This window comes from Roseovarius aestuarii, from assembly GCF_019966515.1.
In the GTDB taxonomy this organism is placed as follows: Bacteria; Pseudomonadota; Alphaproteobacteria; order Rhodobacterales; family Rhodobacteraceae; genus Roseovarius; species Roseovarius aestuarii.
The window spans coordinates 1-57,671 of record NZ_JAIMIB010000014.1; the positions used below are offsets into that span (position 1 = coordinate 1).

At 58.3% G+C, this 57,671-nt stretch carries 50 protein-coding genes and 1 tRNA gene (1 of these 51 running past the window's edge); 23 read left to right on the forward strand and 28 right to left on the reverse strand.

What is annotated here, in order from left to right; genetic code table 11:
• The 3 genes from LC334_RS15690 to LC334_RS15700 form a co-directional block, all read right to left on the reverse strand.
• Positions 1 to 1,503, reverse strand: a 1,503-nt coding sequence (locus LC334_RS15690) for an ABC transporter permease subunit (protein ID WP_223413028.1), incomplete at its 3' end; no start/stop codon positions are given.
• Position 1,504: 1 nt separating this feature from the next.
• On the reverse strand, positions 1,505 to 2,533 hold the full coding sequence (locus LC334_RS15695) for a quaternary amine ABC transporter ATP-binding protein (protein ID WP_085801383.1): 1,029 nt from the start codon (positions 2,531 to 2,533) through the stop codon (positions 1,505 to 1,507).
• A gap of 152 nt (positions 2,534 to 2,685) precedes the next feature.
• Positions 2,686 to 3,636, reverse strand: coding sequence for an ABC transporter substrate-binding protein (locus LC334_RS15700; protein WP_085801384.1), 951 nt, complete (start codon positions 3,634 to 3,636; stop codon positions 2,686 to 2,688).
• A 203-nt stretch (positions 3,637 to 3,839) separates the two neighbouring features.
• Between LC334_RS15700 and LC334_RS15705 the strand changes: the two genes are divergently transcribed.
• A complete protein-coding gene (locus LC334_RS15705) occupies positions 3,840 to 4,775 on the forward strand; it encodes a LysR substrate-binding domain-containing protein (RefSeq protein ID WP_085801385.1) in 936 nt (311 codons plus the stop codon).
• 403 nt (positions 4,776 to 5,178) lie between these two features.
• Here LC334_RS15705 and LC334_RS15710 read toward each other — a convergent pair whose 3' ends face one another.
• Genes LC334_RS15710 through ileS form a run of 3 tightly spaced genes read right to left on the reverse strand, consistent with a single transcriptional unit; the run spans position 5,179 to position 9,723 of the window.
• Complete coding sequence (locus tag LC334_RS15710) at positions 5,179 to 6,051, reverse strand: DMT family transporter (RefSeq protein ID WP_085801386.1); 873 nt, start codon at positions 6,049 to 6,051, stop codon at positions 5,179 to 5,181.
• Between the two features lie 43 nt (positions 6,052 to 6,094).
• Entirely contained in the window at positions 6,095 to 6,655 is a 561-nt protein-coding gene (locus LC334_RS15715) for a DUF2585 domain-containing protein (RefSeq protein WP_085801387.1), read from the reverse strand.
• Positions 6,656 to 6,711: 56 nt separating this feature from the next.
• Complete coding sequence (gene ileS, locus LC334_RS15720) at positions 6,712 to 9,723, reverse strand: isoleucine--tRNA ligase (protein WP_085801388.1); 3,012 nt, start codon at positions 9,721 to 9,723, stop codon at positions 6,712 to 6,714.
• A gap of 228 nt (positions 9,724 to 9,951) precedes the next feature.
• Here ileS and LC334_RS15725 point away from each other — a divergent pair, with 228 nt between their 5' ends.
• Both LC334_RS15725 and LC334_RS15730 read left to right on the forward strand, forming a co-directional pair.
• Positions 9,952 to 10,584, forward strand: a complete 633-nt coding sequence (locus tag LC334_RS15725; RefSeq protein WP_085801389.1) for an MSMEG_1061 family FMN-dependent PPOX-type flavoprotein — start codon at positions 9,952 to 9,954, stop codon at positions 10,582 to 10,584.
• Between the two features lie 43 nt (positions 10,585 to 10,627).
• Positions 10,628 to 11,038, forward strand: a complete 411-nt coding sequence (locus tag LC334_RS15730) for a group III truncated hemoglobin (protein ID WP_085801390.1) — start codon at positions 10,628 to 10,630, stop codon at positions 11,036 to 11,038.
• Positions 11,039 to 11,121: 83 nt separating this feature from the next.
• On the opposite strand, the gene LC334_RS15735 is transcribed toward LC334_RS15730, so the two are convergent.
• From LC334_RS15735 to LC334_RS15765, 7 genes are all read right to left on the reverse strand, one after another.
• A complete protein-coding gene (locus tag LC334_RS15735) occupies positions 11,122 to 13,518 on the reverse strand; it encodes a caspase family protein (RefSeq protein ID WP_085801391.1) in 2,397 nt (798 codons plus the stop codon).
• A gap of 15 nt (positions 13,519 to 13,533) precedes the next feature.
• Positions 13,534 to 14,493 carry a trypsin-like serine peptidase gene (locus LC334_RS15740; RefSeq protein WP_085801392.1) on the reverse strand — a complete coding sequence of 320 codons (960 nt, stop codon included), beginning with the start codon at positions 14,491 to 14,493 and terminating at the stop codon, positions 13,534 to 13,536.
• A gap of 4 nt (positions 14,494 to 14,497) precedes the next feature.
• The gene (locus LC334_RS15745; protein WP_176237725.1) at positions 14,498 to 15,814 is read right to left on the reverse strand and encodes a metallophosphoesterase family protein; all 1,317 of its coding nucleotides are present in this window, start codon (positions 15,812 to 15,814) and stop codon (positions 14,498 to 14,500) included.
• Between the two features lie 223 nt (positions 15,815 to 16,037).
• A complete protein-coding gene (locus LC334_RS15750) occupies positions 16,038 to 16,943 on the reverse strand; it encodes a DMT family transporter (protein WP_223413029.1) in 906 nt (301 codons plus the stop codon).
• A 1-nt stretch (position 16,944) separates the two neighbouring features.
• Positions 16,945 to 18,708: an SLC13 family permease gene (locus LC334_RS15755; protein WP_176237730.1), complete on the reverse strand. Its 1,764-nt coding sequence runs from the start codon at positions 18,706 to 18,708 to the stop codon at positions 16,945 to 16,947.
• A 31-nt stretch (positions 18,709 to 18,739) separates the two neighbouring features.
• Complete coding sequence (locus LC334_RS15760) at positions 18,740 to 19,663, reverse strand: DMT family transporter (protein WP_223413030.1); 924 nt, start codon at positions 19,661 to 19,663, stop codon at positions 18,740 to 18,742.
• Positions 19,660 to 20,472 (reverse strand): TIGR00282 family metallophosphoesterase, encoded by an 813-nt coding sequence (locus tag LC334_RS15765; RefSeq protein ID WP_085801394.1) that lies wholly within the window; start codon positions 20,470 to 20,472, stop codon positions 19,660 to 19,662. Before LC334_RS15765 ends, LC334_RS15760 begins: the two co-directional genes overlap by 4 nt.
• A gap of 24 nt (positions 20,473 to 20,496) precedes the next feature.
• Here LC334_RS15765 and LC334_RS15770 point away from each other — a divergent pair, with 24 nt between their 5' ends.
• Positions 20,497 to 21,723: a glycoside hydrolase family protein gene (locus tag LC334_RS15770; protein WP_139836456.1), complete on the forward strand. Its 1,227-nt coding sequence runs from the start codon at positions 20,497 to 20,499 to the stop codon at positions 21,721 to 21,723.
• Between the two features lie 111 nt (positions 21,724 to 21,834).
• Positions 21,835 to 22,755 carry an AraC family transcriptional regulator gene (locus tag LC334_RS15775; RefSeq protein ID WP_085801396.1) on the forward strand — a complete coding sequence of 307 codons (921 nt, stop codon included), beginning with the start codon at positions 21,835 to 21,837 and terminating at the stop codon, positions 22,753 to 22,755.
• Between the two features lie 55 nt (positions 22,756 to 22,810).
• Here the strand turns inward: LC334_RS15775 and LC334_RS15780 are convergent, their stop codons facing one another.
• Together LC334_RS15780 and LC334_RS15785 are read right to left on the reverse strand one after the other, a co-directional pair.
• Positions 22,811 to 23,779, reverse strand: a complete 969-nt coding sequence (locus LC334_RS15780; RefSeq protein ID WP_085801397.1) for an NAD(P)-dependent oxidoreductase — start codon at positions 23,777 to 23,779, stop codon at positions 22,811 to 22,813.
• A 51-nt stretch (positions 23,780 to 23,830) separates the two neighbouring features.
• Positions 23,831 to 24,277, reverse strand: a complete 447-nt coding sequence (locus LC334_RS15785; protein ID WP_085801398.1) for a cupin domain-containing protein — start codon at positions 24,275 to 24,277, stop codon at positions 23,831 to 23,833.
• Between the two features lie 115 nt (positions 24,278 to 24,392).
• Here LC334_RS15785 and LC334_RS15790 point away from each other — a divergent pair, with 115 nt between their 5' ends.
• A complete protein-coding gene (locus LC334_RS15790) occupies positions 24,393 to 25,301 on the forward strand; it encodes a LysR family transcriptional regulator (protein ID WP_085801399.1) in 909 nt (302 codons plus the stop codon).
• A gap of 58 nt (positions 25,302 to 25,359) precedes the next feature.
• Here the strand turns inward: LC334_RS15790 and LC334_RS15795 are convergent.
• The 7 genes from LC334_RS15795 to leuC all read right to left on the reverse strand — a co-directional run bounded on the left by LC334_RS15795 (position 25,360) and on the right by leuC (position 31,479).
• Positions 25,360 to 25,436: transfer RNA gene (locus LC334_RS15795), tRNA-Pro, on the reverse strand.
• Between the two features lie 83 nt (positions 25,437 to 25,519).
• Positions 25,520 to 25,993 carry a GNAT family N-acetyltransferase gene (locus tag LC334_RS15800; RefSeq protein WP_085801400.1) on the reverse strand — a complete coding sequence of 158 codons (474 nt, stop codon included), beginning with the start codon at positions 25,991 to 25,993 and terminating at the stop codon, positions 25,520 to 25,522.
• A complete protein-coding gene (gene leuB / locus LC334_RS15805) occupies positions 25,990 to 27,096 on the reverse strand; it encodes a 3-isopropylmalate dehydrogenase (RefSeq protein ID WP_085801401.1) in 1,107 nt (368 codons plus the stop codon). The genes LC334_RS15800 and leuB overlap by 4 nt, the downstream gene beginning before the upstream one ends.
• A gap of 82 nt (positions 27,097 to 27,178) precedes the next feature.
• Complete coding sequence (locus LC334_RS15810; RefSeq protein ID WP_223413035.1) at positions 27,179 to 28,219, reverse strand: endonuclease/exonuclease/phosphatase family protein; 1,041 nt, start codon at positions 28,217 to 28,219, stop codon at positions 27,179 to 27,181.
• Between the two features lie 35 nt (positions 28,220 to 28,254).
• Entirely contained in the window at positions 28,255 to 29,094 is an 840-nt protein-coding gene (locus LC334_RS15815) for a hypothetical protein (RefSeq protein WP_223413031.1), read from the reverse strand.
• Positions 29,095 to 29,457: 363 nt separating this feature from the next.
• Positions 29,458 to 30,063: a 3-isopropylmalate dehydratase small subunit gene (gene leuD, locus LC334_RS15820; RefSeq protein WP_085801403.1), complete on the reverse strand. Its 606-nt coding sequence runs from the start codon at positions 30,061 to 30,063 to the stop codon at positions 29,458 to 29,460.
• A gap of 12 nt (positions 30,064 to 30,075) precedes the next feature.
• Positions 30,076 to 31,479, reverse strand: a complete 1,404-nt coding sequence (leuC, locus tag LC334_RS15825) for a 3-isopropylmalate dehydratase large subunit (RefSeq protein ID WP_085801404.1) — start codon at positions 31,477 to 31,479, stop codon at positions 30,076 to 30,078.
• A 222-nt stretch (positions 31,480 to 31,701) separates the two neighbouring features.
• Between leuC and LC334_RS15830 the strand changes: the two genes are divergently transcribed.
• Positions 31,702 to 32,478: a GNAT family N-acetyltransferase gene (locus tag LC334_RS15830; protein ID WP_176237726.1), complete on the forward strand. Its 777-nt coding sequence runs from the start codon at positions 31,702 to 31,704 to the stop codon at positions 32,476 to 32,478.
• Here the strand turns inward: LC334_RS15830 and LC334_RS15835 are convergent.
• Genes LC334_RS15835 through LC334_RS15845 form a run of 3 tightly spaced genes read right to left on the reverse strand, consistent with a single transcriptional unit; the run spans position 32,468 to position 34,183 of the window.
• Positions 32,468 to 32,974, reverse strand: a complete 507-nt coding sequence (locus LC334_RS15835; protein ID WP_139836457.1) for a hypothetical protein — start codon at positions 32,972 to 32,974, stop codon at positions 32,468 to 32,470. The genes LC334_RS15830 and LC334_RS15835 overlap by 11 nt on opposite strands.
• Positions 32,975 to 32,984: 10 nt before the next feature.
• Positions 32,985 to 33,689, reverse strand: a complete 705-nt coding sequence (locus tag LC334_RS15840) for a response regulator (RefSeq protein ID WP_085801407.1) — start codon at positions 33,687 to 33,689, stop codon at positions 32,985 to 32,987.
• The gene (locus LC334_RS15845; protein ID WP_085801408.1) at positions 33,686 to 34,183 is read right to left on the reverse strand and encodes a MarR family winged helix-turn-helix transcriptional regulator; all 498 of its coding nucleotides are present in this window, start codon (positions 34,181 to 34,183) and stop codon (positions 33,686 to 33,688) included. Before LC334_RS15845 ends, LC334_RS15840 begins: the two co-directional genes overlap by 4 nt.
• A 164-nt stretch (positions 34,184 to 34,347) precedes the next feature.
• Between LC334_RS15845 and LC334_RS15850 the strand changes: the two genes are divergently transcribed.
• The 5 genes from LC334_RS15850 (at position 34,348) to LC334_RS15870 (ending at position 41,080) form a co-directional block, all read left to right on the forward strand.
• Complete coding sequence (locus LC334_RS15850) at positions 34,348 to 35,214, forward strand: branched-chain amino acid aminotransferase (RefSeq protein ID WP_085801409.1); 867 nt, start codon at positions 34,348 to 34,350, stop codon at positions 35,212 to 35,214.
• A 403-nt stretch (positions 35,215 to 35,617) separates the two neighbouring features.
• The gene (locus tag LC334_RS15855; protein WP_085801410.1) at positions 35,618 to 36,613 is read left to right on the forward strand and encodes an HlyD family secretion protein; all 996 of its coding nucleotides are present in this window, start codon (positions 35,618 to 35,620) and stop codon (positions 36,611 to 36,613) included.
• Positions 36,610 to 39,306: a ribosome-associated ATPase/putative transporter RbbA gene (rbbA, locus tag LC334_RS15860; RefSeq protein ID WP_085801411.1), complete on the forward strand. Its 2,697-nt coding sequence runs from the start codon at positions 36,610 to 36,612 to the stop codon at positions 39,304 to 39,306. Before LC334_RS15855 ends, rbbA begins: the two co-directional genes overlap by 4 nt.
• A complete protein-coding gene (locus LC334_RS15865) occupies positions 39,307 to 40,431 on the forward strand; it encodes an ABC transporter permease (protein ID WP_085801412.1) in 1,125 nt (374 codons plus the stop codon). It abuts the gene before it with no gap.
• 271 nt (positions 40,432 to 40,702) lie between these two features.
• Positions 40,703 to 41,080: a nuclear transport factor 2 family protein gene (locus tag LC334_RS15870; RefSeq protein WP_085801413.1), complete on the forward strand. Its 378-nt coding sequence runs from the start codon at positions 40,703 to 40,705 to the stop codon at positions 41,078 to 41,080.
• Positions 41,081 to 41,322: 242 nt separating this feature from the next.
• On the opposite strand, the gene argE is transcribed toward LC334_RS15870, so the two are convergent.
• Positions 41,323 to 42,477 carry an acetylornithine deacetylase gene (gene argE, locus LC334_RS15875; RefSeq protein ID WP_085801414.1) on the reverse strand — a complete coding sequence of 385 codons (1,155 nt, stop codon included), beginning with the start codon at positions 42,475 to 42,477 and terminating at the stop codon, positions 41,323 to 41,325.
• Positions 42,478 to 42,636: 159 nt separating this feature from the next.
• Positions 42,637 to 43,317: a VPLPA-CTERM sorting domain-containing protein gene (locus LC334_RS15880; RefSeq protein ID WP_085801415.1), complete on the reverse strand. Its 681-nt coding sequence runs from the start codon at positions 43,315 to 43,317 to the stop codon at positions 42,637 to 42,639.
• A 302-nt stretch (positions 43,318 to 43,619) separates the two neighbouring features.
• Between LC334_RS15880 and ribB the strand changes: the two genes are divergently transcribed.
• From ribB to nusB, 3 genes are read left to right on the forward strand one after another with little or no spacing between them, the layout of a single operon-like run.
• Entirely contained in the window at positions 43,620 to 44,771 is a 1,152-nt protein-coding gene (gene ribB, locus LC334_RS15885) for a 3,4-dihydroxy-2-butanone-4-phosphate synthase (RefSeq protein ID WP_085801416.1), read from the forward strand.
• Positions 44,772 to 44,775: 4 nt separating this feature from the next.
• A complete protein-coding gene (locus LC334_RS15890) occupies positions 44,776 to 45,321 on the forward strand; it encodes a 6,7-dimethyl-8-ribityllumazine synthase (protein ID WP_085801417.1) in 546 nt (181 codons plus the stop codon).
• Entirely contained in the window at positions 45,318 to 45,788 is a 471-nt protein-coding gene (gene nusB, locus LC334_RS15895) for a transcription antitermination factor NusB (protein ID WP_085801418.1), read from the forward strand. The genes LC334_RS15890 and nusB overlap by 4 nt, the downstream gene beginning before the upstream one ends.
• A gap of 67 nt (positions 45,789 to 45,855) precedes the next feature.
• On the opposite strand, the gene LC334_RS15900 is transcribed toward nusB, so the two are convergent.
• Positions 45,856 to 46,566, reverse strand: a complete 711-nt coding sequence (locus LC334_RS15900; protein ID WP_223413032.1) for a helix-turn-helix domain-containing protein — start codon at positions 46,564 to 46,566, stop codon at positions 45,856 to 45,858.
• Positions 46,567 to 46,810: 244 nt separating this feature from the next.
• Here LC334_RS15900 and LC334_RS15905 point away from each other — a divergent pair, with 244 nt between their 5' ends.
• The 8 genes from LC334_RS15905 to LC334_RS15940 all read left to right on the forward strand — a co-directional run.
• Positions 46,811 to 48,178: an MFS transporter gene (locus LC334_RS15905; RefSeq protein WP_085801420.1), complete on the forward strand. Its 1,368-nt coding sequence runs from the start codon at positions 46,811 to 46,813 to the stop codon at positions 48,176 to 48,178.
• Between the two features lie 60 nt (positions 48,179 to 48,238).
• Positions 48,239 to 49,846 carry an MFS transporter gene (locus tag LC334_RS15910; protein WP_085801421.1) on the forward strand — a complete coding sequence of 536 codons (1,608 nt, stop codon included), beginning with the start codon at positions 48,239 to 48,241 and terminating at the stop codon, positions 49,844 to 49,846.
• Between the two features lie 69 nt (positions 49,847 to 49,915).
• Positions 49,916 to 53,656, forward strand: coding sequence for a nitrate reductase subunit alpha (locus LC334_RS15915; protein WP_085801422.1), 3,741 nt, complete (start codon positions 49,916 to 49,918; stop codon positions 53,654 to 53,656).
• Complete coding sequence (gene narH, locus LC334_RS15920; protein WP_085801423.1) at positions 53,653 to 55,176, forward strand: nitrate reductase subunit beta; 1,524 nt, start codon at positions 53,653 to 53,655, stop codon at positions 55,174 to 55,176. Before LC334_RS15915 ends, narH begins: the two co-directional genes overlap by 4 nt.
• The gene (gene narJ / locus LC334_RS15925; RefSeq protein WP_085801424.1) at positions 55,176 to 55,886 is read left to right on the forward strand and encodes a nitrate reductase molybdenum cofactor assembly chaperone; all 711 of its coding nucleotides are present in this window, start codon (positions 55,176 to 55,178) and stop codon (positions 55,884 to 55,886) included. Before narH ends, narJ begins: the two co-directional genes overlap by 1 nt.
• Positions 55,887 to 55,897: 11 nt before the next feature.
• A complete protein-coding gene (gene narI / locus LC334_RS15930; RefSeq protein ID WP_085801425.1) occupies positions 55,898 to 56,659 on the forward strand; it encodes a respiratory nitrate reductase subunit gamma in 762 nt (253 codons plus the stop codon).
• A gap of 5 nt (positions 56,660 to 56,664) precedes the next feature.
• Positions 56,665 to 57,462 (forward strand): peptidylprolyl isomerase, encoded by a 798-nt coding sequence (locus tag LC334_RS15935; protein ID WP_085801426.1) that lies wholly within the window; start codon positions 56,665 to 56,667, stop codon positions 57,460 to 57,462.
• Positions 57,463 to 57,513: 51 nt separating this feature from the next.
• Positions 57,514 to 57,671: the 5' portion of a DUF2478 domain-containing protein gene (locus LC334_RS15940; protein WP_223413033.1), read on the forward strand. It continues 346 nt past the right edge of the window; 158 of the gene's 504 nt are visible here — the first part of the coding sequence; the start codon lies at positions 57,514 to 57,516; the stop codon falls past the right edge of the window.

Genomic DNA, 57,671 nt, shown 5'->3' on the forward strand with positions numbered 1-57,671 from the left:
AAGCAGGATGCGGGTCGACCACTTGTCGCTACGTGATGCGAAGATGCCCAGCGGAATACCAATGAACATTGACAGGAACACCGCCGAGATCACCGAATAGAGCGTGATCACCGACCGGTCCCACCAGCCACTGAACGCGACGATGCTGAAAAAGATCGCCGCAAAGATCGCCGGACGCTTGCCGCCCAGCCAGTAGGCAAAGGACACGATGATCAGAATGAAGGCCGGTGTCGGGATGTAGAGCAGGAAGTTGCGGAACGGGATCAACACCCAGACATTGAGCACATAGCGCATCTTTCCGGTAATCCACTGCACCGCATCGATGGCCAGGAACCCCTTGATGATTGCGTCCATCTCCTTGCCCATCGACAGCGATTGGCGGCGGCCAACTTCATTCAGGATACCAATGAACTGAGCGATAATAAGAAAGCCCAGAAAGCCGACGACAGCGGCCACCAGATACTTGTGCTGCACGAACCAGGATGTGCCACGCTCGTGATGCTCGGGCAGTTTCGCCACCCAGGCTTTGGAAAACCGGTCCAGCATCACCGCCACCAGCACGATGGTGATGCCAATTTCGAACGAGCGTCCCAGTTTGAAGCTGTTCATCATCGCCAGCAGTTTGCCGCCCAGACCAGGCATGCCGATAAAGGCGGTCAGAACCACCATCGCCAGACACAGCATGATCACCTGGTTGACGCCCACAAGGATCTCGGTCCGGGCCGAGGGGATGTAGACCTTGGTCAACATCTGCCACCGGGTCGAGCCACACATTTTGCCGGCCTCGATGATCTCGGGCGAGACCTTCTTGAGGCCAAGCGCCGTCATCAGCACCATCGGCGGAATGGCGTAGATCGTGGTCGCAATCGCCCCAGCCGTCGGGCCGACCTTGAAAAAGATCACGGCGGGCAGCAGATAGGTGAAGAACGGGATGGTCTGCAGAATGGCAAGAAACGGTTTGACCGCCCGGTCGAACCAGCCCCATTTCCACGCAGCGATGCCCATCAGCAGTCCGATAAAGAACGCCAATGGTGCCGCAACCGCGAGGACCGACAGCGTTTGCATGGCAATCTTCCACTGGCCCACCATCGCGGTCCAGACGAAGGTACCGCCGCCCAGCAGGGCGAATTTCCAACCTCCCAGATAATAGCCAATCACTGCCGCCACGGCAGCGACGCATGACCACGGCAGCGGGCCGATAAAGGGCCAGCGATGCTTGCCTTCGAGCAGATTTGCGGTCAGGCCCAGCATGAAATCCAGCGGCCCTTCGGCAAACCAGCGAGTCAGTACCGTCAGTTTCAGATCATCAATCAAAAAGCTAAAGAAGGCGTCCAGCCAGTCGGCCAGCGGCGGAATCCAGGATTCCGGCAAACGGACCAGAAAATCGGGCAACACCGGACGCGCCAAAATCATCAGCACCGCCACGCCAATCAGGATTTGCAGGAGGCGGGTCTTGCTCAGTCCGCCAGCCGCTTGGTTCGGGTTTGTTGCTAGTTCGGCCATCTCAGTCTTTCCCCAGCAATACGTCCAGCGCTTCTTGCCGGTTCATCACCCCGATCAGTTCGCCTTTCTTGTTGGCGACAGGCAGTTCTTCGCGCGGGTCGTTGACCAGTTGGCGGGCCAGTTGCAGGATCGTGTGACCGGCGCGCACGGGGTCACCTTCTGGCGCCGCTCCGTTGACCGGATTGGCCAATACTCGGGCATGCACCACGCGGGATTTTTCGATCTCCTCGGTGAATTTTCTGACATAGGGCGTCTGCGGGTTCAGCACGATCTGATCGGGCGTGTCGCATTGTTCTACCGCGCCGTCTTTCATGATGGCTATGCGGTCCGCCAGACGCAGCGCTTCGTCAAAGTCATGTGTGATAAAGACAATCGTCTTGCCCAGCATCTCTTGCAGGCGCAGGAATTCATCCTGCATCTCGCGACGAATAAGCGGGTCCAACGCCGAAAACGGCTCATCCAGAAACCAGATATCCGGCTCGATGGCCAGACTGCGCGCGATACCGACGCGCTGTTGCTGACCACCTGAGAGCTCACGCGGGAAATATTCTTCGCGGCCTTCAAGGCCCACTAGCTTGACCACTTCCAGCGCGCGCTCACGGCGGTCATGTTTGTCCTGCCCGCGCATTTCCAGCGGAAAGGCCACATTGTCAAGAACGGTGCGGTGCGGCAGCAGGCCGAAGGATTGGAACACCATGCCCATCTTGCTGCGGCGCATTTCGATCAGCGCGTTTTCATCCATGTCCATGATGTTTTCGCCATCGACCTCGATGGTGCCGCCGGTGATGTCATGCAGGCGCGAGAAACAGCGCACCAGGGTCGATTTCCCCGAGCCCGACAGGCCCATGATCACCAGCATTTCGCCGCGGCCGACTTCCACCGAGACATCTTTGACACCGGCGATATAACCATCGGCATGGATCTCTTGGAAACTGCGGCCAGCCGGCATGTTCGCAAGATATTGCTTTGGGTTCGGCCCAAATAATTTCCAGACGTTACGGCATGAAATGACGGGGGCTTCATCTGACATCGAATTTTCTTTCTAGTGGGGCGAATTTTTCAACGGAAATTGCAACTCGGTAAAGAAAGCACGCCCGGTCAATGAGGCTCGGACGGGCAATCTAAATTTTGACGATGGACCTGTCCGTACGTCGGACAGGTCGCAATCTTCATGGGATAGCCTTAGCTGCCCGAGCTTACCCAGTTCTTCCAGACATCCGGGTTCTCTTCCAGCCAGATTTCCGCTGCTTCATCCGGCTCCAGTTCGTCAACATCTACCTTCTTCGCCATTTCGGCGATCTGCGGGTTGGTGAACGATACTTTTTCCAGAACCGCGTATGCGCTCGGCCATTTCTCTTCCATGCCTTCCCAGGCGGCTTTCTTCAGATAGCCGGTTGCCGGGTTGCCACAGTCATAAAGCGCATCAGGGTTCGGGCCCACGGCCGGGTCCTTGTCGCAGCCATCTTCCCAGGCCGGGAATTCGACAAACTCACCGGGCCAGACCGCTTCAGCAAAGTTAGGTGTCCAGTTGAACACCAATACCGGCTTCTTGTCGGCCTCGGCTGCGCCAACATGAGCCCAGAGTGCCGCTGCCGAACCGGCGTTGATTACGGTGAAGTTAATATCGAGAGCCTCGGCACGTTCCTTGCCGTGCTTGAGCCAGTCCACCGGGCCGTCAAGGAACATCCCCTTGTCGCCGGTTTCGGCCGTCGCAAAAACGCTGGCACAGTCATTCAGCGCTTCCCAACTGGGCAGACCCGGGCATGCATCCTTGGTCCACATCGGATACCACCAGTCTTCGCGTGTCACCGCGTCGTGGTCGCCCACATCAACGATACCGCCTTTTTCCAGAGCCGCTCGGAACGAAGCCCCAAAGGCACCTTCCCAGACTTCAAGCTCCAGCGTCACGTCGCCCAGACGGATCGATTCGTACACCGCTTGGCTGTCCGTGGTCACGTATTCAACATTGTTGCCATTGGCCTCAAGTATCTGGCCGACGACGTTGCTCATCACAATCTGACTGGACCAGTTGTGGATCGGAATGACGATCGGGTCTGAACTGTCTGCCGCGTAGGACGCGGTTGCAGTGGCCAGCGCCAGCGCAGATGCCGTCATAAGGATTGTGGTTTTCATACTAACTCCCCATTAGCGTTGAAGAGGCGATCGTTCAGTGCGAACGCCGGGTTATAGGAGGTTAAGTATGAAGCAATTTTTGAAAAAGTGTGAATCAAGAATAGTTTTGCCAAGCCCAACAAAAAATTTGCCAAACTATCGAGGCCTGATTAACTGTTAGGGCTTGATTTCGAGCCAGCAATACCCACCGAGGTCCGAAAAAGATGTTGAAAGATCGCTCAATCCTGCCCCGTTTAGATCATTTGGTCACCTTTCAGGTAGCCGCGGAACTCGAAAGCTTTGCCGCCACCGCGAAGGAGATGAACGTTACAGAACCGGCCATAAGCCGAAAGATGCAACTTTTGGAACAGCATTATGATTGTGCGCTGTTCGTACGCGGACACCGCTCGGTCAAATTGACCGAACATGGGCGGAAATTACTCAATGGAATCAATCCAGCATTGCGCAGGATCGCGCAAGTTTCTCAGGAAATGTTGATCGATCTTCAACTATCCACGGTGCGCATGTCCGCCACCAATTCGGCGGCATCGCTGTGGCTCATGCCCCGCCTGCGCAAGTTTCGTCAGTCCAATCGCAACATTGCCATCAGCCTAGTGTCGTCGGATATCGATTCGGAATGCCTCGCGGCCGACATCGACCTGGCAATCCTGCGCGGCGACAGCAAGAACGAATGGCCCGGCTTCCACGTGGACCTGCTTTTCGGCGAAACCGTCTTTCCGGTCTGTGCGCCCTCATATCTGTCCAACAATCCCACACTGAGCGAGCTGACCTCGTTGCCTGATCACGCGCTGATCGACGTCGACAACGTCCATGCCGAATGGCTGAACTGGAAAAGCTGGATGGCGCACCTGGGATTTGATCCCGATCAGGTCGCGCCCTCGACCTATGTCAACACCTACCCCCTGGGCATCCAGGCGGCGGTTGACGGGCTGGGCGTGGCCCTCGGGTGGGGGCATCTGGTGGACCGGCACCTTCAGTCGGGCACATTGGTCCGGCCCCTGGAGTCGGTGCAGGTGCGCACCAACTCGGGCTATTACCTCTTGCGCCGCGAAGGCATCAACAGCACGCCCGAACACGACGTTGTTGCCAATTGGCTGCTGCAGGAAAGCGCGGCGCGAAAGCGCTACAAGGTTGATTAGCATTTATTGTTGATTTGATCGAAGTTGGTTTACGTGTTTAATTGCTGCTGAGCCTATTTGGCACACGGAGATTCCAAGTAGTTTAGTGTCTATTTCCTCGACCGGAAGAACACTGTGATTGCGGATGGAGAGCAGGAATAAGGCAATGTGTATCATGCTCCGGCTTATCCGCGGATAAGTTGCGAGTAGCACTTTCGAACTAAATGGCAGATTTTATTCCAATACCTCTAACGCTCAATAATTCTGATGCAAGTAATCAATCTAAAGTCTGATTTGGGGAAATTGCTCCGAAACACTAATTTGGATGTCGAACGGCAGGGTTGAACCGCTCCTTCAGTCGGCGATGTTCGCAAAGCACGCTTTGCGAACATTCGAACTGGATGCAGCATTTGACAGTTAGGGCTCAAACCGGCCGCTCTCGTCGTTTGCGCCTCAACACCACCAGGTTCGATACAAAAAGCGCACCGATTACCACTGCGCCGCCTATCAACGCCCAAAAGCCGGGGTCTTCGCCGATCACCATCCAGACCAGGATCGGTGCCAATACCGATTCCAGCAGGATCAGCAGTGAAACCTCCGCTGAACTGATGTAGCGCGGCCCCAATGTCAGGAAACAGGTTGCCACGGCGATGAAAGCACCGTGCCCGGCAAACAGCTCCCACTGGCCCGGGAACACTGCCAACGGCGCCGTGAAAGGCCACATCATCAGGGCCGAGCCGATATAGGCCATGGGGATCGCCGGGATCATCGAAATAGCCTTGACCTTCCGCACCGCTGTCAGCGCGCCGGAATAAGCAATCGTGACGTAAAGCGCCCAGATATCCCCCTTCCACGACGCAATCTCGGATTCTTCCGACCCGTAGGCAATGATCCCAAGCCCGACCAGAACAACTGCCATCGTCAGCACCATCCTGAGCCGTATGGGCTCGCCCAGAAAAATCCGGCTGAATGTGGCGGAAAAGACCGGCATCGATGCGAAAATGAACACCACGTTTGCGACGCTGGTCTGGGTGACCGCAAGTACGAAACCCGGCGCGGTTGAGCCGATCAGGAACATGTAGATGAAAGCGGGCCAGCCGCAGCGCAGTACGGCACCCATCCCGCGGGTGCCTTGCACCACCAGCAGGCCAAGCAAGATCATCATCCCGGAACTCATGCCGCGCCAGAATGCCACCTCCAGCGGGTCTGCCACGATCAGTCGTACAAAGAGTGAATCCGGAACCACGAACAACACACCCAGCGTCGTGATCAGCAATCCCTTGAGATGGTCATTCATGGCGCAAATCTGTGCGGGTTCCGTGATCGAAAGTAAAGCGCGATTACATCGCCGCCTGCCAGTCGCGGATCGCCTCCAGCGGCCACAAAAGCATGATCACGTTCAGTGCCAGTCCATCGCGGATGATCGCCATCGTCAGCAGCTCGAACCCGATCACGATCGCGAAGCTCACCCAAACCGGCAGCATCCGCGCCAGCCAGAACCCCACCAGCATGGCCACAATGTCCGAAAAGGAATTAAGCACGCTATCGCCATAGTAATCGAGCGAGATAGTGACCTCGCGGTAGCGCTCGATCACCGCATTGGTGTTTTCGGCAATTTCCCAGGCGCATTCGACAAGCGTAGCGATGACAAGCCGCCACCCCACCGGCAGGCGCCGCGCAACCAGCCAAAGCGCGGCATAAAAGATGAAACCGTGCAGCAGGTGACTGGGCGTATACCAGTCGAATAGCTGTTGCGATCCTTCGCTGGTGCCCACCGTGCCCCAAAGGTCCACATACCCGCAGGCGCACCACGGCACCCGACCCATCCAGAGCAGAATGGCGCAAGTCGCCAGAACCAGCACAGAGGTCAGCAGATAGGGCCGGAACGTCGCGTCACTCATAAGTATCTCCTAGCCGCACAATTCTGCTGTTCGAAGGCTTGCGCCTCTGCCAACGCCTACCCCAATGCCTCGCTGCAGCGGTAGCAGGTGGCCGGATGCGCATGAGTGCCGACATCCGGCAGGATTTTCCAGCAGCGCTGGCATTTCTCACCATCGGCTTTCTCGAATACCACCGTGACGCCGTCGACTTCAGGCAGACGGAACGCCTCGGCCGGGCTGGGGTGATCGGTCAGTGATATGTCTGACGTGATGCAGATATCCTCGAAATTCACCGATTTCAGCACCGTCAGCATCTCGGGATCGCGGACATGCACCACCGGGGCCGCCTCCAGCGAGGCACCGATCACCTTGTCGGTGCGCTGCACCTCAAGCGCTGCGGTGACCGCCCGCCGCGCCTGCCGCACATGCGCCCATTTCGCCGCCAATGGCTCGTCCAGCCAATCGGCAGGCGTCGCCGGCATATCGGTCAGATGCACCGAGCTTTCGTCGCCGGGGAACCGTTCCAGCCAGACCTCTTCCATGGTGAAGACCAGCACGGGCGCCAGCCAGGTGGTGAGCCGGTGGAAAAGTAGGTCCAGCACCGTGCGCGCAGCGCGCCTGCGAGGCGTGTCGCCATCGCAATAAAGCACGTCTTTGCGGATGTCGAAATAGAATGCCGATAGCTCGACCGTGGCGAAGTTGAAAAGCGCCTGGAACACGCCCTGGAAATCATAGGCGGCATAGCCGGTGCGCACCCGGTGATCCAGCTCGGCCAGGCGGTGCAGCACCCAGCGCTCCAGCTCGGGCATGTCGGCAGGCTCCACCCGGTCGCTTTCGTTGAAATGCGCCAGCGCACCCAGCATGAAGCGCATGGTGTTGCGCAGCCGCCGGTAGCTGTCGGCGGTGCCCTTCAGAATCTCCGGCCCGATCCGCTGATCACCCGTATAATCGACCTGCGACACCCAGAGCCGCAGGATATCAGCACCGTATTGTTTGACCACCTCGTCAGGAACGATGGTGTTGCCCAGCGATTTGGACATCTTGTTGCCTTTGGCATCGAGCGTGAACCCGTGGGTCAGCACCCCGCGATAGGGCGCAAAGCCCTGCGTGCCGCAGCTTTGCAGCATCGAGGAATGGAACCAGCCGCGATGCTGGTCGGTGCCTTCCAGATAAAGATCCGCCAGACCGTCCTCGGAGCCATCCTCGCGGTCGCGCAACACGAACGCATGGGTCGAGCCGCTATCGAACCACACATCGAGGATGTCATCGACCTTGACCCATTCCGACGGGTCGTAATCATTGCCGAGGAAGCGTTCCTTGGCGCCCTCCTTGTACCAGGCATCGGCGCCTTCGGCCTCAAACGCCTCAAGGATGCGGGCGTTGACCGCCTCGTCGCGCAGCAGGAAACTCTCGTCAGTGGGCAGCGCGCCCTTGCGCACAAAACATGTCAGCGGCACGCCCCAGGCGCGCTGACGGCTGAGCACCCAGTCGGGCCGCGCTACCATCATCGAGTGGAGCCGGTTACGGCCGGTCTTGGGGGTCCAGTTCACATTGTCGATCTCGGTCAGGGCGCGTTCACGGATGGTGGTGCCGTGGGTGTCCTGCCCGTCGCCGACCGGCTTGTCGATGGCGGCGAACCATTGCGGCGTGTTGCGGTAGATTACCGGTGCCTTGGACCGCCATGAATGCGGATAGCTGTGCTTGATCTTGCCGCGCGCCAGAAGGCCGCCCACCTCGACCAGCTTGTCGATCACGGATTTATTGGCATCGCCCTCACCGCCCTTGCGGTTGAGGATGTAGGTGCCGCCAAAAAACGGCAGATCCGGGCGGAAAGAGCCGTCATCCAGCACGTTATAGGTGATGACCTGCCCCAGCATGCCCAGATCGCGGTAAAGCTCGTATTCCTCCATCCCGTGGCTGGGCGCGCAATGCACGAAACCGGTGCCTTCCTCGTCGGTCACGAAATCGGCGGCACGGAAATCACGCAGATCGTCCCATTCGCCGTTGGACCCTTCGGCCCCAGCCAGCGGGTGCTGCAACGAAAGGGCCGAAAGCTCCTCGGCGCTGACGTCACGGACACGTTTCCAGTGATCTTCGCTCAGCCGGGCACGGCCCAGCACATCGCCCGCCAGCTTGTCGGCGAGGATGAACCGGTCACCGGGCGCGGCCCAGCATTCCTCGGGCGTGCCCGTGACTTCGTAAAGCCCGTAGGAGAAGTTTTCGCCATAAACCACGGCCTTGTTCGACGGGATAGTCCAGGGTGTCGTGGTCCAGATGACGACATGGGCACCCTGCAAATCTTCCATGTTCCGCAGAGTGCGTTCTACTTCTTGTTCTTGTTTCTGAGTGCTGACAACCAAACCGCCTTCATGGCCGACTAGGGCATCTTGAAAACCAGCAACCCGGAACTTCACCCAAATGGTAAAACTGTCCTTGTCGTGATATTCGACCTCGGCCTCGGCCAGGGCGGTTTTCTCGATCGGCGACCACATGACAGGCTTGGAGCCCTGGTAGAGCGTGCCGTTCATCAGGAATTTCTGGAACTCCTCGGCGATGATGCGCTCGGCGCGGAAATCCATCGTCAGATACGGCTTGGACCACTTGCCGGTCACGCCAAGGCGCTTGAATTCGTCGCGCTGGATATCGATCCAGCCTTCGGCGAATTTGCGGCATTCCTGGCGGAAGTCGACGATATCGACCTCGTCCTTGTTACGGCCCTTCTTGCGGTACTGTTCCTCGATCTTCCATTCTATGGGCAGACCGTGGCAATCCCAGCCGGGGATATAGCGCGCGTCGCGGCCCATCATCTGCTGCGAACGCACCACCATGTCCTTGAGGATCTTGTTCAGCGCGTGACCGATATGCAGGTGGCCGTTGGCGTAAGGAGGGCCGTCATGCAGAGTAAACGGCTCGCGGTCCCCAGCCTCGGCCGCCTTGTCACGCAGGCGGGTATAGATGCGCAGCTTGTTCCAGCGTTCCAGCCATTCGGGCTCGCGCTTGGGCAAGCCCGCGCGCATTGGAAAATCCGTCTGGGGCAGGTTCAGAGTGTCTTTGTAGTCTGGGGTATTATCTGTGGTCTCGGCGCACATTTGTGGCGTCCTTCATATGCGAATATCGTCAGGAGTTCAGGGGGCGGCGCGCTGGTTCATACGCCTTGTCCCGGCGGCTCGATCTGCTCAGAGCGCCGGGCATATAATTCGAATAATGATCGCCAGTATCCGTGTCATCGCCCGACTTATAGGCAGCGACGCGGACGGGCACAAGATCAATGGCCCGCAACTATGATAGACTGCCCCGAGCAGTGCGAGAGGACAGCCATGTATCAGCCCAAAGATGTCGTAACCTCGGTCGATCAGATCTATGCCGATCAGCGTAGGCCCTATGACAGCCAGGTGCAGAAATTCGTCGACCATATCGATGCCCACTGCCGGATCTGGATCGAACATTCGACCTTCTTGACCATGGCGACGGTGGATAAGGCGGGGAACATGGATGTCTCGCCCAAGGGTGACCCTGCCGGATTTGTGAAAATACTGGACCACAAGACGCTGGCCATTCCTGATCGTCCCGGCAACCATCGCTATGACGGGTTTCAAAACATCTTCGAGACCGGTCGTATCGGGCTGGTCTTTCTGGTGCCGAACCGCAGCGAGGTCGTGCGGGTCAATGGCAGCGCCCAGGTGGTGCGCGATATCGAGCTGCGCGAAAAATGCGCGATCAACGGGCGAGTGCCGGACTTTGCCGTGATCGTGCATGTGGAAGAGGCGTTTTATCACTGCGGCAAGTCGATCATCCGCTCGCGGCTCTGGCATCCTGATCAACAACTGCCCGTCGATGCATTGCCCACCTATGCCGAAGCGCTGATGGCGCATGGTGATCTGACCGAGGATTTCGACGAGTTGACCGCCCGGCTGCGCCATAACGATGAAAAGCGGCTCTACGACGAATAGCACCCCCCTTGCGCCGCCTGTCGCATAAAGGCAGGTAAGGTATATGAGCACTGCCCTGCCCCCTCGTTTCAACATTACCCGCCCGGAAATCGAGCGGGTCGTGGCGGTATTTTATGACCGTATTCGTGCGCATCCCGGTCTGGGACCGATTTTCGCCGTTCATGTCGGAGATTGGCCCAGCCACGAGGCCAAAGTGGCGGATTTCTGGGCCAATACCATCTTGCACGAGCGCAGTTACGAGGGCAGCCCGGTTGAAGCGCATGTGAAGGCCGGGAATGTCCGTCCCGGCATGTTCGAGACCTGGTTGGCGCTTTTTGACGCGGTGCTGAGCAACGAACTGACACCGGATCAGGCGGCAAGCTGGTCCGCCCTGGCGCATCGTATCGGCCGGTCATTGCGGGCCGCCGTGGTGGATCGCGAAAAACTGCCCGGCGGGGTGCCAAAACTGCGTTGAAAAAACTTGATACGGTCAGGCACGCCCAATCGTCGGACAGCCAGTTGTTTGTGACCCTTGCTACCCGCGCGGCGGGGTCGACCTCAGATCACCCCGCGCCAGGTGGTCCAAGGTCGGGAATGATCCAGATGACTGGAGGGAAACGGGCTTAACCCGTCATAATCCTGCACCGCCCGAAGACCATCGAGGAAAAGCGGCATCCCCGGCAACGCGACGGGTCCGCTACCCGATGCCAGCCCGTCAATTGCCCAACTGTCGGGCAATTCCGGGAAAAATTCCCGCATGTTGGACGAGACCTGCGCCATATGCTGCATCTCACCGCGGCGCATCAATTCGTAAGCGGCGAGCGATGAAGCGATCGGGTTGCCCCACTTGTGATAGAGAAAATCGTTCAGAGACAGGCTGGAGATCGTTGCAAAGACATCCTGGCGTGCGCGGTAGGATCGGAACATACGGGTAAATTGCCGCACATCGTCAAGCGAATTACGTTCGTCAATCCTGTCTTGTACCGCTGGATGCAGATGCTCGGAAAGTGCCCCCAACGGCAGCAAATACTGGATGAACTGGGGTTGCCGGTCTGGACCCTGAACAAGCGTGATGAACGTACAGCGGTTGGGCATGGCAAAGCTTGCGAACGTGTAACTCATGCCGTCGTTGATCCGGACAGTCACGAAATGCTGACCCGGGGGCCTTTCGGCATAGGCCTCGTGCAGGTCCAAATCACCGGGCCTGCGCGGGTCAATCCAATGGGGGCTCACCCCGTCTGAGATGCTTATTTCCACCCGCGTTGCCGGATCTTCGAAACCCGCCAGCACATAGAATGAGGCCGTGGTCGGGGTATCATTCCAGAATTCGCGAAGCGGAAGCTGCCCGAGCTTATAATACGTGCCTTCATTTCTGCTCAGAATGCGGCCAGCACCGATGACGGCAAGCCACATGGCGAGGTCAGGTTCCGTGCGTTCATGGCTCAGGGATTCGGAGAATTGCAGGCTGTCCTCGTGGGCGGGGAAATGCAAAGCGATACTGCGCATCGGTCGGTTGGCGTGCCAATCGGTGAGGTTAAGCTCTTTCAAGGCGGTGTTCACCTTGAACGACCTCTTTTCGAGTGCAGCGCCGTCAGCGCCCCTCAATGTGCCAGTATAGTTGCCGCCAGGTAGTTCTACTTCGCCGTTACCGGAAACCACGGTAATGGCGCGCGACGAGACATGCTGCAATTCAGCGGTGGCATCGAGGGGCAAGATCACATTGACGCCGTAAAGGCGCGGCGCTCGGCGCGGGCGTGATGCGCGCCGGCGCGGTCGTCCACCACCGCCACCAAAGCTTTCAAGGCCCGATACAGCTTCATTCAACGATGGCGGCCTCATCGCCGAAAAATCAGGCCCCGGATGGTCAAATGAGGGCAATTTGGGTGCGCCAAGAGGCGGGCTTGGTGTGGCCTTGGTAAAGGTCAGGTGTTTGGGATCATACAATTCGACTTTCAGCGCGTTTCCCGGCTCAACACTGCCTTTGTCCAGTTCGACCTGAATTTTGTATGTCCCAGGCGGCACTCTAAGCGTCGCCGGCAAAGCGTTGAATTTCTCACTGTCAAAATTTCGGGCGCGGATATGGCGGTACTTGATTTTCCCCTTCTCGGAGGCCGAGGCTCCTTTGATCTTGATGTTGCAATCGATTTCAGGAACCGGTTTTAGTGTATAGAGAATACCGTCGCTTTCGCCTTCCTGGCCAAGCACCTGATGTTCGATGGGCTGGTCGTGCTTCAGTTTTTCGGTCAGATAAATCCGTAAGCTGTCGTACCGGACGAACATGGCATCTTCGACATTATCATCCCAGGTCTTGGCCTTTCCGACACCTTTCAACCCGTCCTGAAGGCTCTTCTGGAACGCTCCCTCGACAACCGAAGCCGCATTGGTAATTGTGGAATGCAGCACGTAAGTGGTCGGTTCGCCAGTCGCACCGCTCTTGGGGGAAAAGCTGTTGCCGGGTGCTGCGATTTGATTGGCCTTCATTTTCAGGCGGCAGGCATCAATAAAATAATATTGCTTACCGACGCCCATGCAGCTGCGCAGCCAGTTAATGGTTTCGTCCAGATTTATGCAGCGATTTATCGAGATTTCGGAATTTCTGAAGTCGGACCCGACGATGATATCGGACCTCGGCGCGTCGCTCACAAAGGCATATCCGTGACCGCTGTAGTAGAACAGCAACTCATCGGTCATGTTTTTACCGGTCTTTTGGAGGTCTATCAGCGCCTGGACCAGATCATCGCGCGTGGCCCCGATGCCAAAACCATCCTGTCGGGGTTCTGAGCAGAACACCATTTGAGTGTCTTCGTCCGAACGCCCGTCCGAGCGCCATTTGGCTTCGACCCATTCCTTGAACTTCAGCGCTGCTTTTAGCGTGCCGTCCAGCTTCTTTGCCATGCCCGCTTCGGTGACGTCGGGATACTCCTCAATCGCGATGATGAAAGCACGTGAAACCATGACCCTCCTCCACTTTCAGGCGTTCGAAACGAAATCCGCCAACGCGGCGCCGTCGATGGCCTCGTTGCGGTACATGAAATATCCGGCGCGGTGGATGCCGATAACTTTTGCGGTTTTCAGCGAAAAGAGCGGCGAACCCGAATTGCCCTGCGTGGTCGAACAATCATGGTAAAAGCTCGGGTGTTTCACACCTCGCAATACCTCTCCCAGGGCAGCGCAACGCACCCCGAACTTGTTCTGGAAGGTCGTACCCAGGAACGCGGGATTATTTTTTTCATCCTCCGCAGGGTATCCGATCGCGACGACCTCATCCCCGATCGCGGGAGCAGCCGGTTCAATCTCGACACCTTCACGTTCGGTGCTCTCCAGCTTCAACCGGACCATGTCCAGATCCTGATGGGCGGCGTCTACACCAATGATAGGGAAAATATCTGACGGCCTGTTATTCTGGCCGTATTCCTGCTTGAAAACCACCCGCGCGCTTTTCTTGCGCAACACGCCCGAGCCGAATGTCAGCGCATCAAGCACGTGGCGATTGGTGGCCAGCACACTGCCGCTGACCAGAAAACCAGTGCCGACATGGCTGGTGGTTCCATCGGGCGCAATGCTCTCGATACGGCCAATCGAGTTGACGAACCGCGCGACGTTGTTCTTGAAGTCGCTCCAATTGTCGTAGTGCTCCGGCGGAAACAGGTCCTCGCCGGCTTTCCGCGGAAGATCCTGCGGCACGCCGTCTTTGGTCAGCACCACCGGGCGCATCATCCGAATGACGATCTCGAGCGCAGTCAACTCTTCTGCATCGGGGATCTCGCCGCTGCGCAACTTTTCCAATGCGGCCTGCGCCAACGCCTCGCTATCCGGTATCATACCGGGGCCGACAATGGCGCGCACCTTGACCATTACATCGGCCACGGGCTTGTCGCCAAAAGACCGCGCTACGCGCCGCTGCAGCAAATTCAGGTCTGTATCATCCATCGGTCTAAGCCAGCGTCTTTTGGTAGATCACCTTGCCCTCAGGATCGAGCACCTTTTCGGTCAGGTGACGGCCATCAAGTTCCAGCATCGCATAGCCATGCGGCGCGAACTTGTCCTCCTCGCCCGTGATGTAGGGATTTGGCCCATCCAGCACGGTGACATCCGACAGCAGATTCCCGGCGATGCTGCTTGCCGGGCTGTGGCGCCATTCCGCATTGGCGAAATCCGGGTTGGTAGCACGTGGCAGGTGGCGGGTGGCAGCGCGGGGTTGCGGCATGCCGCCATGACCTACGCAACGCGCTAAAATGCCAAATTCACGATCCGGCTTATCAAAAATGGAACAGCGGTGTTCATGCCCCCAATACCAGGCGAAGATGCGTTTGCTGCGCAGAATTTTGCCAAACTCGGTATGCTGCCACAACTTGCGGCCCTGCGATTCCCAATGCGAATAAAGCTGGTGATGCGAGAATAATATGACCTTCCGGTCGCCCGCCTGTACCAGCACCTGTTTCAGCCACGCGACCTGCTGATCATCAATGTCATGATCCTTGTAGGCAAGATCCAGGCCGATCAGTGTCCAGTGATCGTTCTGCGTGGCAAAATAGCTTCCCTGCTGTCCGAATTGCGGCAGGAGCATCCCGAAATAGGCGTCCCCCCCTGAGTACATCTCATGGTTCGAGTTGATCGCTCGATTTACTGTACCGGGCCTTGAGGGCCAGCGGTTCAGCAGCCGTTGTTCCATCTCTTTTTTTGTACCCGAATAGTAGACATCGCCCAGATGCAGAACCATGGCGACATCATCCGGGTCATTGGCGATTGAGCTAGCGATGCGCGGCGCGCCGTAAAGGCCGGTGCCCCAGTCGCCTATCACGGCAATACGCGCCGCCTTGGGCAGGGGTTCAGGCGTTGCGGATGTGGGCCGAAGCATCGGGTGCTTTCGCCCTTGCTTGAGTTTTTGCCAGGCCACACTTGCCCAGCCACCCCAGTCGCCCGTATCGAATTTCGCCTCAAGCCCACCGGCGGGCAGCGGATCAAAGCTCAGATTAGCTGCCTCACCAGATGCGATCAGGCTTTGCATACGTGACGCGCGATCATCATGCGCCGTGGTCAGCACCCGGGCGCCGGCATCCAGCTCCGCACTTTCCAGCTGGCGCAATATGTTGCCCATTGCCGCCATGATGGCCGTCTTTTCCAGAGGGTTGGTTTCCGTATCGCTTTCAGCAACCTCGTTGAGATTGCCCACGGCTTCGTCGCTGCTAAGCGCTTTTTCGATCTCTCTGAAGGTCACAATTACGGGGGCAATATCTGTCTCTTCCGACATGGGTCCATCCATCAAATAAATATCTGTGTTTCAATAAAAACGCTGTAATACACTCTCCCTTAAAGGGATTCTTTGCAAGTTTCTTTCAATCACAGGCCAATATGCCTTCTATCGAAGGCGCTGTAGCCCGTTGTAATTTATATAATTATAGACTTCTCGGCACATACCGCATCTTTCATCGGATGCGGTAAGGCGATCTTTTGCAGCGAAACGAAAACGCCCGTCAAACCTTTGTCGCTGACGGGTTTGGCGTCACCGCCTGCCGCTTGAGCACCATCTCACGCCAGCTGATAAAGCTGACCGCTCCGACGATCACCGTACCGCCCAGCACCACGAACACATCGAAGCCTTCGTCAAAGAAAAGCGCGCCCACCAGCACCGCCCAGACCAGTTGCAAGAAGGATACCGGTTGGGTCACCGCCAGCGGCGCCGCCCGAAAGGCCAGCGTCATCGTGAAATGCCCACCGGTCGCCAGACAGGCCACGCCGAATAGCAGCGCCGCCTCGGTTGATGTGGGCGTGATCCAGTTCATCAGCGCCAGCGGCGCCAGTCCGATTGTTACGATGATCGACAGCATCGCCACCACAACAGCAGGGCTGACGCGGTTGGTCATCAGTTTCGCCAGCAGGTAGGAAACGCCGAAGCATATGGCGACGGCCAGCATTGCCAGGTGTCCCGGCCCGATCTCGCGAAATCCCGGTCGCAGGATGATCAGCGTGCCAAGCAGTGCCGCGAAAATCGCAAGTACCCGGCGCAATGCCAGCCGCTCTCCCAGAAACAGCGCCGCGCCGAGGGTCACATAGACCGGCGAGAGGTAATTCATCGCAGTCACATCAGCAATCGGGATACGTGCCATGGCATAGAACCAAAGCGCCACCGCCCCGGTATGGGCCACGCCGCGAATGGTGAACATCATCCACAATTGCCGGTCGAACCGTGTTTTAAGCAGTGATCCCAGCATCGGTACAAAAAAGATCAAGCCAAACACATACCGCAGAAACGCCGCCTCGGGCGCGGGGATGCGCGTGCCCATGGATTTCACCAGCACCGTGACACCGACGAACTGCGCCCCCGTCACCACCATCCAGAGGACACCCCAGCCGGGGCGGGAGGCGCCAGTGTCAATCATGTCAAAGCGGCCAGATCATCGGGATGAGAAAACTGGCCAGCATCCCGACGCTCAGGTTCAGCGGGATGCCCACGCGCATGAAATCGGTAAAGCGATAACCGCCGGGCCCGTAGACCAGAGTGTTGGTCTGATAGCCAATGGGCGTGGCGAAACTGGCGCTGGCGGCCACCATCACCGCCACCACCAAGGGCCGCGCGTCGATGCCCATCGCATCAGCCAGCCCGATGGCGATGGGCGTGACGACGACGGCGACGGCGTTGTTTGAAACCAGTTCCGTCAGGATCGAGGTCAGAAGGTAGATCGCCCAGATGATCATCACCCCCGGCAGCATCGACAGCGCCGGCGCGATCACCTCGACAATCAGTTTGACCGCGCCCGATGCCTCAAGCGCCGCGCCGACGGCCAACATGGAAAAGATCAGCGCGAGGAGACGGCCATCCACAAAGGAAAACGCCTCATCCGCGTCGATGCAGCGGGTCAGGAAAATGACCGCCACCGCCAGAATCGCCAGGAAAAAGATCGGTGCCACACCAAGGGCGGCCAGTGCCACAATCCCTACGAGGGCGGCGATAGCAATGGGCGCATGGCTCCGGCGATAGGCACGCGCGGAAGGGTGCGAAACATCGACCAGATCCATTTCACGCGACAGGCGCTGGATATCCTCGGGCGACCCTTCAAGCAGCAACGTGTCGCCAACCCGCACGATCAGATCATCGAGTTGCCGGCCGATATTCTGGTTCCGCCGATGCACAGCGAGCGGATAGACACCAAAGCGACGCCGCAGACGCAGCGCCCCAAGCGAGCGGCCGACCATCTTGCAACCGGGTGTGATCAGCACCTCGACCGTGGTTGTTTCAACCGCCGAAACCTGATCAACCCGCTTCAGGCTCTTGTCCCTCTGCAGGCTTAGAAGCTCGGTCATCTGGGTGCGCAGAACCACACGGTCACCCACCTGCAATTCGACTCCTTTGAGGTTGCGGCGCAGCGAAAGGTCGCCACGGATCACGTCAATCAGGCGCACCCCCTCGCGTTTGAAAAGCTGTACGCCGGTGACTTCACGTCCGACGAGGTTCGAGTCGGGCGGGACCACGGCCTCGGTAAAGAACTTCATCTTGGATCTGTCCGAAAGCATATCTGCCATACTGTCCCGCGCGGGCAGCAGGAAGGGTCCGATAAAGCGTAGATAAATCGCACCCCAGGCGACGAGCGCGATGCCAAGGGGTGTGACCTCGAAAATCGAAAACGCCTCCAGGCCTTGGGCGCGGGCGACACCATCGACCAGCAGGTTGGTGGAGGTGCCGATCAGCGTCAGCGTTCCGCCGAGGATCGCCGCATAGCTGAGCGGAATCAGAAGCTTGGATGCCGGAATGCCGAGGGATCGCGCCAACTGCACGAAAACCGGGATCATCACCACCACTACCGGCGTGTTGGATACGAAGGCCGACGAAACGACGACAAAGATCATCAGCATCAGGATTGCCATTTTCGGGTTCACCCGCGCCTGTCGGTCGGCGACCGAAGTGAAGGCATCGAGTGCCCCGGTCCGCACCAGTGCGCCCATCACGATGAACATCGCGGCAATGGTCCAGGGGGCCGGGTTCGACAAAACTGCCAAGGCTGAGTCGTAAGGCAAAAGCCCCATCGCCAGCAGCAGCGCCGCCCCGGTGATGGCCACAACCTCAGTCGGATAGGATTCGCGCACGAACAGAACGAACATCAAGCCCACGACACCCAGTGCCAGAAGGCCCTGCGCGGTCTGCGACATATCGAGAAACTGGATCAAACCTGTCCGTCCTTCAAGAATTCCCGTCACCTTCCCCGATGACCGCGCCGGGAGCAAGCAGGATAGCGCGCCGGGGCTGAACAAGAAACATGCCCGCGAGCATCAGCGCCAGCGCGGCCCAAACAAAGGTCGAATAGCTCTCCTGCAACAGCAAGATCGACCACAGCACGCCGAATCCAGTCACCAGATAGCTGGTCTGCGCCGTGAAGACCGATCCGGCCCTCCCCACCATCCAGACATAGGCCGCATAGACGACGGCGTGCAGCGCCGCGGCACCGACCAACGCGGCCTCGGGCACGCCAAACCCTGCCAGCGGGTTGATCCACTGCCCGCTGATCAGCGCCAGCGGCAGGGACAGCACCATCCCCAGGATCGACGCCCCCAGGATCACCTGCACGGAATCAAGCCCCTGCGTGCCCCATTTCGCCACCAGATTGCCCTCGGTCGCGTAAAGCATCGGCGCCAGCAGCGCGAGCGGCACAAAGGCTGCCATGGCGCGCTCGGGCAGGCTGGCATCGGGGCCGATCAGCAGCACGATGCCTGTCAGCCCCACCAATAGCCCCGCCAGACGCCGCCAGGTAAAATCCTCGTTGCCCATAGCCAGCGCGATGGGCAGTGAAAACATCGGCACGCTCGAAATGATGATCGACATCACCCCGCCAGGCAGGCGGGCGGCGGAAAGGTAGAAGAAGATATCCGGCAATACCGCGCCGGTCAGGGCCACCATGATCAGTAAACGCCAATAGCGGCGGCCCAGTTCCACGCGTTTGCCACGCCAGGCGCAGATCGCGCCTAGCACGACCACAACGATGAAGAGCTGCCAGAAGATCAGCCCGAAAGGCTGGTGCCCGGTGCTGACGGCGATCTTCGACAGCGGCACCGACAGCCCCCAGCCCGCGCCCATCAGCACGAGAAACCCGTAGAGCGAGGCGTTCACGGCCCCGCCTGCGCCAGCCTGCCGCCCTGACGAACCATATGCACCGCCGTGGCCTGCCCGGTCTTGTCATCGGTCTCGACATACAGCCCCGACAGCGTCGCGTCGCCCAAAGCGGGTGTAAACCGCGCCTTGGGCATGCCGGTGACGAAGCGGCGCATCGGCTCGGCCTTGTCCATGCCGATGACGCTCAGGTAATCGCCGCACATGCCGGCATCAGACTGGAACGCGGTGCCGCCGGGCAGGATCTGCGCATCACTCGTAGGCACATGGGTATGGGTGCCCACGACCACACTGGCGCGACCGTCGCAATAATGCCCCATACCCATCTTCTCACTGGTGGCCTCGCAATGGATATCGACCAGCGCTGCCTGCACTGCGCCGCCCAGAGGATGGGTGCGCAGCACTTCATCCACAGCAGAGAACGGATCATCGAAAGCGCGCTTCATGAACACCTGACCCAGCACCTGCGTCACAAGCACCTTGCGGCCGCGCCGATCCTGAAACACCCGGTGCCCGCGCCCCGGCGCGCCCTTGGCATAGTTGAGCGGACGTATCAGACGCGGTTCGCTTTCGATAAACTGCAGCATGTCTTTCTGATCGAAGGCATGATCGCCCAGCGTGACGCAATCTGCCCCGGCCTCCAGCAGCAGCTTGGCGTGTGACCCGCTCAACCCCATGCCACCGGTCGCGTTTTCACCGTTGACCACCACGAAGTCCAGCCGCCACTCCTCGCGCAGTCGTGGCAACATCTCGGTCACAGCCTTGCGGCCTGCGCGGCCCACAACATCGCCCAAAAACAATATCTTCATATGACTCTGTTAGGCTGTGGCGTGATGAAGGGCAAGCCGGCATCAACCGAAGAACCGCGTTGTTTCTACTATCGCCGGAATGACGCAAGTCATCTAAAAAACAGCAATTTCGATCAAGTACTATCGGCGTCTTTGACACAAAGTACCGCGAACAGATTTAGGTACAGGAATCGCACGATGGATATTGGTACTACGAGCAAGCGTCTCATTCTGGGAACAAGATTTTTCAAACAAGCGGCATTGGGGCTGCTAATCGCTTGTTTGGCTCACATTGCAAGCGCGCAGGAACCCGGGTTTTCGGTGCATGGCGAAAAACCGGCGCTTGGTAGGGCCAGCAGCGGAAGTTGGGACAGCACATATCTTGATCCCGGAACGGTCGTATTTCATGAGAATGCTTTTCACATGCTCTATGTTGCGATCCCCCGGTGGCCGCACCCCCTGGCGATTGGCTATGCCAAATCCAGCGACGGTCACGCATGGGTTCGACAGTCTGAGGCACCGGTCCTGTCACCTGACCAGACAGGCAGCCTATCAGCGACATCCATCATAGCCAGCAGCGCCCTGGTCACTGAAGATGGCACTTGGGTGCTCTACTTTACCTCCGTCGCGCCCGGAGAGTCGTTTTACGGGCAGGTTGCCCGTGCAACCGCGCCTGGGCCAAAAGGCCCTTGGACAGTTGATCCCGAGCCAGTGTTGATACCGGGGCCTGAAGGCGCGTGGGACGGCCTAGCAGTAGGTGATGCCAGCGTCGTGCGGCACGACGGCGGATATGCGATGTACTACACCGGATTTGGCAACATTCAGAACGGGGCGTTCAGCGAAAAGCGCGCAAATATCGGAATGGCGACCTCTGCTGATGGCATGACTTGGAAGAAACACGATAATCCTGCAACAAAGGACACGCTGTACGATGTAAGTGACCCTGTATTCACTGTTACGACGGATCAGGCAGGATGGGATACATTCAGGATCGTTGACCCAAACGTACAGAAAACACCCGACGGCTGGCTCATGGCTTATCGTGGCGCAACTTTCGATTCCGCGACGTCGATCGGGCTTGCGAGCAGCCCGGACGGAATCAACTGGACGCGGGTATCGGACACGCCGGAACTAACCAACGAAAACACGGGCAAAAAGATTTTCTTCATGACGCTGCTCAGCCGTCCGGCGCAGGACTATCTGTTCGTGGAATTGGGTAGCAGCAGCAGCACCGACGCCTATGTGGCAACCCGCCCACGTCTCTCGGAGTAAAAGTTACACCTCCGGCTAATAGCTACACGATGCGATGAGTGGTTCGCCAGATCGCTTCATTACGCTATAAGAACGGTAACCTGAACGCGAGAGTGCTGAATCATCATCCAAATGCAACCGGCCCCGATTTCCATCAGCCATCGTGGCGTGAATCGCGCGATCAGTCTGATCCAAAGGGATCCGGCTGCCTCTCTGGATTTGGATGAAATCGCAGATACCGCCTGTCTCTCCAAGTTTCACTTCTGCCGCCTTTTCCGGCGTCACATGGGTGAAACTCCGGTTTCATTTCTGTGGCGAACCCGTCTGGAACACTCTGCGCTGGTTTTCGACTACGGCGCTAGTAAATCCATTACCGAAACAGCTTTGGAATATGGCTTTTCAAGTCCTGAGGCGTTCTCGCGGGCGTTTTCAAGGACCATTGGCCTTTCGCCCAGGTCTTTCCTGTTCAATACCGACCCAACCACGCCTAAAGTAGCGCCGGAAGTTCAGGAACACACGCAAGCACAGGGCGGTCTTCGACTGGAGAAAATTAGTCCCGCCTTCGATACCCGTGTTCGCATAGAATATCTGCCTGCTTGTCAGGTTGCCTTCCGGCGCAGAAAGGGCCCTTACAATTATTATGGCAACCGTCACAGCGGGATCGGAGATGGGTTCAGGGAGGTCATCGGTCACGCGCATCGTCAAGGGCTTGTGACAGCGGATAGCATCGCCATCGGGGTCAGCCACAACAGCCCAAGGCTAACGCGACCTGAGCACTGCCTTTATGATATGTGTGTCTCAACGGACAAGCATGTCACCCATGCACGAAATCTTGACGTCCAAACGCTCGCCGGTGGGCGGTTCGCAATTCTGAGCGTAAACTGTCCAACCTATCTGATCGCCGAATACTGGAACTGGCTGACATTCGATTGGTTGCCACAAAGTGGCGAAACACCGGGTGTGGGTTCTTCGTTCGAGCGGTACGACGTGGCCGAACTACGCTCAAACCCCACATCCGGGCACGTGGAATTATGTCTGCGACTTCGCGCGTAGAAGCGGCAGCAGAAGGTCAAATGCAGCCGCAAAGCCCTTGCTCAAAACACCTAGTTCACTCCGCCGCCTGGACGCGGGAAGAGCCCTGAGGGATGACTTCATATCCAGCCTCTTCGGGTTCGTCATCCAACATCTCGGGTGGGAAACCCGGCGCGAGGATCGACAGGCCGGTCGCATCTTCAAGGCGTCGGATGATGTTGGGTGACAATTCCCGATCACCGTAGCGTTCTATGCCATCGTCGAAAATCTGGCAGATCAGGGGAGAGATTTCCAACGGTACATCGTTACGCTCGGCAATGCTCTGGAACAGGCCCACATCCTTTTTCACCAGATCCATGGTGAATGAAATATCCCGCGAGCCGTTCAGGATGACCTGGCTTTCGGTCACATGGGAAAAGCTGTTACCCGAGGAAATCTTGATCGCCTCATAGGTGGTATTCAAATCCATGCCGGCAGCTTTCGCTGTGACAAGCGCCTCGGCATTGGCGACCAGATGCACGGTGGCAAGATAGTTCGTCAACACCTTGAGCATCGAGGCCGAACCAAGCTCACCGGTATGCAGGATACGTCGGCCCATGGTCTTAAGCAGCGGCAGAATGCGGTCGAAGGTGGCGCGATCACAACCTGCGAAAATCGAAATGTTGCCGGTGTCAGCCCGGTGGCACCCGCCCGATACCGGGCAATCCACGGCGGCACCGCCTGCGGCAATAACCATTGCTCCAAGACGTTCGGCCTCGGCCTGGTCGGTGGTCGACATCTCAAGCCAGATCTTACCCTCTTTGATCTCGGGCAGCATTTCCTGCATCACCGCATCCGACGCGGCAGGGGACGGTAGACAGGTGATCACCGCATCGCAATTGCGCATCAGCTCGGCAGCGTTCTCGGCGGCGCTGGCACCTTTCGCCACCGCCGCATCGACGAGATCCCGGTTCAGATCAAGCACGGTAAGATCAATACCATTGCGCAGCAGGCTACCTGACAGCTTTCCACCGACATTGCCGAGGCCTATGAATCCAACTTTCATCTCATGTTCCTTTTCCGTTTTGAGGGGAGGTAGCCCTGATAGTGACCGCGGTCAGGCAGAAAACCGATACTCAATTGTTGAAAACGCATCCTCACCGAAACCATACGCAAATTTCAAGCCTTCCGGCCCGGCGACGACACCATGTTCGACATCCGATGGGATGAAGACCGCAGAGCCTGGGCCAACCTGATAGTCAACGCCGTCCAACGTCACCACACCCGACCCGGCGAGGCAGAAATAGAACTCTGGCGGCGTATGCCGGTGCGGATGCAGCATCCCGTGAGCTGGAAAGTTGGCAACGCCAAGGACCAGACCGTTTGAGGTGGTCAGGTCGCCCGAGATCAGGGTCTGCCAGGTGACGTTGCCAAAGGTAGGGTCGAAACCGCCTTCGACGGGCTGGTCAGCGAGATCCGCCACAAAGCCGGCGCCCAAAACCGAAGGTTTTTCGGCAAGGTTGGCTGCGTGGTTGCCCGTCAGGCTGTTTGAAAGAGCGGACATGCCGAGTGCTCCTGATCGAGAATCCGTAAAGACATTAGTGAAAAACATCGCCCACTTGCCCTAAAAATAAAAATGATAAATAACGCAGTTTACCACATAAATAATTTGGTGATAAATGGCAGGCAAAGGGCAAATAAATCTCACATGGCTGCGCAGTTTCGAGGCCGCTTCGCGGCATCTCAGCTTCACTGAGGCCAGCACCGAGCTAGGATTGACCCAAACCGCGGTGAGTCTGCATATCCGATCGCTTGAGGAACAAGTGGGCAGCAAGCTCTTTCTAAGGCGTGCCCGCCACCTGACGCTTACGGAAATCGGCCAGGCCTATGTGACAACCGTGCGGCAGGCGTTGTCGGATATCGATCTGGTATCGGCAAGCCTGTTCGGACCGATGACGAGCAGGATGATCACCATAAAAGCGCCGATTTCGACCGCGACGCTCTGGCTGACACCGCGATTGCCGTTATTCAGGCGGGCCTTCCCCGGCATTGATCTGCGCCTTGTGTCACATATCTGGACCGAAGCGACACATACTGAAGGCGTCGATATCGAATTGCGTCTCGGCCGCGGCAATTGGACGGATGCGCAATCCGAAAAACTGTCGAATGAATTCATCGTTCCGATCTGCGCCGAAAGCCAGCAAGGCAACATCAAAGAAGTGGCTGACCTTCAGCGCGGCCCTCTAATCCACATTCTAGGGCATGAAGGCAATTGGGAGCGATACTTCGGCGCCAATAGCTGCGCCATGCCGCTAGATGTGCCGCAGTATTTTTTGGACACCTCGATTTCCGCCATGCAACTGGTGGCCAGCGGCGGCGGATATGCCACGGTCCTGACACGTCTGATTGAAACCCGCGGCGGGATCGCGTCAGGCATTGCACCCGCCGGGCACACCATCCCGTTTCCGGATGCGCATTATCTGATGCGGCGAAACTCTAAGCACGCCGTACGACCGGAAGTCGAACTTTTTGAGACCTGGTTGCGCGAGCAATTCGCACAAGACACTGATCCAACGGAGTTGGAGTAAAGACCTTGATTTTCGCCCCACAAGCAGCGCTCAAGGTTAGTCCAGCTATTTGAAAATCTGGTCGGAGTGAGAGGATTCGAACCTCCGGCCCCTGCCTCCCGAAGACAGTGCTCTACCAGGCTGAGCTACACTCCGACCGTGCGCTAGCCGATTAAACGCCCTTAGCCGAATATGCAAGGCTGAAAGCCAGGTGCCGCTTGGTGTTTGGCCAAGTGAAACTATACCAGTCTCCGACGAAAATCCGAGAAAGTTTCGGCCATGATCCGAAAAGAGTGCTTATCATTGCCCGGCGCGCCAATGCTGGCGTAAAATGTCCGTGCGGCTAAATTATCCCCGTCAGTCTGCCAGTCAAACCGCGTGCAGCCTTCTGCCTCGGCAATAGTCAGAAGTCCCGCCAACAACGCCCGGCCCACCCCTTTGCCACGTGCCCTTCCGGTCACGAATATCTCTTTCATGTATAGTGCGATGCCCGCCCCTGCGGGCAGGGTCAGACTCCATGTGGCAAATCCGACCGGTCGCGCGCCATCATAGGCCATCAGGCATGACACATGCCGCCCGGAAACCAATAGCGCCAAAACGCGGTCTTCCTGCACCGGTGTCGCCGGGGAAATTTTGTAGTGCTGCAGGCACTCGCGATAAAGGGCCAGAAAATCTGCCTGCCCTCCTTGCGCAAACGCCCTGGTTGTTATCATAGGCTGGCGTCGAGCGCCCCGACGATGGCGTCGCCCATTTCCGAGGTCAAGCTGGCTTGGCCCCCTTCGGCCCCCAGCAAATCGCCAGTGCGCATACCATCCGCCAGCACCTTTTCAACCGCTGCTTCCACGCGGGCCGCATCCCCTCCCATGTCAAAGCTGTAGCGCAGGGCCATGGCAAAGCTAAGGATACAGGCGATCGGGTTTGCCTTGCCCTGACCGGCGATGTCCGGCGCCGAGCCGTGCACCGGTTCATAAAGCGCCCGGGGGCGGCCATTGGCCATCGGCGCCCCCAGCGAGGCCGAGGGCAACATGCCCAGAGAACCGGTCAGCATGGCGGCACAATCAGAGAGGATATCGCCAAAGAGGTTATCCGTCAGGATCACGTCAAACTGCTTGGGCGCCCGCACCAGTTGCATGGCACCATTGTCGGCATACATGTGGCTCAGCTCGACATCAGGGTAGTCGGCATCGTGGATGTGTTGCGTCACCTCGCGCCACAGGATACCCGATTCCATCACATTGGCCTTTTCCATCGAGCAGACCTTGCCCGAACGCTTGCGCGCCAGTTCAAACGCGGCGCGGGCGATCCGGTCGATCTCGGATTCAGTATAACGCTGAGTGTTGATCCCGACCCGCTCGTTACCCTCTTCGAAAATGCCGCGCGGTTCGCCGAAATAGACGCCGCTGGTCAGTTCGCGAACGATGACGATATCCAGCCCTGCGACGATGTCTTTCTTAAGCGATGAGAAATCCGCCAGCGCGTCGAAACACTGCGCCGGACGCAGATTGGCGAAAAGGTCCATCTCCTTGCGCAAGCGCAGAAGGCCGCGTTCCGGTTTGACCGAGAAATCCAGATCATCGTATTTTGGGCCGCCCACTGCGCCCAACAGCACCGCATCAACCTCCTGTGCGCGCGCCATCGTATCGTCGTGCAGGGGCGTGCCGTGGGCGTCATAGGCGGCGCCACCAACGAGATCTTCGCTGACATCAAAACTGACATCGCGCTTGGCGCCGATCCAGTCGATCACCTTGCGGACCTCGGCCATCACTTCGGGGCCGATCCCGTCACCGGGCAGAATAAGAAGTGAATGGGGGCTCATGTCAGAATTTCCTTGGCTAGACTTGTCTCGCCAACCGCCTAGCGCGATGACCCGGAATGGTCAAGAAAGCCGGGCCACCCGTTCAATCGTCGCCGATTACCACATCCACCCAAACCAGCCTGTGACGGGTAGCACGGCGCACCAGTTCTTCGTCCTCTGTTCCCCTTGAGGGCCAGTAGACACCGCTACCAGTGACCGTCAGATCAGACGATGGTAGGACATAATCCACCCGCAACGCCCCCGGCCCCGGAGCGGGCCAGTCGGCAGTATCAAGCCGCGCATCGCCTGCATGGGACAGATCCTGTTCCGCATTTCCAGTCCTCATCGGCAATGGGTCATGTAGCCGATCATCATCAAGCAATGCCTGAATGGCCTCGCGCCGTCCGTCACTGTCTTTGGGGTCAAGGTTTGCGGCCCCGATCAGTGCAAAGGCACTCTCCGGCGTCGGTCCGAATTGCCCGTCGAGATACAGCTTCCAGAACATCAACTCGTCATGGTTGCGCCTGCCGTTCCTATCCTCCGGTCCGTCAAATACTGGTGGTGAGGCATGGAACACCATCAGATCAAGCTTCGCGTTTTCGAGCACCACCGGCACCACCCAGTGACCCACCGTAGAAAGCCGCTGAACGGCGAAGGCTTCGGTAGACGGAAACGGCGCGCCACTTATTTCAGGTGGGATGCCGCCAGGCAGATCGCTCCAGAGCAATGCACTGAAATCCTGAACCTGCGAATGATCAATCGGGAACCGGGAAAGAACTGCCATGCCACTCTGACCGGCAAAGTCGCCATAGCCTTGCGCATCGCGTGCTTCGCCCGCGCGGCCATCGCCATCCATATCCAGCCCGGTCCGCAGCCCCGTATTCGGACGCAGCGCAAAAAGATGCGGATAGTCGGTGCCAGTGTCGGCGATAACGTCCCGCAGCGCTGACAAGGCCCGCAGACCATAGTCATAATCGACGCGCTGCAGTACCAGAATATCGGGCGATACCCGTGCGATGACCTGCGCCACGGCCGCGACCTGAGGATCATCGCCCGCCAGAATGTCGCGCAGCAAGAGACCCGGACCGTCGCGATCCAGCTCAGTGTTGAATGTGGCTATTCGGATTTTTTCTGCGCCGACCACCCCGGCGGACAACCAGAGCGCCGTCAGCCCTGCAATCAGGCGCGCTGCAACCCGTCGGCTTCGGCCTTGGCATAGGCGCGGCGGCGCTTTTCCTCGATCATATCCGCGATCCGGCTCATGGCGATGCCACGCATCAACATACTTGCCGGAAGAAATGCCCATGCCGTCATCGTCCAAATAAGGGTTTGCGGGTTGGCGATTGAAATCGGGTCTACCATATCAGATGCCATCTTAACCGTTGCCGGGATCAAGAATGGCAGCAAACTTCCTAACACAATGTTAAGACCTGCATCGCGCTTAAGGCGGTTCAGGACATCGCCGCCCCCGGTCGGGTCGAAAAGCGGCAGGTTGACCCAGACATTGAACGCCCCATTGCGCACGGGCCAGCCGAAGAGACGCACCAAAGTCAGGAAAATGAACATCATCATCAGCGAGACCATGTAGGAGATGCCGGCTGCGGTCCGCACAGATGTGATCAATTCGGCATCTGCATCGGGTGGCATCATCAGCACGACCATGCGTACCGGAGAATAGGGAAAGTCAATCGCATGACCAAGGCCGTCACCCAGTTGGGTCAGCAGATTGGTCAACTCGGTCGGGTCGGTCTTACCGCGGCAAATCAAGGCCAGGAAAAGCACGGTCAGTGCCAGCCCGAGGAATTTCAGCCGGTTGAAGGGTGGCGCAAAACGGAATTCGATGATGCTGGGATAGCGGCCATAATATTCAATAAACGTCATGAACGACGCAAGAATGGCGAGGACAACCACTATCTGTGCGGTGTCTGCTGCCGTGGTCGGCAACAACAGCGACGGTGTTGCGACAAGCAGAGCCACCAACATCGCACGCGCCAACGCACTCGTCACTTGTGAAATCACTGTCCGTTCCCTTCAAACTGGTCGACCGCGGTACGATGCCGCGCCCTTGTTCCAACTTGATCCCGCACATTGTGGCGGCTTGCCTCATTCGTGCCCAATTTTTGCCTTCTTTCACTTTGCGGCTCAAGTCATGGTTAATATCAGTTCAGGTTTAAGGCGAATTGATGGAATTAGTGGTGCGAGATTGCATCAATTTAGGATCATAAAGGCGGCTTCTATACGCAAGCGCACAACATATTGGGGTTGTTGGGTATTTTGCCACCAACGCAGTCTAAGTTTCGGCGACAATCCCGTTAATCCGATACAATTGAAAACGCCGCCCGCAAATTGCGGACGGCGTCAGCTCAAACCCATCAGATCTATCTAAACCCAGGGACGCTCTGCGGCGGCGCGTGCCTCGAACGCATCGACGGACGCCTTTTTCTCAAGCGTCAGGCCGATATCATCAAGGCCCTCCATCAGGCAATGTTTCTTGAACGGATCAACATCAAAGCTGAACACCTCACCATCGGATGTGGTGATGGTCTGTGCCTCAAGATCGATTTCCATGCGCGCGTTGGCGCCTTTCTCTGCATCTTTCATCAGCACATCCACGACCTCCTGTGGCAGGACGATGGGCAGGATGCCATTCTTGAAACAGTTGTTGAAGAAAATATCGGCAAAGCTGGTCGAGATGACGCAGCGGATACCGAAATCCTTGATCGCCCAGGGCGCATGTTCCCGGCTCGAACCACAGCCGAAATTGTCACCAGCCACCAGAATTTCTGCATTGCGATATTGCGGCTTGTTCAGCACAAAATCCTCGATTTCCGAGCCGTCGCGATTATAGCGCATCTCATCAAACAGGTTCACGCCAAAGCCGGTGCGCTGAATCGATTTCAGAAACACCTTGGGGATGATCATATCCGTATCGATGTTGACGAGCGGCATCGGCGCGGCAATGCCCGTGAGTTTTTCAAACTTTTCCATCGGTCTCGCTCCTTACATCAATTCGCGGATATCGGTCAGCCGGCCGGTGAGCGCGGCAGCCGCCGCCATGGCCGGGGACACCAGGTGGGTGCGACCCTTGTAACCCTGACGACCTTCGAAATTACGGTTCGACGTGGCCGCACAGCGTTCACCCTCCGACAGTTGATCGGGGTTCATCGCCAGACACATCGAACAGCCCGCCAGACGCCACTCAAAGCCTGACGCCTTGAAGATTTCCGCCAGCCCCTCTTCTTCGGCCTGCGCCCGCACCAGACCCGAACCCGGTACGATCATCGCGCGCATGCCGTCCTTGATCTTCTTGCCCTTGACCACCTCGGCGACGGCGCGCAGGTCTTCGATGCGCCCGTTGGTGCACGACCCGATGAAGACGGTGTCGATCTCGATATCGGTCAGCTTCTGACCAGCTTTCAGACCCATGTATTCAAGCGAGCGGCGCGCGGCCTCGACCTTGCCGCCCTCGAAGTCTTCGGGATGCGGCACGGTGGCGGTGATAGGCAGCACGTCTTCCGGCGAGGTGCCCCAGGTCACAACCGGCTGGATGTCTTCGCCCTTCAGGGTCACGATCTTGTCGAAATGCGCATCTTCGTCGGTGTAGAGAGTTTTCCACCAGGCCAGCGCGGCATCCCATTGTTCGCCCGTGGGGGCGTGCGGACGGCCTTTGACATAGGCATAGGTGGTCTCGTCCGGTGCGATCAGGCCAGCGCGGGCACCGCCTTCGATCGCCATGTTGCAAACGGTCATGCGGCCTTCCATCGAAAGATCGCGAATGGCTTCGCCGCAATATTCGATCACGTAACCCGTGCCGCCGGCGGTGCCGGTCTCGCCAATCACGGCCAGCGTGATATCCTTTGCGGTGACGCCCGGTTTCAGCTTGCCGGTGACCTCGACCTTCATGTTCTTGGATTTCTGCTGAATCAACGTCTGCGTGGCCAGAACATGTTCGACCTCGGATGTGCCGATACCATGCGCTAAAGCGCCAAATGCGCCATGCGTCGCGGTATGGCTGTCACCGCAGACCACGGTCATACCCGGCAAAGTCCAGCCCTGTTCCGGCCCGACGATATGCACGATGCCCTGACGCACGTCCGAAACCGGGTAATAGTGAATGCCGAACTCCTTGGCGTTCTTGTCCAACGCTTCGACCTGGATACGGCTTTCCTCGTTGTCGATACCCTTGGCGCGGTCCAGCGTGGTCGGCACGTTGTGATCCGGCACGGCGATGGTCTTTTCCGGAGCGCGCACGGTGCGCCCTGCCATACGCAGCCCTTCAAAGGCCTGCGGGCTGGTGACCTCGTGCACCAGATGGCGGTCGATATACAACAGGCAGGTGCCATCCTCGGCTTCATGCGCCAGATGGGCATCCCAGATTTTATCATAGAGTGTTTTGGGGGACATCAGCCCTCTCCCATATGTTAGGTAATTTTCAAGATCGACAGGGTGGCGATACCCTATAGGGCGGCAAGCACAGTCATCGTCGCACCGAAAAACCGCCAGGGCAGGCGCGCGCGATCATCCATGTCAAAAATCCGTGTCATGAGGATGATCTACGCCTGCTGCCAAAAGACTTCAAGGATTCTATCTGTTAGGTTTCCGGCTGCGCGCAATCGGAGGAACCATGTGAGCAGCTATTTTGGAACAGAAGCACAGCAACGGCTGCAGAAAAAATCTGACCGCCTGACACCCTGGATCATGCGTACGCCCGGCGCCTGCCTGACAGGCCGGGTACTGGGCACGGATGACCCGGACAGGCTGGGCTGGGACGTGATCCACAAGCACCTGGTAGAAGACGGTGTTTTTTCCTTTCGTTGGGTCGATCAGACGGGGCTGGAACGCATCAGTCAGAAAGTCATGGATCTAGGCGCGTCGCTCCACGGGTGGCAGGGATACTGCAATAACGCCGACAACCTGTGCAGCCAGATCAACATCGGCCGTGAACGACCTCTCGCGCCCGGGTTATCGCTGGAAATCGCCACGGATAAGTCGATACCCGAATTGCAGGCGTTTCTGGCTGATCAGGGCATTGCTCCGCTTTCCGGCGCCGTTCTGGCGGGTCAAAATTGCCAAGCGTGCTCTGCCGTGATCCGAAACCGGACCGATGCAATTGTGGCCGCCGGTTTCGTGGGAATGCTACAGAATGAGCACTCTCCGCTGCATGATTGCGCCTGGGCTGGCCTGATCGCCTGTGACGAAAATGAGCGTGGCAAAGGTCTGGGCCGCCAGATCACGTCGGAACTGATCCGCATCGCCCTGGATCAATTTGGCGCACGTCGCGTCATGGGTTTTGCTGCAGCGGATAACATTGCGTCCGCGGCCATGCTGACCGGCTGCGGGTTGGAACCGACCAAATATGCGTCCTATGTGGCGACCTTGTCGACCACCCCCTTTACCCGTTGATCCGCCGCCGCGCCGACATCAGCAGTAGTTTCGAATAAGTGCGGTGCGCTCCGAGGAGACCCGAAAACAGCGGTCCCATTTGGGGAATACCCTGACCCGCAGACGGCTTCGGCGCCACTACAGACCCGAACAGCAGCCTTGTTTCTGGGGCTGTCGTATCCCCGACATGTTCAATCCCGAACCAGGACGAGGTCCGTCCAATCGCCTTCATCAGCAATTCCGTTTCGGTTCGCACCGTCATCTGCCAGGCGGCAAAATGCTCACTCGCACCTTCAGCCAATTGCCTTGCATCGTGATCGCTAGAGCGTATGCCGACGCACCGCAGCACCAGCCGTTCAGCCTTGAAAAGCGGTGTTGTGTAAAATGTCCCTACAAATTCGGCAAGCGTCACCTTGGCCTTCATTTCAGTGGCAAAGCAATCAGTGTAGTGCCCGGGCTTTTGAGAAAATCGCTCAAGTGCGGTGCCGGTGGGGATGGGATATGCACGTATATCCAAGACGCGGCCTTTAGTCAGGCACCAGCATATAACCTTCACCACGTACGGTTTGCAGATAGCGAGGCTGCTTGGGATCGGTTTCGAGTTTGCGGCGCAGACGGGTGATCTGCACATCGACAGCGCGTTCCTGCGCTTGCCCGCCATCGCGGCCCAGATCCTCGACCAGCTTTGTGCGACTGACCGGTTGGCGCAGATTTTCAACAAATATCCGCATCAGTTGTACTTCGGTGGCCGTCAGACGTACCACCTGCTCGCCCTGCATCAATTCCGAACGTTCGATATCAAACCGGATCGGCCCCATATGCAGCACCTTGGGCGCGGTGTTTTCCGGCTCCGGCGTGGGCATGCGACGCAGAATGGCATTGATCCGCAGCAGTAATTCCTTGGGCTCAAAGGGTTTCGCCAGATAGTCATCGGCTCCGGCTTCAAGCCCTGAAATCCGATCGTCGGTCTCACCCTTGGCGGTCAGCAACAAAATGGGCGTGGTGATTTCGTCCTCCCGCAGGCTGCTGGTCAGGGCTACCCCGTCTTCGCCGGGCATCATCACATCCATCACGATCAGGTCAAACTCCAATCCCGACAGAATGCGCCTTGCGTGGGCCGCGTCCCGTGCAATCGACACCAGAAAACCGTGACGCGCCAGAAACTTGCGTAGCAATCCACGGATACGCTCGTCGTCATCGACGATCAGCAGGTGGGGGGCTGGGTCACTCATGAACTGGTATCCCTTATCTGGTAATACTGCCGACGCATATCTGTATCCATCATTGCTTCAAGCACTTGGCGGAACCCTGATACCGCGTCGGGGCCTGCAACGCGATAGGCTGCGCGCATCCTTGCTCTCTGCGCATCGCTCAGCTTGCGTTCCAGTGTCACGCCGTCTTCGGTCAAAAACAGATTGCGTTCGCGTTTGTCATTCTTGCCGACCCGGCTGTCAACCAAACCGTCTTCGACCAATGTTCGCAGGACACGGTTCAGGGATTGTTTGGTAACGCCCAGAATGTTCAGCAGGTTATTGACGGTGGTCCCCGGCGCGCGCGCGATGAAGTGGATCGCCCGGTGATGCGCTCGCCCATAGGCCATACCCGAAAGGATGCGATCCGGATCAGCGGTAAAGCCGCGATAGGCAAAGAACATTGCTTCGATCCCTTGGCGCAGTTGCTCGTCGGTCAGAAACAGCAGGTTTTCGCCACCTTGCACTTCGGGCATTGCACACTCCGTTCACATTTCCCCGGCACGCTGTCATAATATGTCAGCTTTGTTGACATTCCAAGGGTGAACTGGTACCGAATCTCAGTTTTGGCGTAATATTATGACCGTTTCGGACGTATATTGCGCAACAAATGCAAATTTTGCCTTAAGAGGGGACCGAAATGACTGGCTACGACGACCGTGATGGCAATATCTGGATGGATGGCAAACTGATCGACTGGCGCGAGGCCAACGTGCACATCCTTACCCATGCGATGCATTACGCCAGTTCGGTGTTCGAGGGCGAGCGCGCCTATAATGGCAAGATCTTCAAGAGTCGCGAACACTCCAAGCGACTACATTTTTCCGCAAACGAACTGGATTTCCAAATCCCGTTTAGCGTGGACGAGATCGAAGCCGCCAAGCAGCAGGTTCTGACCACCAATGGATTGACTGACGCCTATGTACGCGCCGTCGCCTGGCGTGGTGCAGGCGAGGATATGGGCGTAGCCTCAGCCCGCAACCCTGTTCACCTGGCCATCGCAGCCTGGGAATGGGGCGCCTATTACGGCGATGCCAAGATGAAAGGCGCGAAGCTCGACATCTCGAAATGGAAACGTCCCAGCCCCGAAACCATCCCAGTTCATGCCAAGGCGGCAGGTCTTTACATGATCTGTACCACGTCCAAGCATGCAGCCGAGGCCAAAGGATGCTCGGATGCGCTCTTCATGGATTATCGCGGCTATGTGGCCGAGGCGACCGGCGCCAACATCTTTTTCGTCAAGGACGGCGAGGTACACACACCCCTGCCCGATTGCTTCCTGAACGGGCTGACACGCCAGACTGTAGTCGGCATGCTGAAAGACCGCCAGATCAAGGTACATGAGCGCCACATCATGCCTGAAGAAATGGAAGGGTTCGAGCAATGCTGGCTGACCGGCACCGCCGCCGAGGTCACCCCGGTCGGCCAGATCGGTGACTACACGTTCGAAGTGGGCGACTTGGCCCGTGAGATCTCGGAGGCCTATGAAAAACTCGTGCGCGAGTGACCCAACAAGCACCCGCAGCGAAACCCTGCGAGCCACTCGCAGGGTTTTCTTTTTCTGAATGGTAACAATACAGTTCGGATCGCCGTGTCAGCTACGCGGGGCTTTCCAGGCATTCGCGCCAGATACGCAACTGTCAGCAAGTCACACATCACATCGCAGTAAAGTACTGCGGTTGCCCAGTTGTTCGCTCCCAAATTATGCAAGTCAGGCATATCAAGGCATCAAGTGCCGACTATCCGAACGTTCAGTTACTCGAAGCGTCGACGGCAAGCTCAGGATGTTACGGGACATCTTTTCCTAAACGGCATCAATCTTAGCAGCGCGATAGTTTGATTCATCGCAAGGCGCTCTGCCCGGGTCGAGAATAAACTCCAGGGACCAATCAACCGTTAGTCCCCGGATCATGAAAAAAACGAAAACCGCAATTCTTGCCGTATCACTGCTCTTGCTATCAGGGGCACTAGCTTATGTTTTGCTCTCAGAAGACGGTGAAGGGTTACCGGAGGGCTTTGTTCAGGGCAACGGGCGAATCGAAGCCGAACAGGTCGAAGTAGCACCGACTGCTGCCGGTCGCGTCGCGCAGGTAATGGCGGCCGAAGGCAGCCTTGTTGTCCCAGGCGAAGTTCTGGTCAAGATGGACACTGACGAGCTTGCCGCGGCGCTTGACCGGGCCAAAGCCGAAGTAGCGTTGGCTCTACAGCGTAAGGCCGAAGCCGAGGCGGTGGTTGTCCAGCGTCAAAGCGAGCAGCGCAGGGCGGCACACGAGCTTGAGCGCGCCACGGTTTTGCTCGCCGGACAAACGATTTCCGAAACGGTTTTCGAAGAACGCGAAACCACACACCTTGTCGCTGAGGCCGTTCTTGGCGCGGCTAAGGCGCGGGTTGAAACCACCGGCAGCCAGATCGCGGCCGCCGAAGCAGAAGTGCGCCGGATCGATACCCAGATCGAGGATAGTTCGCTCTTCGCGGCCATGCCCGGGCGTGTGCTCTATCGCTTGGCGGAGCCCGGAGAAGTTGTCGGCGCGGGCGAGCCTATCCTGACGCTGCTCAGCCTCGAGAATATTTACATGGAAGTGTTCCTTCCAGCCCGCGAGGCGGGACTTATGCCTATCGGCGCCGAGGCGCGCATCGTGCTTGACGCCCTGCCCGACTATGCCATTCCGGCAAATGTCACCTTCGTCTCGCCAGAGGCGCAGTTCACACCTAAGCAAGTTGAAACGATGGACGAGCGCGAGCAGTTGGTCTTTCGCGTCCGTGTCCGCATCCCACAGGATCTGGTCTTGGGCAGGATAGAGCATGTGAAGACGGGGCTTCGGGGAGTCGCGGTGATCCGGCTTGACGCTGGCAAGCCATGGCCGGAAGCACTGGAGAGGCGTATTCCGCCAGAGTTATTCGAATGAGCACCGTGGCTCCGTCCGCCGCGTTTTGCATCGCTGACGTCACGCACCGGTATCGCAAACAAACAGCGCTGGACCAGGTATCACTGGATTTACCAGCGGGTCAGCTGGTCGGCTTCATCGGACCAGATGGTGTTGGCAAGTCAACACTTCTTGGCCTGATCACCGGTGCGAAGAAACTGCAGGTCGGCACAATCGACGTCCTGGGAGGACCGATTGATGATCCCGCGCACCGACGCCGCGTATGTCCAGCCATAGCATTCATGCCACAGGGTCTGGGCCGTAATCTCTATGCAGAACTGTCAGTGCGTGAAAATCTCGAGTTTTTCTCGCGCCTTTTCGGGCAAGGCCAGGAAGAACGTGACATTCGGATCACGGCGCTGTTGTCAACAACAGGGCTGGCGCCTTTCGCCGATCGGCCGATGGGCAAGCTATCCGGCGGTATGAAACAAAAGCTCGGGCTATGTTGTGCCCTGATCCATGACCCGAAACTATTGGTTCTGGATGAGCCAACAACCGGTGTCGATCCGCTGTCACGTCGTCAATTCTGGGCGCTGATTGGCGCGATCCGGAAAGACAATCCAATGCTTACAGTCCTGGTTTCGACGGCCTACATGGAAGAAGCTCAGAGTTTCGATTGGATCGTTGCGATGGATGCGGGCCGCGTGCTGTTTCAGGGCGCTCCGGAAACGCTGCAGGGCGAGGCCAAAGATCTTGAGGCTGCTTACCGCCAATTACAATCACAGGGCAAACCGCAACCCACGCGGAACGAAGCGCCGGCTCGTCGGATCGACACCGACCCCGTGATTACCGCGCATGGGCTGACAAAGCGCTTCGGAGATTTTACAGCAGTCGACAGCGTCGACTTCTCGATCAACCGGGGAGAGATTTTTGGTTTCCTCGGATCGAACGGCTGCGGCAAGTCGACCACAATGAAGATGCTAACAGGATTGCTGCCCGCAAGCGCGGGTGAGGCGCTGCTCTATGGCAAACCGGTTGATGCGCGCAACCGCGAGATGCGGCGCGAAACCGGCTATATGAGTCAGGCCTTCTCGCTCTATGGTGAATTGACCGTTCACCAAAATCTTCAGCTCCACGCGCGCATTTTCGCAATCGCCGACCGGGCTGCGCGGGTCGATGAATTGATGAACCGTTTTGGACTGAACACATACAGAGATAGACTGGCCGCCGACCTGCCGCTTGGCATCAAGCAACGCCTGTCATTGGCTGTCGCAGTGATCCATCGTCCACGTGTGCTGATCCTCGACGAGCCGACCTCTGGCGTGGACCCAGAGGCGCGCGATGAATTTTGGGCCCTCTTGATCGAGCTGTCACACGATGATGAAGTGACGATCTTTATCTCAACCCATTTCATGGCAGAAGCGGAACGGTGCGATCGGGTTTCGTTCATGCATGCGGGTCGGGTTCTTGCCGAGGGAACCCCGGAGGAGCTGATGGCTGCCGAGAGGTCAGACAGCCTGGAAGGCGCGTTTATTGCCGTGCTGGAAGCTGCGGAACCTCCGTCAGAGGTCGTGGCTCCTGTAGTCTCGATTGACACGATGAGAGAGGGGGCAGGTGGTGGTGTCGGGCGCATTCTGGCCTATGCGCGACGGGAAACCGTCGAAGTGTTGCGCGACCGGGTACGGTTGGCCTTTGCGTTTCTGGGATCAGCAATTCTGATGCTGGTTTTCTGCTTCGGGATCACGCTTGATATTGATGAGTTGAATTTTGCTGTACTGGACTTTTCACAAGACCCCGAGAGTCGCGCCTACGCGTCCGAGCTTGCGGGGTCACGATATTTCAAGCCCACCCCACCCCTAAATAGCGCTGCGGAGGGTCGCAGCCGACTGACCGCTGGCGACGTCTCGCTGGTGGTCGAATTGCCGCCGGATTTCGGACGCAAGCTGCGCGCGGGCGAGCCCACCCAGGTTCTGGCGACCGTCGACGGCGCAATTCCCTTCAAGGGTGAGACGGTAGAGGGCTATGTCGCGGGATTGCATCAGACGTTTCTCGAGGCGTTCGCCCGCGAAAAAGGTGCCCGCGAGCCCGGGATAGCACGGATCGAACCGCGTTTTCGATACAACCAAAGCTTCGAGAGCATCGCCGCGATGGCCCCCGCCATGCCTGCGATCCTGCTTATCATGCTACCCGCCGTTCTGATGGCGGTCAGCGTTGCCCGCGAAAGAGAACTGGGATCGGTTATCAATTTCTACGTGACACCGACGACACGGCTTGAGTTCCTGATAGGTAAACAGATCCCTTATATCGCCATTGCTTACGCCAATTTCATTCTGCTCGCAGGGATGACAATTTTAGTCTTCGGCGTACCGCTCAAGGGCGATCCCATCCCGCTCGCGATAGGAGCGTTCCTTTATGTCTGGGCGACCACATCCTACGGGCTTTTGATCGCGACCATGACGTCCAGCCAGGTCGCGGCAACCTTCGCAACAGCCATCGCCTCGGTGGTGCCCACGATCCAGTTCTCAGGCCTTCTGCAACCGGTCTCGACGCTGGAAGGCGGCGCCCAGGCGATCGGTTCTCTCTGGCCGTCCTCCTACTTTTTGCACCTGAATGTCGGCGCGTTCACCAAGGGTCTGGGCTGGGAGGCGCTTACCCCCGATATTCTGGCACTTGCCTGTTTCGGGCCTGTGCTGACCTTGATCGCAGCGCTCTCGCTGCGGGCGCAGGAGAAGTGAATGCGACGTTTGTCCTGCATCTTCTGGCTTGGTCTGAAGGAGATGATGAGCCTGCGCCGTGACTGGGTGATGATGGCCCTGCTGGTCTGGTCATTCACCTTGGCGCCGATCATGGAGGCGACCGGGGTCGCGAGTTCGGTCAACAATGCATCCATCGCGTTTGCGGACGAAGATAATTCGCCACTTTCACGCGCCTTGGCCGCAATTTTCTTTCCACCGGAATTCCAGCCCGTCGTCCAGATCGCGCCGGGTTCTGGCGCGGCTCATATGGATGCCGGGCGGTTCCTTTTCGTTGTTGCTGTGCCACCCGGTTTCGAGAAGGACATCCGCGCAGGCCGCTCGCCGGAAATACAGGTTCTGATCGACGCGACGGCGATGGAACAGGCAGGGATCGGTGCAAGCTATATTACCAACATTCTGAGTGCAGAGATCAGCCGCTTTGCAATCGGGGCAGACCTTTTGACCCCACCCCCGGTCGATCTAATCTTGCGCAGTGCGTTTAATCCCAACCGAGATACGGTGCGCTTTGCCGGTATTGTCGCCCTTATCGGCCAGATCATGTGGCTGACAACGATACTCACGGGTGCCGCCATGATCCGGGAGCGCGAACATGGAACGATCGAGCACCTGCTCGCCATGCCGCTTGCACCCTTTGACATTGCAGTTGCCAAGATATGGGCAAATGCAGCGGTGGTTCTGGTCGCGGCCGGGTTGTCTTTGACCTTCGTGATGCAGGGGTCCTTGGGGATCAATATTGCGGGATCGAAAGCGCTGTTTCTTCTGGGCACGGCGCTCTTTCTTTTTACCGCAACGGCGCTTGGGGTCTTTCTGGCAACAATCGCGCGCTCAATGGCGCAATTCGCGCTTTTGGTCATGCTGACCATCCTGCCCATGTTGATGCTGTCAGGTGGCGAGACGCCGATTGAAGGTCAGCCTGCCTGGTTGCAGGCGGGAACACTGTTCCTTCCGTCCCGCCACTACATGTCGGCCAGCCAGGCCATCGTTTTCAAAGGCGCCGGGGTTGAGATTGTCTGGCCGGAATTCTTGTGGATGGCACTGCTGGGAGCCGCGCTTTTGGCGATAAGCCTCCTGATCTTCAGGCGTTCGGTTTCGCAGCAGAATTAGGCGAGGGCGATAAAGCCAAGCCATGACTGTAGGCTGTCGGCGAAATTCGCTCGTAATCGAGCAACACCGTCCTGTCCAAAACTTGCTGGGCAAACGCACACGGACCACCTTGCTATGACGAGTGTACCGAGGCTTTCCAAAACCGAATTCATCTGTTGGTGCTGGCAGCGTGATGCGAAGGTGACCGCAGGACGTCGGCCACGTTGATCCTGGTCAAGTTGCACTGCCGACGTCCGTGCTACGCTCGTCGGCGTCTAGAAGGAGCGTTTTTATGGAAGATCTAATCAAACTTGGCCGGGAATTTGTTCAGGCGATGCGGAATCGTCGTGGCATTGAGCATGTCGACGAAATTTATGCCGAAAACGCCGAGTCGGTTGAGGCGGTCGTGCCACCAGGGCGCGACGTGCGGATCGCCAAAGGCCGGGGCGCGATCAAGGCCAAACGTGGGGATTGGCTTGCAACACACGATATCCACAAGCTTGATGCGGACGGGCCATTTGTTCACCCTCCCAACCGCTTCGGCGTACGCTACGAGGCCCAGGTGACACAGAAAGCCACCGGTCGTGAGATGACCCTTCGCGAGATTGCGATTTATACGGTCGAGGGAGGAAAGGTCGTCCGCGAAGAGTTCTTCATGTTGCCAAAATAGGCAGCGGATATGGAAATGTTGCCAGTCACAATTTGGCAATGTTTTGACGCAAGACAGACCCCCGCTGCCGATCAGGAATTTCATTCTTTGGGCTCAGTGCTGATAAATCCCAAAACCGGTGGGTCAGGGTAGAGTTCGCCAGCGTGTCGTTCTTAATTCTGACCTCACGACCCGCGTTCTACCTTTTTCAATTTCGCGCAATGTCCTTGCAGACGATCGTTTCGTACTTTCTTGTCATAACTCTAAAGGCCAGCTTCGAGCCGTTCGAGCAGTGTGTCCAGCATCGCATCGCAGCGTTCGATCTGGCTGATCTCGACATATTCATCCGGCTTATGTCCCTGCATCATCGAGCCGGGGCCGCATACCACCGTGGGAATATCCAGTTCTTGCGAAAAGAGGCCGCCCTCGGTTCCGAACGCGACTTTATTGGTGGAATTCGCGCCGGTCAGGGACTGCACGAAATGTACGACCTCGGCGGTGCGGCTGGTGTTCAGGCCGGGATACGAAAAACTGGTCTCGAACTCGATTGCCGCTTCGGGGGCGTGGTCGCGTTGGGCGGCGACAATCGCATCCGCCCGGCCACGGATATCGGCCAGAATAACCTCGGGGTCATCATCGGCCACATTGCGAATCTCAAAATCCACCTCGCAGAGATTGGGAACGATATTTAGCGCGACGCCACCCGCCATCTTCGCCGCATGCACGGTCGTGTAGGGCACATCATAATCGCCATCCTGCGCACCGCTCTTGCGTAAATCAGCCTGCACATCACGCAAGACCCCAACCAGATCGCACCCCAGATGCAGAGCATTCATCGCCAGGGGTGCCAGCGCCGAATGCCCCTCGCGCCCGATACAGCGCGCCTTGAGGGCGATCTTGCCCTTGTGACCCGTTGCTACCGACAGGCTGGTGGGTTCACCAACGATGCACATGGCAGGGCGTACCGGCACATCACGCAAAAGCTCGATCATCGAGCGCACCCCCTGGCAACCGATTTCCTCGTCATAGGAAAAGGCCAGATGCAGCGGCGCGACCAGCTTGCGATTGGCGGCCTTCAGCCCAGCGGCCAGCGCGCAGGCGACAAAGCCTTTCATATCGGTCGTGCCGCGCCCGTAGTAGCGACCCTGATCCACGGTCAGTTCAAACGCTGGCCTGGTCCAGTTCTGCCCATCGACCGGAACGACATCGGTGTGTCCCGACAGCATAACGCCACCGCCGCCCGGCGGACCGATCGTGGCGAGCAGGTTGGCCTTTGTGCCCTTGGCGTTTGGAATAAGCTGGGCGTCAACGCCGACCTCGGCCAGCAGCCCTTTCACATATTCCATCAGATCCATGTTCGGGTTGCGGCTGACCGTGTCAAAGGCGATCAGGCGGGCTAGGATATCGGCGGTTCGCATGGTTGGCAGTCCTGAAGGTCATGAGGCGCGTGGCAGGGCGACAAGCGCGATATAGGCGCACACTCCAAGCCTATCCCATGAGTGCACGACCCTGAACCCCCAAGCACAAAAGAATACGCCCGCTCAACGCGGGCGCTTCAAAACGTTCTGTCCGTTCAGTCAGCTTTTACGGCGACGACGGGCAACACCACCCAATATCCCCAGGGCAACGGGTAACAAAGCCACCGACGCGGGCAGTGGGACAGGGCTGACGACGATGTTGATATCGCCAGCGTAGCTTTGGCAATTGCTACCCTCGCAGCCTTGTTCATATGCGGTGAACCAGCTGGAGAAGCCCAGTTTCAACGGATCCTTGTCATTGGCGCCGATACCGAACTGCGCTTTCAGACCTTCGCCGCGCATGTCCAGAAGGAAACTCACCAGACCTGTGGATTTCGAAATCAGAGCCGCCGATGAGAAATCATAAAATTTCCACTTTGAAGTATCCGGGGTCGAGCCAGGCACTTTCTTGTACTTACCGGGGTCGGCAACCTCGACCAGGTTCACCCTAAGATCATACCCCTGCAAGGCAGAGTTTCTGACCGTACCCGTCAGTGAGGCTGTGTTGCCATTCACTGTGAAGCTGCCAAACGGGCTTGCGGCGCCAGCGGTATTTTCAAACAGGAAATGGTTCCGCTTACTGCCCGTTGTGCCCTGAGGCGCACCAGAGAACCAGACGGAATGCTCGGGCGATCCGTTTTCGTAGTGACTGGTGGCTTGGTAGGTGGTGGCTGCCGAAACCGCGGTACCGATCATCACAATCGCTGTCGCAGCGGCAATTACTGCCGTTCTGAATTTCATAACATTACTCACTCTTTACGCTTACACAGGTAGGTGCACTTATATGGCCGAGAGCATGGGATCGGATCAACAACACTGCCCAAGAAAGGGCACATTTCGCTAAAATTTCTCTTGAATTTGGTTAATCTGTCGACAGCACGGAAACAGTGTTCTGAATGGAAGTGGATTGGTTCTTTCCAGTGCAGTGAGCCAGTGGCGCCTCATCGCGCGCCAGACGTCGGGATCGCTGTGCAATGCAAACTCGGCTCTGGTCAATGCCCGGCCCCTGCGGTATCTGACCGGGGCACATTTCCGGGGGTCCGATGTCAGATACTGTTCCGTTCGAAAAACCGGGTCCGGTCGAGGCGGGCTTGCGCCAGGCTCTCGCGCCCATCGAAGAGATTATCGCCGAGGCGCGTGCGGGTCGGATGTACATTCTTGTCGATCACGAAGATCGCGAGAATGAGGGTGATTTCGTCATTCCGGCGGATTGCGCCGATGCCGCGGCCATCAACTTCATGGCAACCCACGGGAGAGGTCTGATCTGCCTGCCGATGAGCGCCGAGCGGATCGAGATGCTACAGCTGCCGATGATGGCGGTGAACAACTCGTCACGGCATGAAACCGCCTTTACCGTATCGATCGAAGCGCGCGAGGGCGTCAGTACCGGCATTTCCGCCGGCGACCGCGCCCTGACCGTGGCCACCGCAATCAATGATCAGAACGGCCCGGCCGCCATCGCCACACCAGGCCATGTGTTTCCGCTGCGCGCACGCAATGGCGGCGTGCTGATCCGCGCCGGTCATACCGAGGCGGCGGTAGATATCTCGCGCCTGGCGGGGCGGCACCCGTCGGGTGTGATCTGCGAGATCATGAAGGAAGACGGCACCATGGCCCGCCTGCCCGACCTGATCGAAATCGCGAAAAAACACGGGCTGAAGATCGGCACGATCTCGGATCTCATCGCCTACCGCCACAAGCACGATAATCTGGTGCGCGAAGTACGGCGCGAAACCATCACCTCCTCTCATGGGGGCGAATGGGAGATGCGCATTTTCGCCGACCAGATCAGCGGCACCGAACATGTAGTGCTGACCAAGGGTGACGTGGGCGACGGCAAGCCGGTTCTGACCCGGACGCATGCGCTCAATGCGCTTGAGGATGTACTGGGCATCGGGCTGCACAGCACAGAGACGGGTCCCACCGGAAAGCTACCCCGGGCGATGGAGATCATCGCCGCCGAGGGGCGCGGCGCGGTGTTTCTGTTCCGCCAACCCCGCCCAAAACTGTCCAGCGAGATGGAAGATGAGGACACGCCGCGCACGATCAAGCAGACCGGGCTGGGCGCGCAGATCATGCAGACAATGGGTCTGCAGGAACTGATCCTTTTGACCGACAGTCCCGATACCCGCTATCTGGGTCTTGATGCCTATGGCATCTCGATCACCGGCACCCGCGCCCTGAGCGAAGGATAGAGATATGGCCGAAAAAGAATACACCCTGCCCCGCGCCGAGTTCGATAAGCCCATCAAGCTGCTGATTGTGGTGGCGCCATTCTACCGCGATATCGCAGACAACCTGATCGCTGGCGCCAAGGCCGAGATCGAGGCGTCTGGCGGCACATATGATCTGGTCGAAGTACCGGGCGCGTTGGAAGTGCCCACCGCCATCGGCATTGCCGAACGGATGTCGAATTTCGACGGATACGTGGCCCTTGGATGCGTGATCCGGGGCGAGACCACGCATTATGAAACAGTCTGCAATGACAGTTCGCGCGGCATCATGATGCTGGGGTTACAGGGGCTGTGTGTTGGCAATGGCATTCTGACGGTCGAAAACCGTGATCAGGCCGAGGTGCGGGCCGATCCCGCGCGCATGAACAAAGGCGCGGGCGCCGCAGCGGCAGCCTTGCATCTTGTCGCGCTCACCCGTAAGTGGGGCGCCGCGCGCAAAGGGGTGGGATTCCTGCCCGACGCAGAAGAATATAAGCTGGCCGGCGGCCTTGAGGATAATCCGAAAGCATGACCAAGCTCTCAGGCAATCAGAAACGGCAGATGAAATCAGCCGCACGGCTTTACGCCGTGCAGGCGCTGTTTCAGATGGAGCATTCCGGCCAGACCGTGGATGCGGTGATGCGTGAATTCGAAGATCACCGTTTCGGCGCGTCCTATGACGAGGGCGAGATGGCCGAAGGTGATATCGTCCTGTTCGAAGGGCTGATGCAGGATGCGGTTAACAATCAGGCGCTGATCGACCAGATGACTGACCGGGCGCTGGTAGCGAAATGGCCGATCAATCGCATAGATCCGACCATTCGCGCGCTGTTTCGGGCCGCGGGGGCGGAACTGACGCAATCGGACACACCACCAAAAGTCGTGATCATGGAATTCGTCGACATCGCCAAAAGCTTCTTTCCCGAGGGGCGTGAGCCGAAATTCGTCAATGCCGTTCTGGATCACATGGCCCGCGAAGCCAAGCCAGAAGCATTCTGAATCACTGTCCTCTGTTACATCGCCAAGGTGACTGCATCGCGATTACTCGGCCATCAATATTCGTATTTCAAATCGAGCGATCATCAATCAACGGGCTGGGGTTAGCGAAGGCGACAAGCCTTTTCTGATCGGTAATGATGACGTTTTGACCGGTAACTGTGACACCATGTGTCTGAAGCCCCTTGAACGCCCGACTCAGGTTTTCCGGCGTCATACCCAGGAACGAAGCCAGCCTTCGCTTTTCGGTCGACAGTTCAAATTGCGCGGCGCCACCAGCGCCTTTTTGTTGTCTCAGCAGATAGTTTGCCAGCCTCTCGCGTGATGTTCTGAGTTTAAGGTCCTTGGTGTTCTTAACCACCGACCGGTAGCATTGCGCCAATTCGTTCACGATTGAGCGAGCAAATTTGCTGTCGCTGTCGAAAATGGTACGCACGTCCTGACTGGGCAGCAACACTATACGGCTCTTTTCCAGCGTGTGCGCAGACATAAGGTACGGCGCATCCTTGATCGTAGCGGCGAGGATGAAGGTGGATATCGGGCGCACCCGCGCCATGCTGGTTGTCCGGCCGTTCCACTGCGAAACCAGATCGACAGAGCCCGTCAAGAGAATATGCAGAAAATCGCTTGGGTCGCCTTCGGAAATCAGCTCTATCTGGGGCGGAAAATTCTGCACATAAGCTCCACGCATGAGCATTTTGAAATGCTCAGATTCCATGTCTGAGAAAAGGTCGAGCGAGCGAATTTCCGGGAAATCCGACTCAGGCGCTTCAGGATTCACATAAATCTCCGCTTTGATCTATGTCTGAATTTTGATTGATAAATGTCAATAGGTAAATTGCAATACTTTCATCGCACCTTTGATGCGCAGAGTGATGCCCCATGACAAATTTCTCTAACTTCTTTTTTTTAAGGCATTTTTCTAGATTTCTGACCTAAATCAAATCAGGAAATTACTCACTTTTCTTTACTCCGGGAAAATCGGTTTCACACCGTTTCATAACTCAAAGACTCGGAGAACAAGCATGCATACCCTGGATGGCGTCTCGCGCCCCGACCAGTACCGGGCCCTGGGACTCAGCACTTTCGCTTTTACGGTCTGCTTTGCCGTATGGACGATCTTCTCGATTATCGGCGTCAAGATCAAACAAGAGCTCGGACTTAGTGACACCCAGTTCGGATTACTCGTGGCGACGCCGGTTCTGACCGGATCGGTCAGCCGTATTTTCCTGGGCGTCTGGACCGAGCAATTTGGCGGGAGGATCATGTTCCCGCTGCAGATGCTGATCACCTCGGTCTGCGTCTGGCTGCTGACATCCGTCCAGACCTATGAGGTTTTTCTGATCGCGGCGCTTGGGCTCGGGCTTGCGGGCGGATCGTTCATCGTCGGCGTGGCCTATACCTCGCGCTGGTTCGAAAAAGAGCGTCAGGGCACCGCTCTTGGCATCTTTGGCGCGGGTAACGTCGGGGCGGCCGTCACCAACTTTGCCGCCCCGTTCCTGGTGGTGGCCGTCGGATGGGAAGGTACTGCGCGCGTTTATGCGGTTGTGCTGGCGATCACCGCAGTTCTGTTCTTCCTGCTTGCCAAGACCGATCCAGTGCAACAGCAACGCAAAGTCAGTGGGGAAGGCCCGGTTTCGGCCGGCTCCCAGCTGGAGCCGCTGAAGGACATTCAGGTCTGGCGTTTTGCCACCTACTACTTCTTCGTTTTTGGCGCCTTCGTCGCCCTCGCAAGCTTCTTGCCGCGCTACTATGTTGGCGCCTATGGATTGGAACTGACCACGGCGGGCGTCTTTGCAGGGCTCTATTCGCTTCCCGGCTCGGTCTTCCGCGCGCTTGGCGGCTGGATGTCAGACAAGTGGGGGGCGCGTTGGGTGATGTACGTGACCTTCATCGTGTCACTCATTGTCCTCTTTATCATGAGCTACCCGCAAACGAGCTATATCGTGTCAGGTATCACCGGCCCGATCGAGTTCAACTTTGGTCTGAGCGTCGGCGTTTTCGTGGCACTAACCGTGGTGCTGGGATTTGTCATGAGCCTGGGTAAGGCGGCAGTCTATAAGCACATTCCTGTCTACTATCCGCACCATGTCGGTTCGGTCGGTGGCCTTGTCGGCATGATTGGCGGACTTGGCGGTTTCTTCCTGCCAATCGCCTTCGGTGTACTGCTTGACGTCACCGGTGTCTGGACCGCACCCTTCATGCTGCTTTTCGTGATCGTCGCGATCTCAACGGTCTGGATGCATGTCGCCATCCGCCGCATGGAACGTGCCCGTCACCCAGGCCTGGCCGATGAGAGATACTTGTCTGATGTGCCCGAAGCGCCCCTGGCCGCCCCTGCTGATACGCCCTCAAACGACACCGCAGGCGCGGCTGTGCGCCCGGCAGAGTAATGCGACGGGCGGGCAGCTTCTGCCCGCCCACAACAAGCCTGAACATACGGAGACATCCCCGTGGGACAAGATCTTAGAAACTACGCGCCGGATAACGAGGCCTTCTGGGTCAGCACCGGCAAAGGCGTTGCCAACCGCAACCTCTGGATATCCATTCCCAGCCTGCTTTGCGGCTTTGCCGTATGGCTTTACTGGGGCATCATTACCGTTCAGATGCTGAACCTTGGTTTTGCATTTGAGAAGTCGCAGTTGTTCACCCTTGCGGCAATCGCCGGCCTGACCGGCGCGACCCTGCGTATCCCGTCTACGTTCTTCATTCGCATCGCAGGCGGGCGCAACACGATCTTCTTCACGACCGCGTTGTTGATGATCCCTGCCATTGGCACAGGATACTATTTGCAGGACCCCAACACGCCTTTGTGGAAGTTCCAGATACTCGCCTTTCTCAGCGGTATAGGCGGCGGCAACTTTGCCAGTTCGATGTCCAATATCAGCTTCTTCTTCCCCAAGAAGATTCAGGGCTACGCCTTGGGCATGAATGCCGGTCTGGGAAATTTCGGGGTGACCACCATGCAGATCGTCATCCCGCTGGTGATGACTTTCGGTCTTTTCGGCGGGGAGCCTATGATCCTCGAAAACACCTCGGGAACGCTGATCGGCAAGATCCCGGCCGGGACACCCACCTATATCCACAATGCGGGCTATGTCTGGCTGCTGATCCTTATTCCACTGGCTTTTGCCGGATGGTTCGGCATGAACAATATCCGCGATGAGCATGTCAGCCCCGACATTCCCAGCCCAATTGGCGCTTTCGGGATCATCACCTTCATGCTGATCGTTGGTTTGGTTTGTGCCGCCGTGGGCCTGTGGCTGATGCTGCCAGAGAATGTAGGCGGATCGGGCTATGACGTCTCCAAATGGCTCGTGCTACCGATTGTGATCGCGCTGACCGTCGGGCTACTAAAGCTGATCCCCGGTCAGGTAGGGCAAAACCTGACGCGGCAATACCGTATCTTCGGCAACCGCCATACCTGGGCGATGACGGTGATCTACACCATGACTTTCGGGTCGTTCATTGGCTATGCGGCGACCTTTGCGCTAGCGATCAAGGTGGTCTTTGGCTTCCAGCATATCGAAGTTGACGGCGTGATGAGTCACGATCTGGCCAATCCCAACGGTCCGTCCGCGCTGATGTACGCCTGGATGGGGCCCTTCATCGGCGCGTTAATCCGTCCCGTGGGTGGCATGATCGCGGACAAGCTGGGCGGCGCGCGAGTTACCCAGTGGATTTCGATCATCATGGTCGCCTCGGCTCTGGGCGTCGCTTATTTCCTGAAACAGGCCTATGTCTCTGCCACGCCCGAAGATTACTTCCTGCCCTTCATGATCCTGTTCCTGATCCTCTTTGCCGCCACCGGCATTGGCAACGGATCAACGTTCCGCACCATCGCCGTGGTGTTCGATAAGGAACAGGCTGGGCCGGTACTGGGCTGGACTTCAGCTGTGGCCGCCTATGGTGCCTTCATCATCCCCAAGGTCTTTGGCGAGCAGATCAAGGCCGCTACGCCGGAATATGCGCTTTATGGGTTCGCGGTGTTTTACGGGGTCTGCATCCTGATCAACTGGTGGTTCTACCTGCGCCCCGGCGCCTACGTGAAAAACCCCTGATCATCCGACACGCCGCTGCCCGGACATGAACGTCCGGACAATGCACCGATACTCAAAGGAGAATGCCAAATGAGCCATCTGCTCGACCGCCTGAACTTCTTCCAGTCCAAGGAACTGGAGCAGTTCGCCAATGGCCACGGTCAGGTCACCCGCGAAAACCGCGATTGGGAGGACACCTACAGAAATCGCTGGCGGCACGACAAGATTGTCCGCTCAACCCACGGCGTGAATTGCACCGGGTCGTGTTCGTGGAAAATCTACGTGAAATCCGGGATCGTCACCTGGGAAACCCAGCAGACGGATTACCCCCGCACCCGGCCGGATCTGCCCAACCACGAACCACGCGGCTGTGCCCGGGGGGCGAGCTATAGCTGGTATCTCTATTCCGCGAACCGGGTGAAGAACCCGCTGGTGCGGGGTCGTTTGATGAAGGTCTGGCGCAAGATGCGCGAGACCCTGAGCCCGATCGAGGCCTGGACCAAGCTGCAAAACGACCCGATACTGCGCGCCTCTTACGTCGAGACCCGCGGCAAGGGCGGTTTCGTGCGGGCAAGCTGGGATGAGGCAACCGAGATCACCGCAGCGGCCAATGCTTACACAGCAAAAACGTACGGCCCCGACCGTGTATTCGGCTTCTCGCCGATCCCGGCGATGTCGATGGTCTCCTACGCGGCGGGTTCGCGGTATCTGAGCCTTCTGGGTGGGGTCTGCATGTCCTTCTACGACTGGTATTGCGACCTGCCTCCCGCCAGCCCGATGACCTGGGGTGAACAGACCGACGTGCCCGAAAGTGCCGATTGGTACAATGCCGGCTACCTGTTGCTCTGGGGGTCAAACGTGCCGCAGACCCGCACGCCTGACGCACATTTCTATACCGAGGCCCGCTATCGCGGCACCAAATCCGCCGTGATCTGCCCGGATTATTCCGAGGCCGCGAAATTCGGCGATGTCTGGCTGAACGTCAAACAGGGCACCGACGCGGCACTGGCGATGGCGTTTGGCCACGTGATCCTGCGCGAGTTCCATCTGGATCGTCAGGCGGAATATTTCGAGGAGTATTGCCGCAAATACTCGGACTTCCCGATGCTGGTGCATCTAGAGAAGAAGGGCGACAGTTTCGTGCCCGGCCGCTTCCTGCGTGCCGACGATCTGGCTGACAAGCTGGGCGAGGCCAACAATCCCGAATGGAAAACCGTGGCCTTTGACGAGACTTCGAAAGGGCTGGTCGCGCCGAACGGATCGATCGGTTACCGCTGGGGCGAAAACGGCGAATGGAACCTCGAAGAACGCGCCTGTGACGCGGAAACCAGCCTCAAGATGTCGCTCATTCTCGAAGAGGATCACGACGATGTCGTCGGCGTCGACTTCCCCTATTTCGGCGGTGCCGCGACAGAGCATTTTGCCACCGACGCCAAACACCCCGAGGTTCTGACCCGCAACATCCCGGTCAAAAAAATCAAGACCGCCGAGGGTGAAGCGCTGGTTGCCACAGTGTTCGACCTCTTCTGCGCCAATTATGGCCTTGACCGGGGTCTTGGCGGTGACTGGGTGACCAGTGATTATAGCTCCGACATGCCCGGCACCCCTGCTTGGGCCGAGAAAATCACCGGCGTCAAAGCCGACAAGATCATCCATGTCGCCCGCGAATTCGCCCAGAACGCCGAAAAGAGCGAAGGCAAATCCATGGTGATCATCGGGGCCGCGATGAACCACTGGTATCACATGGACATGAATTACCGCGGCGTCATCAACATGCTGGTGATGTGCGGCTGCGTCGGTCAGTCCGGTGGGGGTTGGGCGCATTACGTGGGGCAAGAGAAACTGCGCCCGCAGACCGGCTGGCAACCGCTGGCCTTCGCGCTCGACTGGGCGCGCCCGCCGCGGCACATGAACTCGACCTCTGCCTGGTACGCCCATACCGATCAATGGCGTTACGAGACGCTGAGATCGGACGAGATCCTGTCGCCCACCGCGCCAGAGGGCGACTGGGACGCCTCGATCATCGATTACAACATCCGCGCGGAACGCATGGGCTGGCTGCCCTCGGCACCGCAGCTCAAGACCAACCCGCTTGAGGTTGCAAAAGCGGCGAAGGAGGCGGGCAAGGAAATCCCGACCTATGTCGCCGAGCGATTGAAATCCGGTGATCTGCAGATGTCCTGCGAAGACCCGGACGCGCCGGAAAACTGGCCGCGCAACCTCTTTGTCTGGCGCTCGAACCTGCTGGGCTCTTCCGGTAAAGGTCACGAATATTTCCTCAAACACCTGCTGGGCACCGATCATGGCGTGTTGGGCAAGGATCTGGGCGAGGAAGGCGGCGCGATGCCGAAAGAGGCGGTCTGGCACGAGGACGCCCCGCGCGGCAAGCTCGACCTGCTGGTGACCATCGACTTCCGGATGAGCACCACGGCGGTATATTCCGATATCGTGCTGCCCACGGCCAGTTGGTACGAGAAAAACGACCTCAACACCTCGGACATGCACCCGTTCATCCACCCGCTTCAGGCGGCTGTGGATCCGGCCTACGAGTCGAAGTCGGATTGGGAAATCTTCAAGGCGATCGCGAAGAAATTCCAAGAGGTCGCGCCGGAAATACTGGGCAAGGAGACCGACATCGTCGCCCTGCCCATCCTGCACGACACGCCCGGCGAGGTGGCACAGGATCAGGTGCGTGACTGGAAGAAGGGCGAATGCGACCTGATCCTGGGCAAGACCGCGCCCAGCTACATTCCGGTCGAACGCGACTACCCCGCGCTTTATGACCGGTTCGTCGCCCTTGGCCCGCTGATGGACAAACTCGGCAACGGCGGCAAAGGCATCAGCTGGAACACAGAGCATGAGGTCCAGCACCTGCGCGACCTCAACGGCGAATGGCAGGACGGCCCCGCCAAAGGATGCCCGAAAATCGTGACGGATATCGACGCGACCGAGGTTATCCTGATGCTCGCGCCCGAAACCAATGGGGAGGTTGCCGTCAAAGCGTGGGAGGCGCTTGGACAGGCCACCGGGCGCGGGCATACCCATCTGGCGCTGCCGAAAGAGGACGAGAAAATCCGGTTCCGCGATATCGCCGCGCAACCGCGCAAAATCATCTCGTCCCCCACATGGTCGGGTCTGGAAAGCGAGCATGTCTGCTACAATGCGGGCTATACCAACGTGCACGAACTGATCCCATGGCGCACCCTGACCGGGCGGCAGCAGCTCTATCAGGATCACCTCTGGATGCGCGCCTTTGGCGAAGGTTTCATGTCCTACCGCCCGCCGGTGGACCTGAAGACCATTACCAAGGACGTGCAGGATGACGGCGACAATCTGGTGCTCAACTTCATCACCCCGCACCAGAAATGGGGCATCCACTCGACCTATTCCGACAACCTCCTGATGCTGACGCTCAATCGCGGTGGCCCGGTGATCTGGATTTCCGAAAATGACGCGAAATCTGCCGGGATTACCGACAATGACTGGGTCGAGCTTTACAACACCAACGGCGCGCTGACCGCGCGTGCGGTGGTGTCGCAGCGGATCAAGGACGGCACCACCTTCATGTATCACGCGCAGGAAAAGATCGTGAACACGCCGGGGTCTGAAAAAACCGGGCACCGGGGTGGCATTCACAACTCGGTCACCCGCGCGGTGCTGAAACCCACCCATATGATCGGCGGCTACGCCCAGCAGAGCTATGGCTTCAACTACTACGGAACCGTGGGCTGCAACCGGGATGAATTCGTCGTCGTCAGGAAAATGAAAAAGGTCGACTGGCTTGATGCCGAAAAGACCTGGGAAGCGACCGCAAAGGAGGCCGCAGAATGAGAGTACGTGCGCAAATCGGAATGGTGTTGAACCTGGATAAATGCATTGGGTGCCACACCTGTTCCGTCACCTGCAAGAACGTCTGGACCAGCCGCGAAGGTGTCGAATACGCCTGGTTCAACAATGTCGAAACCAAGCCCGGCACCGGCTATCCCACCGACTGGGAAAACCAGGAACGCTGGAATGGTGGCTGGGAACGGACAAAATCCGGCAAGCTTCAACCAAAGCAGGGATCAAAATGGCGCATTCTGGCGAATATCTTCGCAAACCGCGACCTGCCCGAAATCGACGACTATTACGAACCCTTCGATTTCGACCATGACCACCTGAAATCCGCCCCGGAGATGGAGGCGTTCCCCACGGCGCGGCCCTATTCCAAGATCACCGGCGAGCGGATCGAGAAGATCGAAAAGGGACCGAACTGGGAGGAAATCCTCGGCGGTGAATTTTCCAAACGCTCACAGGATTACAATTTCGAAGGCGTGCAAAAGGAAATCTACGGCGAATACGAGAACACTTTCATGATGTATCTGCCGCGGCTCTGCGAGCACTGCCTGAACCCGGCTTGCGCCGCGTCGTGCCCCTCGGGCGCGATCTACAAGCGCGAAGAAGACGGCATCGTGCTCATTGATCAGGAAAAATGCCGGGGCTGGCGGATGTGCGTTTCGGGCTGCCCGTACAAGAAGGTCTATTACAACTGGTCGACCGGCAAGTCCGAGAAATGCACTCTTTGCTATCCGCGCATCGAATCCGGCAATCCGACGGTCTGTTCGGAAACCTGTGTGGGGCGCATCCGTTACTTAGGTGTGATGCTCTATGACGCCGATAAGATCGAAGAAGCGGCCAATGCCGAGCAGAAGGCCGATCTCTATGACGCGCAGCTCGATGTCTTCCTCGATCCCTTCGACCCGGTTGTGATTGAAACTGCCCGGGCGGACGGCATCCCCGAGGACTGGATCAAGGGCGCGCAGGAAAGCCCGATCTGGAAGATGGCGATGGAGTGGAAAGTGGCCTTCCCCCTGCACCCGGAATACCGCACCCTGCCGATGGTCTGGTACATTCCGCCGCTTTCCCCGATTCAGAACGCGGCAGAGGCCGGGGCAATCGGCATGGACGGCGCGATGCCGGACGTGCGCAACCTGCGTATCCCGGTCCGCTACCTTGCCAACATGCTGACCGCCGGTGACGAAGAACCGATCGTCCACGCACTGGAACGGATGCTGGCGATGCGGTCCTACATGCGGTCGAAAACCATCGACGGCGTGGTGGACGAGGCGATAGCCGCGCGCGTCGGCCTTTCGGGCCGGGTGATCGAGGACATGTACAAGATCATGGCGCTCGCGGATTTTGAGGATCGTTTCGTGATCCCGACCACGCACCGCGAACATGTCGAAGAGGCGTTCGATCTGCGCGGCGGCTGCGGCTTTACCGACGGCAATGGCTGCTCGACCGGAATCAGCGAAGGCTCGCTGTTCGGCGGCAGAAAGAAGCCCCTGAAAATGCCCACGGAGGTGATGTAATGGACCGCTCACTCAAAGCTCTGTCGCTGATCCTCAGCTACCCAACGCGCGAACTGCAGGCCGCAATGCCCGAGATCGGCGCGGTGCTGGCGTCGGACACGCGGCTGACCGCGGCGGCCCGGCGGGCCCTGCGCCCGCTGGTCGACGACCTGCGCAGCCGGGACATCTATGAGCTGGAAGAGCAGTTCGTGATGCTCTTTGACCGCTCGCGCACGCTGTCGCTCAACCTCTTCGAGCATGTCCACGGCGAAAGCCGCGACCGGGGCGGCGCGATGGTATCGCTGCTTGAAACCTACCGAACGGGTGGGTTTGAACCCGCCACCTCGGAACTGCCCGATCACCTGCCAGTGCTGCTGGAATTCCTGTCCACACGTCCCGTCGCGGAGGTGCAGGACACTTTGGCGGATGCGGCCCATATTCTTGAGGCGCTGAACACCCGACTCGACCGGCGCGAAAGCCCCTATGGCGCCGTGTTCGCCGCTCTTTTGCAGCTCTCTGGTGCCAAGGCCGACAAGGAGGCCGTCGCCGAACTGCTGGAGCAGCCCGAGCACGACCCGGAAGACCTCGAGGCGCTGGACGAGGTCTGGGAGGAAAGCGAAGTACTTTTCGGCCCCGACCCGAATGCCGGCTGCCCCCAAGTGCGCGACATGCTGGCGCGCATGGATACCCCAATCACCCCCGCGCCGGTTGCCCGGCCTGCGGCTGAGTAGCGGAGGCTCAGATGCACAATTTCGTCTTTGGAATATACCCCTATATCGCCCTGTCGGTCATGATCATCGGCACCATCGCGCGCTATGAACGCGACCCGTTCACCTGGAAAACCTCGTCCAGCCAGCTTTTACGCCGCAAACAGCTGGTCATTGGATCGGTGCTGTTTCACGTCGGCGTTCTGGTGATCTTTCTTGGCCACCTCGTGGGTCTACTCACCCCGATACAGATATTCGATGCGTTCGGCATCAGCCACGGGTTCAAGCAAACGCTTGCGGTTGTTGCCGGCGGCATCGCCGGGATCATGGCACTGATCGGCGGCGGCATGTTGTTTCACCGCCGTTGGACCGATCCGCGTATTCGCAAAACCTCCAGCTTTGCCGATATCGGCATTCTCGCGCTGCTGCTGGCGCAGCTGGTGCTGGGGCTTGGGACAATCGTAGTCTCGCTACAGCATCTGGACGGGCATGAGATGACCAAGTTCATGTCATGGGCGCTTGGCATCTTCATCTTCGACGGGCAGGCCGCCAGCTATATCGAGGACGTCGCCTGGATCTTCAAACTGCACCTGTTCCTGGGGCTGACCATCTTCCTGCTGTTTCCGTTCACCCGGCTGGTGCACATGCTCTCGGTCCCGCTGCGCTATCTGACGCGGCCGGGCTATCAGGTGGTGCGATCGCGCCGCGCCAGCCCCCTGCCCGCCCGCAACGGGGATGTTGCGCCCCGGCCATCGGCTCGACCGACAGCGCAACCGGCCACGAAACCGGCGGAGTAACTGGCATGGCAAATGCGCTTTTTCCAGATCTTATCGTCAATGGCGAGTTGATCCCGCACAGCACCATCGCCGCCGAGGCGCAGAACCATTCTGCGCCCCGGGGTAAGCCCGGCATCGCTTGGCGCGCAGCGGCGAATGCATTGGCAATGCGCGCGCTCCTGTTGCAGGAGGCACGTCAGCGGCAGCTAAAGGCCGACCCGCAAGAGGTTGGCCCCGGCAAGTTCGAAACCGAGGAAGAAGCGCTGATCCGGCAATTGCTGGAAGCCGCTGTCGAGACCACCCCGCCGAACGAGAGCGAACTGCGCACCGAGTGGGAGAAGAACCCGGACCGTTTTCGCTCTCCGCCCTTGTGGGAAGTGTCGCATATCCTTTGCGCCTGCGACCCCCGTGACAAGAGCGCGCGCGAAAAGGCGCTTGCCCGGGCGACATACTTGACCGAACTGGCAACCCGGTCGCCGACCGATTTTGCCGCACTGGCCGCGCGTGAAAGCGATTGCGGCTCGAAAGCCTCCAGCGGCGCTCTCGGCCAGCTTGGCCCCGGCGACACCGTGCCCGAATTCGAGGCAGCCTTGCGCCCGCTGGAAGAAGGTCAGATCACGCCCGAGCCGGTCCTGTCGCGCCACGGCTATCACATCATCCGGCTCGATGCCGTGGCAGTGGGTCAGCGCTTGCCCTATGCTGCAGTCCGGCAAAAGATCGCCAGCGCGATCGAAAAATCCAACTGGGTTCGCGCCTCGCGGGATTTCGTTGATCGGTTGATTGCCGCAGCTGAAATCTCGGGGGCCGATCTGAAGCCCCAATGATGCGCGCGCCCGGGAATTGAAGAAAGTCGAACGATGGTAATTGCTTATACTATGACATCCGGACCCGGCGATACCGATCTGGTGTTGACCAAAGCCGCAACGCGTCTGCGGCAAAGCGGTGTAAGAACCTGCGGCACGACGCAGATCAACTCCGACAACCCCAAGACCGGGCGATGCGATATGGATGTCCAGGTGCTTCCAGATGGCCC

Bases quoted from the DNA above. Each gene is read 5' to 3' on its own strand.
- narH (WP_085801423.1), top strand. From the start codon at position 53,653: ATGAGAGTACGTGCGCAAATCGGAATGGTGTTGAACCTGGATAAATGC.
- LC334_RS15850 (WP_085801409.1), top strand. From the start codon at position 34,348: ATGACTGGCTACGACGACCGTGATGGCAATATCTGGATGGATGGCAAA.
- ribB (WP_085801416.1), top strand. From the start codon at position 43,620: ATGTCAGATACTGTTCCGTTCGAAAAACCGGGTCCGGTCGAGGCGGGC.
- LC334_RS15775 (WP_085801396.1), top strand. From the start codon at position 21,835: ATGCAACCGGCCCCGATTTCCATCAGCCATCGTGGCGTGAATCGCGCG.
- LC334_RS15935 (WP_085801426.1), top strand. From the start codon at position 56,665: ATGGCAAATGCGCTTTTTCCAGATCTTATCGTCAATGGCGAGTTGATC.
- LC334_RS15750 (WP_223413029.1), bottom strand. From the start codon at position 16,943: ATGATTGACACTGGCGCCTCCCGCCCCGGCTGGGGTGTCCTCTGGATG.
- narJ (WP_085801424.1), top strand. From the start codon at position 55,176: ATGGACCGCTCACTCAAAGCTCTGTCGCTGATCCTCAGCTACCCAACG.
- leuC (WP_085801404.1), bottom strand. From the start codon at position 31,479: ATGTCCCCCAAAACACTCTATGATAAAATCTGGGATGCCCATCTGGCG.
- LC334_RS15870 (WP_085801413.1), top strand. From the start codon at position 40,703: ATGGAAGATCTAATCAAACTTGGCCGGGAATTTGTTCAGGCGATGCGG.
- rbbA (WP_085801411.1), top strand. From the start codon at position 36,610: ATGAGCACCGTGGCTCCGTCCGCCGCGTTTTGCATCGCTGACGTCACG.
- LC334_RS15695 (WP_085801383.1), bottom strand. From the start codon at position 2,533: ATGTCAGATGAAGCCCCCGTCATTTCATGCCGTAACGTCTGGAAATTA.
- LC334_RS15790 (WP_085801399.1), top strand. From the start codon at position 24,393: ATGGCAGGCAAAGGGCAAATAAATCTCACATGGCTGCGCAGTTTCGAG.
- LC334_RS15725 (WP_085801389.1), top strand. From the start codon at position 9,952: ATGTATCAGCCCAAAGATGTCGTAACCTCGGTCGATCAGATCTATGCC.
- LC334_RS15705 (WP_085801385.1), top strand. From the start codon at position 3,840: ATGTTGAAAGATCGCTCAATCCTGCCCCGTTTAGATCATTTGGTCACC.
- ileS (WP_085801388.1), bottom strand. From the start codon at position 9,723: ATGTGCGCCGAGACCACAGATAATACCCCAGACTACAAAGACACTCTG.
- nusB (WP_085801418.1), top strand. From the start codon at position 45,318: ATGACCAAGCTCTCAGGCAATCAGAAACGGCAGATGAAATCAGCCGCA.
- leuB (WP_085801401.1), bottom strand. From the start codon at position 27,096: ATGAGCCCCCATTCACTTCTTATTCTGCCCGGTGACGGGATCGGCCCC.
- LC334_RS15785 (WP_085801398.1), bottom strand. From the start codon at position 24,277: ATGTCCGCTCTTTCAAACAGCCTGACGGGCAACCACGCAGCCAACCTT.
- LC334_RS15865 (WP_085801412.1), top strand. From the start codon at position 39,307: ATGCGACGTTTGTCCTGCATCTTCTGGCTTGGTCTGAAGGAGATGATG.
- LC334_RS15700 (WP_085801384.1), bottom strand. From the start codon at position 3,636: ATGAAAACCACAATCCTTATGACGGCATCTGCGCTGGCGCTGGCCACT.
- LC334_RS15745 (WP_176237725.1), bottom strand. From the start codon at position 15,814: ATGTCGGAAGAGACAGATATTGCCCCCGTAATTGTGACCTTCAGAGAG.
- LC334_RS15845 (WP_085801408.1), bottom strand. From the start codon at position 34,183: ATGCCCGAAGTGCAAGGTGGCGAAAACCTGCTGTTTCTGACCGACGAG.
- LC334_RS15890 (WP_085801417.1), top strand. From the start codon at position 44,776: ATGGCCGAAAAAGAATACACCCTGCCCCGCGCCGAGTTCGATAAGCCC.
- leuD (WP_085801403.1), bottom strand. From the start codon at position 30,063: ATGGAAAAGTTTGAAAAACTCACGGGCATTGCCGCGCCGATGCCGCTC.
- LC334_RS15770 (WP_139836456.1), top strand. From the start codon at position 20,497: ATGAAGGGCAAGCCGGCATCAACCGAAGAACCGCGTTGTTTCTACTAT.
- narI (WP_085801425.1), top strand. From the start codon at position 55,898: ATGCACAATTTCGTCTTTGGAATATACCCCTATATCGCCCTGTCGGTC.
- LC334_RS15755 (WP_176237730.1), bottom strand. From the start codon at position 18,708: ATGTCGCAGACCGCGCAGGGCCTTCTGGCACTGGGTGTCGTGGGCTTG.
- LC334_RS15800 (WP_085801400.1), bottom strand. From the start codon at position 25,993: ATGATAACAACCAGGGCGTTTGCGCAAGGAGGGCAGGCAGATTTTCTG.
- LC334_RS15915 (WP_085801422.1), top strand. From the start codon at position 49,916: ATGAGCCATCTGCTCGACCGCCTGAACTTCTTCCAGTCCAAGGAACTG.
- argE (WP_085801414.1), bottom strand. From the start codon at position 42,477: ATGCGAACCGCCGATATCCTAGCCCGCCTGATCGCCTTTGACACGGTC.
- LC334_RS15880 (WP_085801415.1), bottom strand. From the start codon at position 43,317: ATGAAATTCAGAACGGCAGTAATTGCCGCTGCGACAGCGATTGTGATG.
- LC334_RS15740 (WP_085801392.1), bottom strand. From the start codon at position 14,493: ATGGATGATACAGACCTGAATTTGCTGCAGCGGCGCGTAGCGCGGTCT.
- LC334_RS15765 (WP_085801394.1), bottom strand. From the start codon at position 20,472: ATGAAGATATTGTTTTTGGGCGATGTTGTGGGCCGCGCAGGCCGCAAG.
- LC334_RS15855 (WP_085801410.1), top strand. From the start codon at position 35,618: ATGAAAAAAACGAAAACCGCAATTCTTGCCGTATCACTGCTCTTGCTA.
- LC334_RS15715 (WP_085801387.1), bottom strand. From the start codon at position 6,655: ATGAGTGACGCGACGTTCCGGCCCTATCTGCTGACCTCTGTGCTGGTT.
- LC334_RS15735 (WP_085801391.1), bottom strand. From the start codon at position 13,518: ATGGTTTCACGTGCTTTCATCATCGCGATTGAGGAGTATCCCGACGTC.
- LC334_RS15780 (WP_085801397.1), bottom strand. From the start codon at position 23,779: ATGAAAGTTGGATTCATAGGCCTCGGCAATGTCGGTGGAAAGCTGTCA.
- LC334_RS15710 (WP_085801386.1), bottom strand. From the start codon at position 6,051: ATGAATGACCATCTCAAGGGATTGCTGATCACGACGCTGGGTGTGTTG.
- LC334_RS15730 (WP_085801390.1), top strand. From the start codon at position 10,628: ATGAGCACTGCCCTGCCCCCTCGTTTCAACATTACCCGCCCGGAAATC.
- LC334_RS15840 (WP_085801407.1), bottom strand. From the start codon at position 33,689: ATGAGTGACCCAGCCCCCCACCTGCTGATCGTCGATGACGACGAGCGT.
- LC334_RS15905 (WP_085801420.1), top strand. From the start codon at position 46,811: ATGCATACCCTGGATGGCGTCTCGCGCCCCGACCAGTACCGGGCCCTG.